Source organism: Bradyrhizobium ganzhouense, from assembly GCF_049949285.1.
Classification (GTDB): Bacteria; Pseudomonadota; Alphaproteobacteria; order Rhizobiales; family Xanthobacteraceae; genus Bradyrhizobium; species Bradyrhizobium ganzhouense.
Genome location: NZ_CP181318.1, coordinates 3,387,280 through 3,444,950 on the forward strand (window position 1 = coordinate 3,387,280; position 57,671 = coordinate 3,444,950).

At 65.4% G+C, this 57,671-nt stretch carries 36 protein-coding genes and 2 riboswitches (2 of these 38 only partly in view); of the genes, 24 read left to right on the forward strand and 12 right to left on the reverse strand.

Annotated elements, in window-relative coordinates:
* On the forward strand, positions 1-837 hold the 3' portion of the coding sequence (locus tag ACLFLU_RS15435) for an aldo/keto reductase (protein WP_426413019.1). 18 nt of this gene lie to the left of the window's left edge; the window shows 837 of its 855 coding nt (coding positions 19-855); its start codon lies off the left edge, out of view; its stop codon occupies positions 835-837.
* A gap of 60 nt (positions 838-897) precedes the next feature.
* On the opposite strand, the gene ACLFLU_RS15440 is transcribed toward ACLFLU_RS15435, so the two are convergent.
* The 3 genes from ACLFLU_RS15440 to ACLFLU_RS15450 form a co-directional block, all read right to left on the reverse strand.
* Positions 898-1,431 (reverse strand): REP-associated tyrosine transposase, encoded by a 534-nt coding sequence (locus ACLFLU_RS15440; RefSeq protein WP_426413020.1) that lies wholly within the window; start codon positions 1,429-1,431, stop codon positions 898-900.
* 102 nt (positions 1,432-1,533) lie between these two features.
* Positions 1,534-2,511 carry an NAD(P)-dependent oxidoreductase gene (locus ACLFLU_RS15445; RefSeq protein WP_426413021.1) on the reverse strand — a complete coding sequence of 326 codons (978 nt, stop codon included), beginning with the start codon at positions 2,509-2,511 and terminating at the stop codon, positions 1,534-1,536.
* A 41-nt stretch (positions 2,512-2,552) separates the two neighbouring features.
* The gene (locus tag ACLFLU_RS15450; protein WP_426413022.1) at positions 2,553-2,786 is read right to left on the reverse strand and encodes a hypothetical protein; all 234 of its coding nucleotides are present in this window, start codon (positions 2,784-2,786) and stop codon (positions 2,553-2,555) included.
* 98 nt (positions 2,787-2,884) lie between these two features.
* Here ACLFLU_RS15450 and ACLFLU_RS15455 point away from each other — a divergent pair, with 98 nt between their 5' ends.
* On the forward strand, positions 2,885-3,793 hold the full coding sequence (locus ACLFLU_RS15455) for a LysR family transcriptional regulator (protein WP_426413023.1): 909 nt from the start codon (positions 2,885-2,887) through the stop codon (positions 3,791-3,793).
* A gap of 181 nt (positions 3,794-3,974) precedes the next feature.
* Positions 3,975-4,796 (forward strand): alpha/beta fold hydrolase, encoded by an 822-nt coding sequence (locus ACLFLU_RS15460; RefSeq protein WP_426413024.1) that lies wholly within the window; start codon positions 3,975-3,977, stop codon positions 4,794-4,796.
* 78 nt (positions 4,797-4,874) lie between these two features.
* On the opposite strand, the gene ACLFLU_RS15465 is transcribed toward ACLFLU_RS15460, so the two are convergent.
* Complete coding sequence (locus tag ACLFLU_RS15465) at positions 4,875-7,568, reverse strand: ATP-binding protein (RefSeq protein WP_426413025.1); 2,694 nt, start codon at positions 7,566-7,568, stop codon at positions 4,875-4,877.
* Complete coding sequence (locus ACLFLU_RS15470) at positions 7,565-8,608, reverse strand: ABC transporter substrate-binding protein (RefSeq protein ID WP_426413026.1); 1,044 nt, start codon at positions 8,606-8,608, stop codon at positions 7,565-7,567. Before ACLFLU_RS15470 ends, ACLFLU_RS15465 begins: the two co-directional genes overlap by 4 nt.
* Before the next feature lie 292 nt (positions 8,609-8,900).
* On the opposite strand from ACLFLU_RS15470, the gene ACLFLU_RS15475 reads away from it, so the two are divergent.
* The 3 genes from ACLFLU_RS15475 (at position 8,901) to ACLFLU_RS15485 (ending at position 31,756) form a co-directional block, all read left to right on the forward strand.
* Entirely contained in the window at positions 8,901-9,650 is a 750-nt protein-coding gene (locus ACLFLU_RS15475) for a hypothetical protein (RefSeq protein WP_426413027.1), read from the forward strand.
* A gap of 71 nt (positions 9,651-9,721) precedes the next feature.
* Complete coding sequence (locus tag ACLFLU_RS15480) at positions 9,722-30,055, forward strand: leukotoxin LktA family filamentous adhesin (protein ID WP_426413028.1); 20,334 nt, start codon at positions 9,722-9,724, stop codon at positions 30,053-30,055.
* A 6-nt stretch (positions 30,056-30,061) separates the two neighbouring features.
* Entirely contained in the window at positions 30,062-31,756 is a 1,695-nt protein-coding gene (locus tag ACLFLU_RS15485; RefSeq protein WP_426413029.1) for a ShlB/FhaC/HecB family hemolysin secretion/activation protein, read from the forward strand.
* 132 nt (positions 31,757-31,888) lie between these two features.
* On the opposite strand, the gene bluB is transcribed toward ACLFLU_RS15485, so the two are convergent.
* Genes bluB through cobU form a run of 3 tightly spaced genes read right to left on the reverse strand, consistent with a single transcriptional unit; the run spans position 31,889 to position 33,810 of the window.
* Positions 31,889-32,521: a 5,6-dimethylbenzimidazole synthase gene (gene bluB / locus ACLFLU_RS15490; RefSeq protein WP_426413030.1), complete on the reverse strand. Its 633-nt coding sequence runs from the start codon at positions 32,519-32,521 to the stop codon at positions 31,889-31,891.
* 3 nt (positions 32,522-32,524) lie between these two features.
* The gene (cobS, locus tag ACLFLU_RS15495; protein ID WP_426413031.1) at positions 32,525-33,310 is read right to left on the reverse strand and encodes an adenosylcobinamide-GDP ribazoletransferase; all 786 of its coding nucleotides are present in this window, start codon (positions 33,308-33,310) and stop codon (positions 32,525-32,527) included.
* Entirely contained in the window at positions 33,307-33,810 is a 504-nt protein-coding gene (cobU, locus tag ACLFLU_RS15500) for a bifunctional adenosylcobinamide kinase/adenosylcobinamide-phosphate guanylyltransferase (protein WP_426413032.1), read from the reverse strand. Before cobU ends, cobS begins: the two co-directional genes overlap by 4 nt.
* 121 nt (positions 33,811-33,931) lie before the next feature.
* Here cobU and cbiB point away from each other — a divergent pair, with 121 nt between their 5' ends.
* Positions 33,932-34,885, forward strand: a complete 954-nt coding sequence (gene cbiB, locus ACLFLU_RS15505; RefSeq protein ID WP_426413033.1) for an adenosylcobinamide-phosphate synthase CbiB — start codon at positions 33,932-33,934, stop codon at positions 34,883-34,885.
* A gap of 11 nt (positions 34,886-34,896) precedes the next feature.
* Complete coding sequence (cobD, locus tag ACLFLU_RS15510) at positions 34,897-35,862, forward strand: threonine-phosphate decarboxylase CobD (protein ID WP_426413034.1); 966 nt, start codon at positions 34,897-34,899, stop codon at positions 35,860-35,862.
* Here the strand turns inward: cobD and ACLFLU_RS15515 are convergent.
* Positions 35,851-37,299 (reverse strand): cobyric acid synthase, encoded by a 1,449-nt coding sequence (locus ACLFLU_RS15515; protein WP_426413035.1) that lies wholly within the window; start codon positions 37,297-37,299, stop codon positions 35,851-35,853. The two genes, cobD and ACLFLU_RS15515, sit on opposite strands and share 12 nt — an antisense overlap.
* A gap of 11 nt (positions 37,300-37,310) precedes the next feature.
* The gene (gene cobO / locus ACLFLU_RS15520) at positions 37,311-37,946 is read right to left on the reverse strand and encodes a cob(I)yrinic acid a,c-diamide adenosyltransferase (RefSeq protein ID WP_426413036.1); all 636 of its coding nucleotides are present in this window, start codon (positions 37,944-37,946) and stop codon (positions 37,311-37,313) included.
* A gap of 40 nt (positions 37,947-37,986) precedes the next feature.
* A riboswitch (cobalamin riboswitch) is annotated at positions 37,987-38,206 on the forward strand.
* A gap of 96 nt (positions 38,207-38,302) precedes the next feature.
* On the opposite strand from cobO, the gene ACLFLU_RS15525 reads away from it, so the two are divergent.
* Genes ACLFLU_RS15525 through cobJ form a run of 7 tightly spaced genes read left to right on the forward strand, consistent with a single transcriptional unit; the run spans position 38,303 to position 46,198 of the window.
* Positions 38,303-38,677 carry a DUF1636 family protein gene (locus ACLFLU_RS15525; RefSeq protein ID WP_426413037.1) on the forward strand — a complete coding sequence of 125 codons (375 nt, stop codon included), beginning with the start codon at positions 38,303-38,305 and terminating at the stop codon, positions 38,675-38,677.
* Complete coding sequence (cobW, locus tag ACLFLU_RS15530) at positions 38,674-39,708, forward strand: cobalamin biosynthesis protein CobW (RefSeq protein WP_426413038.1); 1,035 nt, start codon at positions 38,674-38,676, stop codon at positions 39,706-39,708. Before ACLFLU_RS15525 ends, cobW begins: the two co-directional genes overlap by 4 nt.
* Positions 39,708-42,956 carry a cobaltochelatase subunit CobN gene (gene cobN, locus ACLFLU_RS15535; protein ID WP_426413039.1) on the forward strand — a complete coding sequence of 1,083 codons (3,249 nt, stop codon included), beginning with the start codon at positions 39,708-39,710 and terminating at the stop codon, positions 42,954-42,956. Before cobW ends, cobN begins: the two co-directional genes overlap by 1 nt.
* Positions 42,953-44,104 (forward strand): precorrin-3B synthase, encoded by a 1,152-nt coding sequence (gene cobG / locus ACLFLU_RS15540; protein ID WP_426413040.1) that lies wholly within the window; start codon positions 42,953-42,955, stop codon positions 44,102-44,104. Before cobN ends, cobG begins: the two co-directional genes overlap by 4 nt.
* On the forward strand, positions 44,104-44,733 hold the full coding sequence (locus ACLFLU_RS15545; RefSeq protein WP_426413041.1) for a precorrin-8X methylmutase: 630 nt from the start codon (positions 44,104-44,106) through the stop codon (positions 44,731-44,733). The genes cobG and ACLFLU_RS15545 overlap by 1 nt, the downstream gene beginning before the upstream one ends.
* Before the next feature lie 2 nt (positions 44,734-44,735).
* Entirely contained in the window at positions 44,736-45,467 is a 732-nt protein-coding gene (locus ACLFLU_RS15550; protein WP_426413042.1) for a precorrin-2 C(20)-methyltransferase, read from the forward strand.
* Positions 45,464-46,198, forward strand: a complete 735-nt coding sequence (gene cobJ / locus ACLFLU_RS15555) for a precorrin-3B C(17)-methyltransferase (protein ID WP_426413043.1) — start codon at positions 45,464-45,466, stop codon at positions 46,196-46,198. The genes ACLFLU_RS15550 and cobJ overlap by 4 nt, the downstream gene beginning before the upstream one ends.
* Here cobJ and ACLFLU_RS15560 read toward each other — a convergent pair.
* A complete protein-coding gene (locus tag ACLFLU_RS15560) occupies positions 46,174-46,920 on the reverse strand; it encodes a cobalt-precorrin-6A reductase (RefSeq protein ID WP_426413044.1) in 747 nt (248 codons plus the stop codon). The genes cobJ and ACLFLU_RS15560 overlap by 25 nt on opposite strands.
* On the opposite strand from ACLFLU_RS15560, the gene cbiE reads away from it, so the two are divergent.
* The 7 genes from cbiE to cobT are packed head-to-tail and all read left to right on the forward strand — an operon-like array spanning position 46,919 to position 53,091.
* Positions 46,919-48,100, forward strand: coding sequence for a precorrin-6y C5,15-methyltransferase (decarboxylating) subunit CbiE (gene cbiE, locus ACLFLU_RS15565; protein WP_426413045.1), 1,182 nt, complete (start codon positions 46,919-46,921; stop codon positions 48,098-48,100). The two genes, ACLFLU_RS15560 and cbiE, sit on opposite strands and share 2 nt — an antisense overlap.
* Positions 48,097-48,465 carry a cobalamin biosynthesis protein gene (locus ACLFLU_RS15570; RefSeq protein WP_426413046.1) on the forward strand — a complete coding sequence of 123 codons (369 nt, stop codon included), beginning with the start codon at positions 48,097-48,099 and terminating at the stop codon, positions 48,463-48,465. Before cbiE ends, ACLFLU_RS15570 begins: the two co-directional genes overlap by 4 nt.
* A complete protein-coding gene (gene cobM, locus ACLFLU_RS15575; protein ID WP_426413047.1) occupies positions 48,462-49,244 on the forward strand; it encodes a precorrin-4 C(11)-methyltransferase in 783 nt (260 codons plus the stop codon). The genes ACLFLU_RS15570 and cobM overlap by 4 nt, the downstream gene beginning before the upstream one ends.
* Positions 49,244-50,554, forward strand: coding sequence for a cobyrinate a,c-diamide synthase (locus ACLFLU_RS15580; RefSeq protein ID WP_426413048.1), 1,311 nt, complete (start codon positions 49,244-49,246; stop codon positions 50,552-50,554). Before cobM ends, ACLFLU_RS15580 begins: the two co-directional genes overlap by 1 nt.
* Positions 50,551-51,282: a uroporphyrinogen-III C-methyltransferase gene (cobA, locus tag ACLFLU_RS15585; protein ID WP_426413049.1), complete on the forward strand. Its 732-nt coding sequence runs from the start codon at positions 50,551-50,553 to the stop codon at positions 51,280-51,282. Before ACLFLU_RS15580 ends, cobA begins: the two co-directional genes overlap by 4 nt.
* On the forward strand, positions 51,279-52,028 hold the full coding sequence (cobF, locus tag ACLFLU_RS15590) for a precorrin-6A synthase (deacetylating) (protein WP_426413050.1): 750 nt from the start codon (positions 51,279-51,281) through the stop codon (positions 52,026-52,028). Before cobA ends, cobF begins: the two co-directional genes overlap by 4 nt.
* Positions 52,029-52,038: 10 nt before the next feature.
* Positions 52,039-53,091, forward strand: coding sequence for a nicotinate-nucleotide--dimethylbenzimidazole phosphoribosyltransferase (gene cobT, locus ACLFLU_RS15595; protein ID WP_426413051.1), 1,053 nt, complete (start codon positions 52,039-52,041; stop codon positions 53,089-53,091).
* Here cobT and ACLFLU_RS15600 read toward each other — a convergent pair.
* The gene (locus tag ACLFLU_RS15600) at positions 53,088-53,660 is read right to left on the reverse strand and encodes a histidine phosphatase family protein (RefSeq protein WP_426413052.1); all 573 of its coding nucleotides are present in this window, start codon (positions 53,658-53,660) and stop codon (positions 53,088-53,090) included. The two genes, cobT and ACLFLU_RS15600, sit on opposite strands and share 4 nt — an antisense overlap.
* Before the next feature lie 73 nt (positions 53,661-53,733).
* Positions 53,734-53,934: riboswitch (cobalamin riboswitch) on the forward strand.
* 117 nt (positions 53,935-54,051) lie between these two features.
* Here ACLFLU_RS15600 and ACLFLU_RS15605 point away from each other — a divergent pair.
* Positions 54,052-56,409, forward strand: a complete 2,358-nt coding sequence (locus ACLFLU_RS15605; RefSeq protein ID WP_426413053.1) for a TonB-dependent receptor — start codon at positions 54,052-54,054, stop codon at positions 56,407-56,409.
* 12 nt (positions 56,410-56,421) lie between these two features.
* On the forward strand, positions 56,422-57,671 hold the 5' portion of the coding sequence (locus ACLFLU_RS15610; RefSeq protein WP_426413054.1) for a PepSY domain-containing protein. Its footprint extends 184 nt past the window's final position; only the first 1,250 of its 1,434 coding nucleotides appear in the window; it begins with the start codon at positions 56,422-56,424; its stop codon lies off the right edge, out of view.

Below are 57,671 nucleotides of genomic sequence, written 5' to 3' on the forward strand. Positions count from 1 at the left end.
AAGGATGCAGCGCTTGCCGGAAAAATTGAAATCGGTGACTTGAAAGTTAACCGGTTGGGCTTCGGCGCGATGCGTCTGTTGGGACATTATGCCTGGGGATGGCCAAGGGATGGACAGCACGTCAATCGGGTTTTGCGTCGAGCGGTCGAGCTTGGCATAAATTTTATCGACACCGCGGATAGTTATGGCCCCAAAGCGAATGAGTCATTGATCTCGCAAGCGCTGTATCCTTACCCTCCGGATCTGGTTATCGCCACGAAAGGCGGGTTGGTGAGACCGAGACGCGCATCTTGGGTCCCAGACGGTCGCCCGGACCATTTGCGGCGGGCACTTGAAGGTAGTTTGCAAAGGTTGCGGTTGGATCGGATCGATTTGTACCAACTCCATGCGCCTGACCCTAACGTCCCATTCACAGAGTCGGTAGGAGCGCTGGCGGATTTGCAGCGCGTGGGCAAAATTCGCCACATAGGCGTCTCCAATGTCACGGTCGCCCAGCTAGAGGCCGCGCGCTCCATCGCACCAATCGTGTCGGTTCAGAACGCGTACAACCTGCGAAACAAAACAAGCGAAGATGTGCTCGCCGCCTGCGAGCGTCTCGGAATTGCTTTTCTGCCTTGGTATCCCTTGGGCGGAAGGCGTGGTCTGAAAGCGCAAAAGATAAAGGAAGTCGCCTCTCGTTGCGGTCTCTCGCAGGCGGCACTGTCCCTCGCGTGGTTACTCGCTAAATCACCTGTTATGTTGCCAATCCCGGGCACCCGATCCATCGAACATCTGGAAGATAATGTGCTTGCGGCCGCCCAAAAACTTGAGCCGAAGGACCTGCACGATTTGGGATGAGGCGCGGCCAAATAAGCTCGTAGGATGGGTTGAGCCCTTGCGAAACCCATCTCTTCGCCATCACCGCTCGCCGTAATCGCGGCCATCATCCCACTGATCGCCTGCCCAATCGGAAGGATAGTTGCCAAGCTCCACGTGGCGATGAAACGAGGACGGTGCCGAATCGCGAACCCGGTCGACGAGCCTGTGCTTGACCGGATTGATATGAACATAGTCGACATGACGGGCAAAATCGATTTCGTCGCGAATAGTATGTTCCCAATATCTGCGTTGCCAGATGCCCCGTTCGCCTTTTGCCGCGCGGCTTCGGGAGATCCGTTCGTTTCGCGCCAGACGGCGCGAAAAGGCGGACTTGATCAATTGCCAGCGCGTTGCAAAATCGGCGTCACCTTCAGGTAGTGTCCATACGGTGTGAAGGTGATCGGGCAACACCACGATGGCGTCGATCGTGATTGGGTGGCGTTGGCGTGTCTCACGAAACGCCGCGCGCAGCAGCTCGACATGATCTGTCAGCAACGATAGCTTCCGTTCCGCCAGATTGACGGTGAAGAAGAAGCATCCACCCGGAGCGAAGTTGCGACGGTAGGCGGTCATGGCGTGACACTACCACGAAACAAGGATGATGGGTTTCGCAAGAGCTCAACCCATCCTACGAGCTGCCCATCCTCGAACCGCCGATTTGGGCCAAACCCGACGTCAAGCGCTTATCATCGGGCGTCTTGAAATCGACCCAGTCCACGCCTCCGGGTTCACTGCAAACCTTGGCATCTCGCCCCTAAGACATGCGGATATCTGTTCGGCTGCCGATCGGGACAGTCCTTCCGTTGCGTTCGTAGTGTTGCCCGCGACATGGGGGGAAAAGGTTACTTTATCGCTCGAAAGCAAGGGGTGGTTGATTGGTAGAGGTTCTGGATAGAAGACGTCGAGCCCAGCGGCGAACACGTGTCCACGGTCCAAGGCGCTGGCCAATGCGTCGAGGTCCAACACGCGACCTCGACCAACATTGATGACAACGGCTCCCTTGGGAAGCTTGGCGAGTTCGGCCGCCCCGATCATGTTGCGTGTCTCGTCCGTCAAAGATGGAGTCAGGACAAGCACATCGCATTTGGTTAGCAGGTCGCAGAGATCGGGGACCATTTCGACACCTGCCAGGCTCGTAAGACGCGGATCGGCATATGGGTCGTAGCCGATCACGCGGCAGCCAAAGCCGCTCCTAAGCTTGCGCGCCACTTCGGAACCGACAAATCCGATGCCGACAACGCCTACTGTGCTGCCGCCAAGTTCTTCAAGCGACAAGTTCGAGCGTACCGCCCAGGCCGTACCGTCGCGGACTCCTTGGTCACCCCACACCAGTCTCTTCATGGAAGCGAGGATGAGCAGAATGGCATGCTCGGAAACGGGCACGCGGCCAAATCCGTGATGATTGACGACCAGAATCCCGCGTGCGCTGGCGGCCGCGATATCGATGTTATCGGTGCCAAAGCCCGACGACGAGACTGCAATGAGATGCTCGCCAGCGTCCAGAACATCGACGGTTACCTTCTCCGGCGCACGTACCCACAGGACAAGCGCATCGCGGAGAGATTGCTTCAACTCTGCGACGTCACTGCTATCGACCACGACCACTTCAGCGCCGGCCTCTTCCAGCAGCGTGCGGCCGAGCGGATGATACATTGGACGCCATAAGACGACCCGCTTGCTTGGCATGGCGCACCTCAAAATCCGCCGGGGAACAGAGATTGCAAACATTCGGCCATGTCCGACGCCTGGGCTGCCGCGTCATCGCAGGAGCGTCGCAAGCTCTTGGAGTCTTTGATCGTCATGCGCCGGGTTTGCCAGATCGAGTACGCCGTGCGCCAACGCCTGACCGCAGTCTGCAGCGCCATCAGGAACCCAATAGTCAAGTTCGAGCGGCGATCCGTCGCTTTTGACCCTGGAGTCATCATCATCTCCGATCTCTGGAGGAGGACAACCACCCAATAAACCTTTTCGGAATAGTTGGTCTATGATATGAGAACGACGAAATTCATACCTTTTGAGTATGACCATGGAGTTCAAGCAACTTCGCTATTTCATTGCTGTAGCCGAGGAGGGGCACATCACGCGGGCCGCCGAGCGGCTCGATATGCAGCAGCCGCCCCTCAGCCGGCAGATCAAGGCGATTGAGCGCGAACTGGACGTGCAGCTGTTTTACCGAACGGCCCGTGGTGTCGAACTGACGGATGCGGGTCGCGCCTTTCTCGATGAAGCCCGGACCTTGTTGGCCAACCTCCAGCACGCGTTCGATGCAACACGAAGCGTGGCGCGAGGCGAACGAGGACGGATCAGTGTAGGCGTGATGCCCACCGGACCGTTTCATCCGTTCGTGCCGCAGGTCATCCGCAGGTTCCGCGAAGCATTTCCTCTTGTGTCCCTGACCCTCGAGGAACGCCTTAGTACGGAGATGATGGATCGCTTGCGTGATGAGCAAATGGACGTCGCTTTCATTCGAACATCACGAGTTGATCCAGAGCACCTCGCCATCATCCCTTTGCTGGATGAACCAATGATGGTCGCGGTGCCCGAAGGACACCAACTCATCCGAACCAATGGGGAGAAGTCTCTTTCGATGAAGCAGCTGGCCCGAGAAACATTCATTCTTTTTGGCCCGCCGGGTACAGGCATGTACGATGCGACGATCGCGGCATGTCGCGGGGCAGGCTTCAGTCCACGCGTCGGACAGCAGGCTCCCGGGATTACCTCGTGTCTCGGTCTGGTCGCGGTCGGGCTTGGGATTGCGCTGGTTCCGGCGTCAATGCAGCGAACGCATATGGAAGGCCTACTTTATCGGAGAATCGCGGGCCCCAATGTCCCGACAGTTCAATTGAGCCTCGGATCGCGCCGAGGGAATCGCTCCGCCGTGGTCCGCAATTTTCTGCAGCTGGTTAAGAAGGCGGCCAAAGAACTTAGATCGTGAGATTGGCGAGGTTGGCGGTCAGTCGTGCCTGACGTGGGAGGTCGAGTCCGCTTCGGGCCTGAGGCGGCCATCCCCCAGCTTTCCTTGTCTGATGTGGGCGGCGCGCCGCGACAGACCCACCTTGTCACTTTGGTGGCATCTTTCTATGACTGCGGATTGCGCAACAGAGGGGGTACGTGTCGTGACAACATTCCACATTACTCGCCGTCGTATGCTTCGCAGTGGTGCAGCAGGTGGTCTCGCGGCAGCAGCGACCTCCGGCGTGATCGGGGACGCCCGCGCGCAATCCGCGCGAAAGACCTTCGTCTTTGTCAGCGGGGCCTTTTGCGGTGGCTGGATATGGCGCCGGGTCACTGACCGCCTCGAACACGACGGCCACAAAGTGTTCGCTCCGTCACTCACGGGGTTAGGCGAGCGCTCGCATTTGCTGAGCAAGGACGTCAATCTGGACACCCACATCGCCGACGTCGTCAACCTGATCAAATGGGAAAGTCTCGAGAACGTCTGCCTTGTGCCGTGGTCCTTAGCAGGCTATGTGGGTTCGGGCGCACTCGAAAGCATCGGCGATCGCGTCTCCTCGGTTGTATGGCTTGATGCCTTCATTCCAGCCGACGGACAAAAGGCAGCGGACACTGCAGCCGAGGCGGTTCGCAAAGCAATACAGGCGGCTATCGACAAGGGCGAACCTGGCGTTCGCGGATTGGCGAAGATTTCGAGCGATGCCATCGTTGCCGAGCGAGATCGAGCATTCGTCGAGTCAAAAGCTACTCCGCATCCAGTCGGCGCCTACCTCCAGCCGATCAAGGTTTCCGGGGCGCTCCAAAAGGTGCCGAAGAAGACATACATTCGCCTCCCAAAATATCCACTGCCGCCCTTTGATAAGGCACTGGCGGACTGCAAGAACGACAAGTCCTGGGCCACGTTCGAACTGCCGGACGTTGGGCACATGGCCATGCTCGATGCACCGGACCGCTTGAGCGAGTTGATACTGCAGGCCGCGTGAGATCGACCTCCCTATAACGTAAGGTCCTGACCGCCAGAGTGCGTCATGTCTGCCTTCTCGCGCCTATGAGTCCACGCCCTAGCTGACCGAACGCTGCTCGGCCGGCGCGAGCAGGTCGTCCAGCGCGCTCATCGACGCCGCGCGAAGTGCGGCCAGCTCGCGCGCTGCATCCTGGCACTCGGCGATCGGCATCGTTGGCGCTGTCAGCTCGATGTCACGGCAGCGCTCGAACAGGCGGACGAGGCCCAGCGCGCTTGCCGCGCTGCCGAGCTGGTGCGCGGATCGCGCGAGCTGCCTGTGGTCGCCGGCCGCGGCGGCCGCAGTGATATCGGCGATCAGTTTTTCGCTGGTCTCCTGCAGTAGATGATGGAGCTTCGCGATTTGCGTCGGTCCCAGCAACTCCTTCTGGTCGTCGAGAAAGTGCCGGTCGATCAATGTGCTGGGCGCAAGCGGTGCGTCGGTCGCGCCATCCGCGGGCTCATCCTCGATCGCCTCGCGAAGCGCGTTGATCAGGATGGGCTTGCTGACGACCCTGGTGATTCCGGCGGCTGCGAGCCGCTCGCGGGTGCTGCGCGACACATCGGCGGTCACGACGATGATCCGCGGCATCGGCTGCAGCGGAAGCTGCCGAATGCGCGCGGCTGCCTCCACGCCATCCATGTCGGGCATGTGCAGATCCATCAGGATGATGTCGAATGCCTGGTTGCCGGCGATCGCGACCGCTTCAGCGCCATTCCTTGCGATCGCGGAATGGTGGCCGAGCCGGTTCAAAATGGCTTCGCCGACCTCGCAATTGACGGGGTCGTCATCGACCAGCAGCACGCGGCGCTGCCGCGATGGCGGTGACGGCGCGCCTTGCGCGATGCCGCTGGCGGCGTCACGAAGCGGAACGAGCAGCGTGAACACGCTGCCTTTGCCCGGCGTGCTCTCCACCGTCAGCTCGCCGCGCATCAGCCGGGTGAGGCGGCGCGCGATCGCCAGTCCGAGCCCGGTGCCGCCGAACCGCCGCGCAATGCTGTCGTCTGCCTGCACGAAGTCCTCAAAAATCCGCTCGTGCATGTCGGGCGCGATGCCGATGCCGGTGTCACGAACGACGAGGCGAAGCAGCGCATGATCGTCACGCCGCTCGGCTGTCGCGCTCAGCGAGATACCGCCGCTCGGGGTGAACTTGATGGCGTTGCCGATCAGGTTGAGCAGGATGCGGTTGAGCCTGACGGGATCGCCGTGCACGGAGGTGCTGACCGTCGCATCGCAGTCGAGGTCGAAGCTCAATCCCTTGCCGAAGGCTTGCGGCCGCATCAGATCGGCCGCGGTCTCGATCAGCTGGTCGAGACGGAAGTCGCGCGTCTCCAGCACCTCAGCGCTCGCCTCGAGGCGGGCATATTCGAGAATGGCGTCGACCAGCGCGATCAGCGTCTCGCCTGAGGCTGCGGCGGTCGCGAGGTGGCGGCGCTGGACCTCGCCGAGGCGGCCGTCGTCGAGCAGCTGCAGCACGCCCATGACGCCGTTGAGCGGCGTGCGCAGCTCGTGGCTGACCACGGCGAGGAAGCGCGATTTGGTTTCGTTGGCCGCGACCGCGACGCTGCGTGCGCGCTCGGCCGCATCGTGCTCGGCAAGGGCGTGATCGCGCGCCTTCTCGAGCTCGGAGGTCCGTTCGATGACCTTCCGCTCCAGCGTCGCATAGGATTCGCGCAGATGCGCCGCCATCCGGTTGAACTGGTCGCCGAGCGCCTCGAGCTCGTCACCCGTCCTGATCGCGAGCCGCAATCCGAGATCGCCACTCTCGATCCGCCGCGCACCCTGCGTCAGCATCTGGATTGGCACGGTCATGCGCCGGCTGAGCCAGAGCGACACCAGGGTGGCGATGGCCAGGAGCGCGATCAGCAGAAACGTCGACCGTCCGATCGAGGCGTAGATCGGTACGTAGGCTTCGCTGAGCGGAAGCTCGACGAACACCAGCCAGCCGAGCGAGGGGACCGTGGCATAGGTCGACAGCACGCGTTGCCCCGAAAAATCCTCTTTGATCAGGCCGCCGGAGGGCGGCCCGACGCCGTCGAGGGCGGCGCGTACGTCCGGATGCCCGGAGAGATCGCTGCGGCGGAGCGCCGGCCACAAATCGGGATGCGCGATCAGCACGCCCAGGCGATCGACCACATAGGCCTTGCCGGTGTTGCCGACCCTGATCCCGGCGACGAGGTCCCAGATGAAGCGCAGATTGACCTCGGCGATGACCACGTTGGGCTCGCGGCCGACACCGCGGGTGGCGATCGTCATGAACGGCTCGGTGTCGCCGAAGAAGTAGACCGGCCCGTAATAGGCCAGGCGTTCATTGGCGCCGCGGAAGGCGGCAGAGGAGGAGTGATCGGCGTTGCTGCCGACCCTGTCCGCCACGCGGCGCGACACGCGCACGTGCTCGCGGCCCTGCGCATCGAGCTCGGTCAATTCGGCGATCGCGGGCGAGAGGCGCATCAGGCGGATGGCGTTCAGGCGCTCGTCTTCGTTGGTCGAGAGTTCTGCGGGCAGGCGGGCGAGCCATCTGATCTGGTTTTCGATCTGGCCGACGAACTGGCCGATCTGAATGGCCGCGCTTGCGGCCTGCTCGCGCTGGGTCGCGGCGAGAAGCTGCTTCTGCTCGCGATAGGAGAACCAGACGTCGAAGCCGGTGTTGATGGCGAGCGCGGCAAAGGCGAGGGTGACGATCGAGTAGAGATATTTGCGAAACAGCCGGCCCGGAGGCGCCCGCAAATGTCCCTGGTCGGCCGTCTCGTTCACTCGCGAATCTCGTCGGCGCGCACGAGCAGCGTGAACGGGATCGTCAGCCCGAGCGAGGTGGCAACGGTGCGGTTGATCAGGAGCTCGTATTTCCGCGGCGATTGCACCGGCAGATCGCCGGCCTTGGTGCCGCGCAGGATGAGATCGACATAATCGGCCGAGCGCACCTCCAGCGTCGGCCCGTAGCTCATCAGCCCGCCGGCATCCATGAAGTAGTGGAACGGATAGATCATCGGCACGCGATATTTCGCGGCGGTGGTGACGATCGCCTGCCGGTTCGCCACCAGAAAGCTGTCGACGAGCGAGATCATCGCCGCCTTCGGCGGCTCGGCGAAACGGCCGATCGCGCCGTCGATTTCGGCGGCCGTGCTGATCGGCGTAAGCACCACGGTCACGCCTGCGGCCGCGGCCTCCTGCTCGACGGAGTCAAGGTAGAAGCGCCCGGCGCCAGGCGTGCTCGCCGGATTGAACAGGACGCCGACGCGCTTGATATCCGGCACGGCCTCCCTGACCAGCTGAAGCCATTTGCCGCCCATCTCGGGGGTGCTGCTGGTGAAGCCCGTGACGTTGCCGCCGGGATGAGCGAGGCTTTGAACGAAGCCATTGCCGACAGGGTCGTTGGATGTCGCGAAAATGATCGGGATGGTCTTGGTGGCGGCCATGACGGCTGCGGTTTCGATGGTCGAGCCGGTGAGGATGACATCCGGCTTGAGGTCGATGAGGTCCGCGATCGCGGCCTTCATCTTGTCCGGTCCGCCGAAACTCGAGCGGATCTCGAAACGGTAATTGACCCCTTCGACCCAGCCACGCTGCCTCAGGCCCGCGAACAGCGCACCGAGGCGCGTGGTCGTGCTTTCGGTCATGCTTCGCCTGGTCAGCTCGTCGTCGAGCGACAGGCTGGTGATCGAGGCGACGATTCGCATCCGATCGGACGTTGCGCCAAGCGCAAAGCAGCCCGCGGCAGTTGCGCCCGCAAGGCGAATGAAATCGCGGCGGGCGACCGCCGGCACAACGCGGGCAGGAGCTGGCCGCTCAGTCATGAAATGTTTCGCAAAAGTTGTCCCTGACCGTGTGCATAACGCGAAAGCCTGGCGACCACAATTGATGAAAAAATGCGCTTATGAATGCTCATTCGCAGCCTTCGGCAGTCCGATACCGTATTGGTACGCGCCTTGGGAATCGCCGTTTCGAGCTTTGTCTGCTCCGTGACGCTTTGTAAGGCCTTGTGCGTTGCAATATTTCCGTCCCGGTTGAGACGGCGTTTCGCGGAAGCCGATTAACGAACTGCCGATTTTTGAGTCGTTGTTTCAGGTTTGATTTCGAAGGTTCACGATGCGCAAAATCTACCTCGTCCCGGCCTTGGTTGGCCTTCTCACCATCGTTGCAGCCGGGCCCCTGATGGCCCAAGGCGCTCCCAAGCAGAAGGCCGCGGCGGCGCCAAAGGCGGTTGCGGCAGGCGCCTCGCCAGCCGCCGCAGCCCCAGCCGCTGCGGCACCGGCAGCCTCGAGCGAGAGCGCTCCCGCCGACGACAAGATCAAGACGATCGACGGTTTCCGCTCCGCCAAGTTCGGCATGAACGAGGCCGACGTGCGCGGGGCAATGGCCAAGGATTTCACCCCGAAGGCCGACGCGATCAAGTCGCAGGACAATCCGTCCGAGCTGACCCACAGCGTGCTGCTCTCCGTTCCGGATCTGCTGCCGAACGGCGGCACCGCCGAGCTCTCCTATGTGTTCGGCTACAAATCCAAGTCGCTGATCCAGATCGGCGCGGTCTGGTCCAAGGGGACCGATGCGGCCATGACGGCGGAGAAGCTGTTCTCCAATGCCAACATCCTGCGCGCGCACTTCCTCAGCGAGGGCTTCAAGCCCGACTCCATCGCGGTCAACATGCCCGTCAACGGCGGCATCGTGATGTTCCGCGGCAGCGACGCCAAGGATCACTCGGTGATCCTGCTGCTGCAGGGCACCTTCGAGAACAAGGACAACAACCAGCGTGTGCTCACGCCGACGAGCCTGCTGCTGTTCTACGTCGCCGACGCCAAGAGCCCTGACGTCTTCAAGCTTCCGCCCGGCCAGTTCTGATCACGGGCCGTCTCACATCATTCTCCCACCCAGTCGTGGATCGGCGCCAATGCCGATGAAGAGGATCTGAAATGCGCAGACCATCTGCGAGGCGAGCCAACAACGAACGGATGCTGCAAGGACTTGCACGCTTCCGTTCGATGTCGCTGCTCTGCGCGATGCAGATGGTCTTCCTGCCGGTGTTCAGCGTCCGCCTTCAAGCGCAGACGGCGAATGTCATCGTTCCGGACGGCCGCACCGGCACTGCCTTGCAGACCTCCGGCAGCGTCACCAACGTCACGACGTCGACGGTGTCGGGCGCCAACGCCTTCAACTCGTTCTCGCAGTTCAGCGTCGGGCAGGGCAACACCGTCAATCTGCAACTGCCGACCGGCACGCAAAACCTCGTCAACATCGTTCGCGACGCGCCCGTCTACGTCAACGGCACGCTGAACTCCTACATGAACGGCGCCATCGGCGGTAACGTCTACTTCGCCGATCCCAAGGGCTTCATCGTCGGCCGCAGCGGCACGGTGAACACCGGCAGCCTCAACGTCTCGACGCCGACGCGCGAGTTCACCGACAGCCTGATCGGCCCGGGCGGCGCGATCAACGGCACCGCGGTCGGCAATCTAATGGCGGGCTCGTTCCCGGTCTCGCCGGACGGCAATGTCAGGATCTACGGCCGGATTAATGCCATCGACGGCGTGCGCCTGACCGGGCAGAACGTCCTCGTCGGCGGCGCAAGCCAGCGCGACATCGCCAATCTCGACCACGCCGCGAAGTTCGCCGCATCCGTCAACTCCAAGGGCCTGCGCAGCGCCAGCGCCATCACCGTGAGCAATGGCTCGATCCATATCGGGGCCGTCAACAACGCCACGATCAACGGGCGGCTGACCGCGCGCAGCAAGACCACGACGCCCAGCAACATCACCGTGACGGCCGGCAACAGCATCGAGATCGGCAAGAACGCGAAGCTCACCACGGCGAGCAAGACCGGAGACGCCGGCAACATCACGCTGAAGACCCAGGGCGACCTGACCGTCAAGAGCGGCGCCAGGATCGATGCGAGCTCCGCCAAGGGCAATGGCGGCCTGGTCGACCTCAGCGCCGATGGCAAGTTCGATATCGGCAGCAAGGTCCAGATCAATCTGGCGGCGCCGACCGGCAAGCACGGCACGCTGGTCCTCGATCCCGTCGACATCGTCATCGGCGACACCGCCCAGGGCGACGCCGGTGTCAACATGTCGAACGCGACGGTCGCGGCCGCGATCTCGGCGCTGAACGGCACCGGCACTTTCACGCTGTCCGCGAGCAATTCGATCACGATCGATCAGCATGGCCGGGTCGACGGCGGCACCGGCGGCGTCAACGTTACGCTGAGCGCACCGACCCTGACCTTGCTGGCCGGCAGCTACCTGCGCGGCGATACGGTGTCGCTGGATTCCGGGGCGAGCGGCACCATCAATATCAACGCAGCCGCCAACGGTGGCGCGCAGATGGTGACCAACACCGCGCTGCGGTTCATCGCCGCGCATCTGGTGCTGACCAGTGCGAGCACCGCGTTCGTGGGCGACGGCACCAGTTCGGCCAACAGCAACGCGGCGGGCTTCATCTCGAATGCCACTGTTGCCCGCTACTCCGCGGCGATGGGCGGACTGGGCGACCTCACGCTGAGCGCGACCACCGCCCTGACCGTTGACGGCACCGGCATCATCGATACACGCCGCCTGGACGGCAACGGCGTTTCGAACGGCAAGTCGCTCGACGTCGCACTGACGGCGCCGACGATCACGATCGCATCCGGCGGCCGGGTGCTGGCGCAAGCGAACATCACCACGGATACGATCTACGCATCCGGCAACATTTCTCTCGACGCGACAGGTGGCGCGCCGGGCGCTGTGACGGTGGCCGGCCTGCTCTCCGGCAACAACATCACGCTGAAGGCGACGTCGGTCGCGCTGAATTCGGGCGCGGTGCTCGACAGCCGCAGCATCGACGCCAACGGCAACGCGTTGTCCAATTCCGGCGACGTCTCGGTTACCGCCAACACCATCGTCGCGGCGGCCGGCAGCAGCATCCTCGCCGGTGCGACGAATTCCGGCAGCAACACCTTTACCGGCGGCGCCATCACGCTCGACGCGTCGGCGGCCTTTGGCGGCACCGTCGCCGCCGGTGGAACGCTGGCCGGCGCAAGTGTCAGCCTGCTGGCTGGCGCCTCGATCAGCATCGGGGCGGCGGCGCAATTCAGTGCGTCGGTGCCGGCAGGGACGGCCTCGATCACGTTCCAGGCGCCGGCCGTCGCCGTGACCAGCGGCGCGCAATTCACCGCGGGTGCGGTCGTTTACAACCTTCAGCAAAACGCCGTCATCGTCGGGGCTTCGGGCGATACCAACGCCTCCGCGGCGGGCTTCCTCTCCAATGACGCTGTCGCAGGCTATGTGGCCGCGCAGGGCGGTCACGGCGTATTCACGCTCTCCGCGCTCAACTCCATCACGGTTGACGCCAATGGCATGATCGCCGGCGGAGCCGCCGACGTGTCGCTCAAGGCGCCGAACGCGATCACGTTGGCCGGCGCGAGCACCGTGACCGGCAACAGCGCTGCCATCAACGCCAGCACCGTCTCCATCAACGCCGGGGTGACCGGCGGCGCGGTGCTTTCGTCTTCGCTGCGTCTCGTCGCCACCACTCTCAGCCTTACCAGCTCGGCCGATATGGTGGTGGGTGCCACCGGCGGTTCCGGCGTCAACCTGACGACAGACACGATCAACGGCTATCTGACCACCGTCGGCGGTCAGGTCAGCGCGCTGCAACTCAGCGCAAACTCCTCGATCACGGTCAAGAGCGGCAGCGTGGTCGATCTCCGTCACGTCGATAGCTCTACTGGAAATACGACCGGTGTATCCGGAAACCTCGCGCTGACGGCGCCGACGATCACGGTCGAGACCGGCGCCGGTCTGCGTACCGACGTCCAGAACGTCGCGAACCAGACCTACTATACGCCGGGAACCATCACGCTTTCCGCGACGAACATCACAGCTGGCGCTGGGACCATCAACGGCGGCGTCGTGACGTTCAACGCCGGGGCCGGGACCATCCACATCGGTTCCACAGGGACCGATGTGAATACGCTGTACCTGAGCAATGCGACGATTTCGAACTATCTCGCTTCACTGGCCGGCTCGAGCACGTTCGCGCTGAAGGCGACCACAGCGATCTACGTCGACAACGGCGCCAGCATCGCCGCCGGAGCGTCGCGCAACGTTACCCTGACCGCGGGAGGGTTGCTGTCGTTCTCCGGCAACGCGACCCTGACCGGCAACGCCGTCGTGCTCAATGCCGGCCGCACCGGCACGCTCGCCGTCAATGCAGCGTACAATTGCACCGACGCGAACCATTGCGGCACGACGATCACCGCGCAGTCGCCGTTGCTGCTGCTCGCTTCGCAGGTCAATTTGACCAGCACCAACACCGTGGTCATCGGCGATGCATCGACCGACACCAATGCCAATGCTGCCGGCTTCATCGATAATGCGACCATCGCGCGTTATGTGACGGCGCTGCGTGGCAATGGCTTGCTCTCGATTTCGGTCATCGACCCGGTTTCGACGACCACCTCGCTCACCGTCGATGCCAGCGGCAGGATCGATGGTACGATCAAGGACGCGAGTTCCCACTCGACCGCCAACGGGATCAACATTTCGCTGTCGGCGGCCAACGTGACGGTCGCCACGGGCGCCGTGATCGACGCCCAGGCCGCCAACGCGGGCGGCACCACCTACAGGTCCGGTACCGTCAATATCGCCGCCTCTTCCGTTGCCTTCGTCAACAACCCCGTCAACAATCCGCTCAACCTTCCGGACCCGACGACGGGCGGCGCGCTCGTCATCAATGGCACGATCAAGGGCGGCGCGATTTCACTTGCCGCCGGCGGCATCACCGTCGGTAACAGTGCGTCGCTGCTGGTCGATACCGGCCGCAGCGTGCGCTTTGGTTTCTGGAACGGGGAAAGCGTCGACAGTTCGACTGGTAACAACGGGTCGAGCGGGGTCCTGTCGAACAACGTGATCGCGAGCTATATCGCGGCGATGCAGGCAGGCGGGACCTTCGTCCTGTCGACGCTGGGCGACTCGACCCTGCACCTGAGCTCGACCGCCGTGATCAACGGCGGCAGCACCGTTAATATTGCGCTTTCGTCGAAGGCGCTTGGGGTTGCGAGCGGCGCCCAGATCCTGGCGGGGGCGGTCGGCGTCAGCTTCGACCAGGACAACGTCTATATCGGACCGGACACCGGCGACAGCAACGCGAGCAATACCGGGTTCGTCAGCAACTCGACGATCGCCAACCTGATCCTGGCGGCTGCCGGCTCCCACGCGTTCTCGATCAGCACCAACGGCTCGATCACCATCGATAGCGGCGGCATTATCGATACGCGTTTCCTTAACGCTGGCGGCTTCTCTCAGCAGAGTGCGCTCAACGTTACGCTGAGCGCGCCGACGATCTCGATCATGCAGAATGGCGAGATCCGGGCGCAGGTCATCAACAACGGAACCAGCTTCACCAGCGGCGACGTCAGCCTGACGGCGAACGCCAGCCAGACGCTGCTGTCGGGGCTCGCGAGTGCGACCACCGGCATCACTGTCGACGGCAAGATCACCGGCGGCAACATCACCATCAAGGCCGAGTCGACCGCCATCTCGAATATGAATACGAGCACGGCCGCGGGCTTTTTCGCGACGGTGGCGGAAACGGTCGGGTCGCTGTTCTTTGGCGTCAACGGCGGATACGTCGCCGCCAATACGGTCGCCAAGGTCGCGATCACCAGCAATGCCGACATCACCGGCTCCGGCAACGTGCTGATTTCGGCCCGCGGCACCCAGGACGCCGAAGACCCCGTCGTGGCGGCCGGCTTGATATCGCCGGTTGGCGCGGCTGTCGTTGTCGGCAACGTGACGGCTGATGTCTCGACCATCGTGTCATCCGGCGCCAAGATCAGGGCCGGGCAGGGTCTTCTGATCGGCGCCGCCACCGACACCACGCTGAACGTGTCGGCGCTTTCGATCACGACATCCGGCATGTTCCTGGCGACCACCGCGATCGGCATGGCCAACATCAAGACCGCGGCGACCGTCAATTCGGGCGCGACCCTCTCCAGCGGCAGCCAGGGCCTGCAGGTCTCGGCCAACAACTTCAGCAACTTCCAGGTCAGCGCGACGGCGTTAGGATTTAGCCCGCTGACGACCTCGACCGATCCGGGCGGCGTGGGCGGCGCGGTCGCCTTGAGCAATATCAATGTCGCCACCACGGCGACGCTGGGCTCCAACTTCGGCGCCAACGGTGCCAACCAGGCCGGCAACGTCCTGGTGGCCGCCGCAACCGATTTTGCGAAGAACTCGACCAGCGCGTCGGTCACGCTCGGTTCGCCGGGATTGCTGGGCACCATCATCAACGGGTTGTCAGGTTCATATGACGGCTTCCGTGACCTGGCCGGAGCCCTGTTGACCCCGTTCTCGGACAAAAAGCTGCCGTTGAAGGCGGCAGGCTCGTTGTCGCTCGCGACGACGTCGGAAGCGGCCACCGCCGCCATTGCCGCGACGAACGGCAGCTCTTCTGCGCCGCGGATCTACACCAACGGCGACGTCGCGGTCGTCAGCCAGTTGATCGATGACCAGATCCGAAACAATTCGTCCTCGACGGTGAACGTTACCGGGGCCGACGGTCCGAAGGTTGCGATTGCCGCCGCTGTCGCAATCGGCCAGTTCTCCCACAACTCAAACGCCTATATCGGCGCGAACGTCTGGGTCACCGCGGCCGACATCGGCGTCGCGGCCTTGACGACCATTCCCAACACCAATTCGTGGGGCCAGTGGAATGGCGTGAGCGACACGTTCGGCCATCTCAATGCCAATTTCGGCGTCGTCAACAATATCGTCACCACCTACGCCAACGCGAATTCCAGCGGCGGCGGCACGGTCTCGGTCGCCGGCTCGTTCGCCGATTTCGGCCTGAACGACAACACCACGTCATGGGTCGGCAGCGGCGCGCAACTGTCGTCCACGCGGGCCCCGAGCAGCACGGTCGGCTGGACGGCGTCGTCGTTCACCAACATCGACGGCGTCAACATTTCGCAGGGGTTCGCCTCGGCGCTGACGGTGTCGGCCTACACCTACAACACGTCGATCGACATCGGCGGCGTCTTCGGGCCGCTGGTGCTGCTGCCCGGTTCCGACAGCCCCGGTACGGCCGCGGGCGGTACGCTCAACCTGATCCAGTCGACCACCAACACCATCGCCGGCGTGTCGTCGGGCGTCCTGCTGAATTCGCTGAGCGACGTCAGCGTGACCGCGAACACCACCGATCTGATGTTTGCGATCGCGCCGACATCGGGATCGTCGACCGGCAGCCTTGCGCTGAACGGCATTGTGTCGATGGCGTTCCTCGCCAACACCACCCATGCCTCGATCAGTTCGATGGCCACCGTGATTTCGCCGCGATCGGTGCAGGTTTCCGCCAACCAGAACGTGTCGCTGTTCTCGCTGTCGGGCGCGATCCAGCTCGAAACCGTGTCCGGCGTGGGCGTCTCCGTGGCGTACATGACCGCGCTGACCGATACAGCAGCTTTCATCGGCGACAACCGCAACGACATCGTCGGTGGCCCGTTCAGCGACGACGATGCGAGCGCCATGAGCGGTTCGGGCGGTCAGATCACGACCAAGAGCCTGCAGGTCGACGCCGCGACCGCGGGGCGGGTGACGGTCGCCGCGGTGGCGGCCGTGGAATCCGACCCGTTTGCCCAGATGGGGTTCGCCAGCAAGGTAAAGACGTTCTACGGCGCTTCAAAGTCCACCGGCTTCATCGGTTCGGTCGATGCGGTCAAGAATGCCGCCGGGCAGAAAGGCGGTTCGTCCAAGTTCAGCATCGATATCGCGGGCAGTTCGGCGGTCTCGAGCACGGGCCTGGACACCACGGCCTTCATCAAGGGCGTGACCGTCAATAGCGGCAATCCGTATGGGTTGACTGACGCGCCCGCGATCCAGGTCCAGGCGCTGAACGACACCATCATCACCAACGGTTCCGGTGCCGCCGCGCTCAACCTGGCGGGCGGCAGCGCGATCAGCGCTGCGATCGCCGGTGCGATTGCGGTCGCGCTGTCCAGCAACTCGACCACGGCCTATATCGCCAATTCGACGATTACGGATGTGACCGCCGTCAACGTCCAGGCGCTCAGCGGCGGTTCGCTGACGGCGGTGGCGCTGGCGCTTGCCGCGACGCGAACCGGCAACGGCGCGTCGGTGTCGGTGTCGGTCGGTTCGATCTCGGATACCGCGACCGCCTATATCGACAGCTCAACCGTCACCGGCCTGAGCGGCGGCACCGCCGCCGCCAATGTCAACGCCTACCAGACATCCAACATCGCGATCGGCGGTGGCTCGCTCTATCTCAACGGCGACAAGAACGCGATCGGCCTTGCGATCACCTATGCCGAGATCCGCAATCCCGGCGGCGGCAACGCCGTGGACGCGCACATCTCCAATTCCAATGTCGGCGGATGGAATTCGCTGACTGTCATCGGCGACGACGCCAGCGTGATCGCTGCCGGCGCCGCGTCCGGCGGTTACGCCGCCGAGAACGGATTGGCAGGCTCCATCGTCATCGACTCGATCAGCCCGAGCGTGCTGGCCTACATTACCACGAGCACGATCGGGGTCTCCGGCGGCAACGTCAATGTCAGCGCCATCAGCCTCGATAACAGCGGACTGGACAACGCGCTTGCGACGCTGGTGCGCTCTTCCAACAACGGCCAGCTCGCGGGCGACAACTGCGTCACTTCGAGCGGCTCGCAGGCTTGCGTCGATTTCAGCGGCGCGGCGCTCAACGGCGGCGTCGGCGCCGGGCCGGGCGCTGCGATCACCTCGATCGCCGGCATCGTCCAGGTCGGCAAGAACAACATCGGCGTTTCCATCGTCGTCGATGCCATCTCCACCAGGCATTCGGCCTTCGTCACCCAGACGCAGATGACCGTGACCACCGGCGACGTGCTGGTGGCGGCGGAAGATTCTTCCAAAATCCAGTCGGTCGGGATCGGCTTCGGTCTGGCGACCGGAAAATTTGCCGGGCAGGGCAGTGCGGTCATCAGCACCATCCGCAACAACGTCTCGGCGACGATTGGTGACGGTAACTCGACCAACACCAATACGGTGATGAACGCGAATAACGTCACAGTGCAGGCGCTCGACCGTTCCTCGATCATCTCCACGGCGGCGGTTGCGGGCGCGTCCACTGAGGGCAACGCCGGCGGCCTCTCGATTGTCTATAGCGAGATCGACAACCAGCTCAACGCCGCCGTCACCGGTGCCAAGATCATCGCCAGCAGCGATGTCGGCGTCAGTGCCACCTCGAACGCCTCGATCTCGACGGTTGCGGTCGGTGTCGCGCTGTCGTCGCAGGTCGGCCTTGCCGGTTCGGTCGCGACCAACCTGCTGGGCACCAACGTCACGGCCAGCATCACCAGCGGGGCGGACGTCACGGCCAACAACAATGTCGGGGTGATCGCCAGCAATTCGGACAACATCGTCGTGTCCGCCGGCGCGCTCTCGATCTCCAAGGGCGCGGCCGGCGGCGCCGGCTCGATCGTCACCAACCAGATCACCGGCAGCACCTCGGCCTATATCAGCGGATCGAGCACCAAGGTCGACGCGCTCGGAACCAGCTCGACCGACACGCTGTCGGTCAACAGCGGCACGCTGGCGCACGCGAACGATCTCAGCGGCTTCCAGGCGCCGACCGACAGCACGCCCGACCTCAGCGAGACCCAGGATACGGTAAAGGGCCTCGCGGTGGTGGCGAGCTCGCACCAGGCCGTCGTGACCAATGTCATGACGATCTCGGCGGGCACCGGCATCTCGATCATGATCAACCCGATCACCTCGGTGCTGAGCGGGTCGACCAACGCCTATATCGACGGCGCGAGCATCGACACGCGCCTGACCAGCGCGAGCCTGCTGCCGCAGATCGACGTCGCCGCCTCGAGCTTCTCCTATTCCGGCGCGTTCGGCGCCGGCATCGTGCCCCCGACCGGCACCGGTGGCGGCGGCGCGACCATCATCTCGACGACGATGTCGCGCACCACGATGGCCACCGTCACCAATGCGACCGTCGGCGGCCTGTCGGCGACGCCGTCCGCGACGGTCGGCGCCGTCACGGTGAAGGCCAATGCCGAGCAGGATGCGTCCTCGATCGGCATCGGCTTCAACACCGGCTCGGTCGCCCTGAACATCTTCGCCGCGACCACCGAGGCCTATGTCGACGGCGGTGTGCTGACCGCGTCGTCGCTGACCGTCAACGCCAACGACACCACCGCCATCTACTCGGCGGGTGGCTCGGCGGCCTATGGCAGCCAGGCCGCGGTCTCCGCGGCCTTCCTGGTCCAGGTCTCGGCGAACCGGACCGAGGCCTATGTCGGCGACGAGTTCTTCTATCATGGCGGCACCACGACGCACACGACCGCGCTCAATCTGAGCGGTGCGCTCGACGTCGAGGCCAACACGGTCGATCGTTTCCAGGCCTATTCGGTCGGCGGCTCGCTCGCGACCGGGGCGGCCGCGATCGCCGGCATGGCGAACATCGAGATCGCCAACAACACCACCATCGCCGGTGTCTACGACACCACGCTGCTGTCGCCCACGGGTGGCACGGCCGGCGCGGTCACCATCATCGCGAACGAGGATGTCGCGATCAAGGAGATCGCCGGCGCGCTCGCGATCGGCGCCAGCGGCTCAGGCGTCGGTGTCGGCGCGGCCGCCAACGTGCTGGTCTTCAAGAGCCAGACCATTGCGGAAAGCGTCAACAGCAGCCTGAACTCCTCCGCCGCGATCAATGTCAGCGCGCTCAGCACCAAGGAAGTGCTGTCCTACGCGGTCACCGCGGGCGTCGGCGGCAGCCTCGGCATCGGTGCGACGGTCGGCGTCATCATCATCGGCGAGAACACGGCCGATTCCGACACGCAGATCCAGGAAACCGGGCAACTGGATCAGCGCGACAGCAACGGCCACAACGCCGGCACCATCACGGCGGTCAACAACAGCACCAGCAATTCGCACGGCAGCGATGCCGTTGCGAGCGGCACCGCCGGCAATCCGAACAACGCCCATGTCACCTCGACCTACGACGTCAGCACCGTGCTGGTCGGCGGCGCCGACGGCGTCACCGCGCAGATCGCGGGCGGCAGCGCGACGGGCACGCAGGTCAATGTCGGCGCCACCAGCGCCAATGCGACCAAGATGTATCTGCTCGGCGCCGGCTTCGGCAAGAATGTCGGCATCGGCGCAGGCATCGGCTACACCAGCGTCAACAGCCGCGTGACTGCCAATCTGAGCTCGGCCGTTACCGCGCCGTCGGTCATGGTTGCGGCGGTGGTCAAGGACGCCGGCTCCGGGCCTTATGCCGGCCAGACCATCAACACCGAGGCCATCGCCGGTGGTGCTGGGCTTTACTTCGGCGCGGATGCCGCGGTGGCGGTCGGCAACGTCTCCAACCACGTGACGGCAGAGCTCGGCGGCTCCGTGACCGGGACGGGCGGCGCCGGTGTTGCGGTGATGGCGCAGGATTCCACGACCCAGATCGTCTTCACCGGCGGTGTCACCGCCGGCGCCGCGGCGGTCGGCGCCTCGATTTCGACGGCGAGCCGGTCGAGCACGGTCTCGGCCGACGTGCTGCAGGGTGCCAACGTCAATACCTCGACGCTTGCGGTCGGCGCGCAAGGCGCGGGCACCTTGACCACGACGGCGACGGCGCTCGGCGGCGGTATCGTCGCAGGCGTCGGTGCCGACGCCGAGGCCCACGAGAATTCGAGCGTGACCGCCGATATCGGCACAGGCTCCACGATCGCGACGTCCGCGACCGGGGTGGGTACGCTGGTGTCGGCGTCGATCACGCCCAATCTGTCGAGCAGCGCGATCGGCGTCTCGGTCGGCGGCGGTGCGGTCGGCGTCGCCGTCGCCCAGTCGACGGTCGGAGCCCAGGTCACGGCCGATATCGGCGACAACACCATCTTCTCGGGCGGCGCGGTCTCCGTGGCCGCCATGGCACTGGTCCCGACGGGCGGCACGACGACCTACGCCTGGGCACTCGCAGGTGGCGGCGGATCGCTGATCGGCGCCCAGGGCAGCTACGCCAAGGCTTCGGAGAACGCGACGGTCAATGCCTATGGCGGGACCGGAATTACGCTTCCCAACGCAAACGTGACCATCGCAGCCGAAAACGACAGCGCCCAATACGCGGAGGCGACCGGCCTTTCGACCGGCTTCCTGGCCTTGGGGGCGAGCGTCGCGCAGGTATCGTCCAGCGCGCACACATACGCCTATCTGGGGGCGGGTGCGATCACGTCGGCGTCGAATACGGGTGTTCTCCAGATCACCGCGACCGGCGTCGATGCCAACGTCGCCAATGCGGTCGTCGGCGCGGGCGGCACCTATGCCGGCGCCGCGGCGGTGGCGACCACCAGCTCGACCGCGACCACCCAGGCGCGGATGGACGGTAACGGGACCGACGACACGCTCTATTTCGGCGGTCTCAACATCCGCGCCAAGCACACCACGAACTATGCCGCCAGCGGCGACGCCTACCAGGCCTCCACGGCCGGCGTCTCCGGCGGCAGCGCGCAGAACGATGTCACCTCGACGACCACGGCCGAGGTCGGCACGCACCTGATCATCAACTCCGCCGGCGGCGACATGGATGTCATCTCCAACGACATCGTCAACCAGGCCGGCGGCGGCGCGCGTTCGGGTTCGGGCGGCATGTTCTCGGGCGCGGCGGCGCTCAGCAACTCGACCGTCACCCAGACCGTCACCACCAATATCGATGCCGGGACGGTCCTGAGCCTCAACGATGATCCGCGGACGTCGAACGCGGTGATCAACATCGAGGCCTACAACACGCTGAACACGAACGACACGGTGAGCCTGGCCACGGCGAGCTTCTTCGCCGGCGGCGGCGCCGAATCCGACATGACGGCGAACGCCACGCTCCAGGTCAACATCAATGCCCGCGAGCTCTTCAGCGCAGGCAGGATCTATGTCGGCACGGCCGCGAAGATGGCGGCGGCCAACAATGCCAACGCCAGTCTCTACGGCGCGATCGCCGGCGTCGGCGCCAGCACCAACAGCTGGGTTCACGCGAACCAGGCCGTCAACGTCGGCAGCAACGCGAAGGTCGAGGCCTGGGGCGACATCACGATTTATGCGGGTCTCGCCGGCGACGGCAGCGTGTTCAGCAGCGTGCAGGCGACGGCGACGACGGTCGTCTACAACAACACCGCTATCCCGATCTCCGCCCTGTACCGCGGCACGGCCAATGCCGACGACACCACGAGCCTGACGCTCGCCAACACGTCGAGTGTGCTCGGTGTGCAAAACATCTATCTGGGAGCAACCCAGGCGCAGGTCACGGCCGCCGGCAACGGCAGCAACTACAATCCGTATCTGGACATCTTCAGCGCCAAGAACAGCGATAACCACAGCCACACCAGCGGAACCGGCGATGTCGCGCTCAATGGCCTGGTGGTGGCGGGCATCAACGACGATCTGACCATCACGATCGAGCTGGGCGCCACCGCGCCCACGCTGAGCACGACCAGTCCTTACTCGTCGCTGACCAACAGCGGCGCGTCTGTTCTCGAATCCGTTTCCGACGTCAATCACTTCAGTCCGGTGATGAGCTGGAACCACCAGACGGTCCAGTACACCGTCGTCTCGAGCTTCAATCCCTACCAGCTGATCGTCAACCAGCTCGTGACGCTGACCGGCCTGACCGCGGCGCAAATCCGCTCCCAGCTCTCGACGTCAACGACCGCGAACCCGGCCACGATGTCGCCCTCCGGGACCGATCCGACCGGCGACATCCAGCGCCAGATCAACACGCTGATCCAGCAGGCGCCCTTCACGACCGACGCTGCAGGCAACGCCTTCGCGTTCGGCGACATGCTGGTGTCCGCCGGCAACGTCTCGATCCTGGCGCAGAAGCTGACCGGAAACAGCGGCACGAATCCCGCGGCGCCGGCCGTCATCGCGCGCAGCTCGCCGTTGATCAAGATCGAGAACAAGGGTCTCGACTTCATGGACCTGAACAACCTCACGATCACCAATGTGAGCGGAGGGAACATCACCTATCGCCAGATCGACCATGTCGATCCGGATTCGCATTCCAACGTGACTTTCACCGCTACGCCGAGTGCGTCGCCGCTCATCGACATCTCGGCCACCTACAACCGTCTGGATGCCGTCACCGGCCAGGCCGTCGACCAGAACGGCAACGCGCTCACCAGCACGCCCGACCTCTATCTGGACGGGGCCATCACCAACGACAACGGCGTGCTCAAGATTACCAACAATTCCGGCAGCGTCGTCGCGTCGCAGGCCATGAATGCCGCGACCATCCAGATGGTGGTGCCCAAGGGATCGTTCACCTTCCTCGGCGGTCTCGGGAGCTTCAAAGACACCAACGGCAGCGTCGCCGACCAATGGGCGAGTACCGAATTCAAGCCGGGGGACCACGACACGCTCACGGCGGTGATGCTGGCGGCGACCTATCTCGGTGCCTACGGCGACTACGCGACCAGCCCGCATATCGCGGACGGCGGCAATCACCCGTATTTCTACTACTGCTGCGTCGACGGCCATTCCGGCGTTCAGCAAACGGCCGCCAACAGCACGGTCTTCACTGCGCGCATGCTGGATCTGTACTACGACGGCACGTCGCTCTATTCGGCGATCTTCCTGCCGATGGGCCAGGGCGCGCCCGGCGACGGTAATCCCAACGCCGGCAGTGTGCCGAGCACCGCCACGCTCGCGGCCATCGAGGGGCCGACGATCCAGACCATCACTAACGCGCCGTGGGAGCGAAACACCTATACGGGCCAGGGCGTCTTCAGCAACACGTCCAACGGCACGAGCAACTATTTCTCGCCGTTCAATTGCTCGGGATGCGGAGACTATTTCCAGGTTATCAACATCCAGCCGGCAGCGATCACGCCGATCACCGCGGCTGCGCCGCGAGTCCAGCCTCAAAACGATCCCCAGATCATCGGCAAGGCGATCATCATCTCGGCGTCCGTGATCAACATCAACGGCACCCTCCAGAGCGGATCGAGCAGCAATTATTCGGTCAACATCGGCGCCAACGCCCTGAGGGACATCAACCTCCTCAAGAGCGGCGCAGGCCTTGCCCAGGCCCAGGCCAATGCGCAACACGGCGTCTATTGGGATATTCCAGTTGGCGATCTCACGACGTCGGGCGCCGGCGACGCCACGATCGGGGCCAAGTACAACGTTCTCACCGACCAGATCGTCCTGAACAGCGTGGTGCAGGGTTCCGGCGGCTACATCTATTTGAACGGCAAGATCATCTCGACCTCGACCCAGGACGGCCAGTTACAGGGCAAGCTCGTGATCAACGGCGGCGCCGGCACGGTCACGGTCAACAACACCACCGGCCTGCAGCTCGTCACCAACACCATCAACACCGGGGTCACCACCCCGAGCGTGATCGAGATCGTCGATCAGCTCAAGCAGCAGACCAAGTGGTACGTCTTCGATCCCACCGCTGCGGCCGGTCAGCAGGTGTCGACCTATGTGACCAACAGCGTCAATGCAAACCAGTACACCGCCTCGATGCTCAACGGCGTCAGCAGTACGGCAGGCGTCCAGTACGCGCCGCAGGCCGATATGCTTTATCAGTGGGTCGACACGGCGACGCTGGATCGTTCGCCGACCAGCACGCAGTTCGACTACGGCTGGACTTATACCGGCGCGCAGCCTTGGAACCGCACGGTCAGTCTGGTGTCAGGTACGCAGGCCTCCAACTACCAGGAAGTCGTCACCGCGACCGGCAGCTATTACATTCCGAACGACAGCAGGCCGGGCAACAACGGGCAGAACACCCATTCCGGCAAGTGCTGCGGCGCCGACGGACAGTACAATTGGTACCAGGAGATCTACACGCACCTGACCCTGACGCTGACCAACACGGTCAAGGCATCGAACCCGATCAACATCCAGTTCAACGGCGGCAGCACCAGCACCGTTGCGGTCAATTCGAACTCCAGCATCGTCCTCAACGGGTCGGTCAACAATCTTCAGGGCACGACCTCGTTCGCGGCCACCGGCGCCAACTCGTCGATCACGGTCGGTGCGAACGCGAACAACCCGGTGATCTCGGGCACCAGCGTCAGCCTGTCGGCGCCAGGCGGCATCGGCACGCTCGGCGCGAACGGTGTTCCGGTCCAGGTGCAGCTCTATGGCGGCAGCCTGACTGCCAATTCGGTCGACCATGACATCTCGATCGCGGCGATCGGCGCGCTGTCGATCAACCAGGTGAAGGTAAGTCCGACCGTCGCGGGCAACGCGCCGCAGGGCAGCGTCTTCCTGTCAGCCATCGGCGACATCAATTCGGCATCGCCCTACGACGTCACCAACCCCGTCGTGATCGGCAAGAACATCGAGATCGACTCCGCCGCCGGTGCGATCGGCGCGACGAGCAGCGTCGTCAATGGTGCGTCGACCCTGACCAACATCAATCCGCTGGTGATCCAGGCGACGGGCACGGTTCAGACCAACGGCACCGTCGATGGCGGCGTTCTCGACAGTTCCTCGGCCACCGGCGCCTACATCATCCAGTCCAAGGGCGATCTGCGCCTCGGCACGGTCCAGTCGACCGGCGGCCCGGTCTTCCTGGAGGCGGCCGGCTCCGACGGCAACCACGCCAACATCCTCAACGGCCGGGCGGCGGCCGGTATCTCCGCGGCGGAGAGCGCGCATCTCCAGGCCGTCTGGGCCAATCTCGACCTGCTCAACGGCAATCCCGCCACCGCCGCCGTCAACAGCTACCAGTCCATGGTCACGTCGGCCTATAACGACTACTTCCAGCTCAGGAACATCGCCTTCACGAACGGCAGCACCTACAATCCGACCTCGGTGGGTCTGACGGTGCTGCGGGCGCAGGTGGCGGCCAAGCTCGGCATTGATCCCACCAACGTCACGACGACGCAGATGCAGGTTGAGGCGACGACGCGGTTCCTGAGGGATCAGTTCCTGCTCGGCAAGATCTCCACCGACCAGCTCAACAGCTCGTTGACGACCTTGCTCGGCGCGGCACCCGCCGATCCGCTGGCGACCGTGTTCGGCAGCTCGCTGTCGACGACGCTGTTCGCAAAACTGTTCGACGGTGTGGCGACCGCCAATCAGCGGCTGCCGAGCAACGCGGCGCTGCAGACGGCGCTGAATGCCTACAATGCGAACTATACCTACACGCTCGCATCGACCGAGGCGGTCTACAGCATCATCACGGCGGGCGCGCAGTGGACGCAGAGCCAGCTTGCCTACACGGTCTCGTCGTCGGCCGTCGGCGCGGCGCCGCCGCCGATCGACACGAACGTCGCGGCCAATATCAGCGCAAGCCAGATCATGCTCTACGCGCCGCACGGTTCGGTCGGCAACTCGGCCGCGCCCCAGACGTTCACCTTCACCAGCGTCGATTCCTCGTCGCTGACTACGGCTCAGAGGGGATTGCTCTCCTCGGCCGGTCCCGGTCAGCTCACCGTCGGCGCGACCACGGACCCGACGACCCATGTCGTGACCTACACGGTCAGCCTGTCGCAGCAGAATCTCGTCCTCCTCGATAACCCGACCGCGATCTCGGCCAACGCGCTGTCGAACATCTATCTCGGCAGCAAGAACAGCCTCACGCTCGGCGGCGTCACCGCGAGCTACGGCCCGATCGCCGCGGCGCAGGCCAACGGCATCCAGGTGACCGGCCGCGGCGACGTCAAGCTCGATGCCGTGACCGGCATCACCGCTGCCGCCGGCGTGACCGGTGTGCCTGTGATCTCGGGTGATATCGCCAACCTGACCCTGATCGCCGAGCACGGCAATATCGGCGCTCCCGGAGCCGCCGGAAGCAATCCCGCGAGCAACGCGAATGCGATCCAGATCGCCTTTGCCAACCCGGCCAACGACCAGCTCGACCAGGTCTCGTCCGGGCAGGGTATCTATGTGAAGCAGACCACGGGCGACCTCATCCTCGGCAACATCTCCGCCGGCAACGAGATCCAGCTTGCCGCGACCGGCAGCATCTATGGCGAGGCCGGCTTCTCGGACCGCAGCGCGATCCATATTCTGGGCACCGACCTCGATCTGCGCGCCGGCGGCAATATCAGCTTCAACGGCTCGACCTTCCAGCCGCTGCAGGTGAACATCTCCGGCGCCGTCACCGGCTCTGCAGGCGGCGATTTCAGCCTCCTCGCGGTCACCGGCGACATGGGGGTCGGCACGAGCGGTGCCTATGGATCGCTGACGGCGGGCGGCGCGATGACGTTGAACGTGGCGCGCGGCGCGCTCACCATCAATGCCGACCTCACCAGTGACGGCCTGATGCAACTCCTTGCCAACCGCGGCATGACCTTCACCGCCGGCACCAGCACGGCGCCGGTGGTTGCGACCAGCACTTCGGACGGGGTGACGCTCGTGGCCGCGACGCTGTCGATGGGCGCCTATTCTGCCATCAACGCGGCCGGGGTGATCTCGGTGACCACCACGGGCGATGCGACGATCGGTCAGCTGAATTCGTCGCAGTCCTATGCCGCGGCCGGCAACGCGCCGTCGATCATCGTCACCGCCGGTGGCGTCGCCTCGCTCGGGGCGATCATCGGCAATGGCGACGGTCAGACCAAGTTCGTCGCGTCCGGCTCGGGCAGCGAAGTTTCGCTGAGCGCGTCGAACGGCATCGGCACTGCGACGGACCGGTTCATCTTCAGCGCGGCGCGGCTGTCGGCAAGCGCGAGCGCCGGCGACATCTACCTGAAAGCGCTCACCGATACCGAGGCGGGCCTGCTCTCGGCGGTCAAGGGCAACGTCGACATCCTCGGCACCGGCGGCCTGACGCTCGACCAGGTGGCCGCGGGCACGGCGACGGGCGCGAGCGGCAGCTTCAGCGCCGTCACCGCCAACGGCAGCATCGTGATCGGGACCGCCAGCAGCAGCGGCTTGCAGACGATCCACGCCAGCCAGAACGTGACGTTCAACGCGCTCGCTTCCACCGGCAATGCCGGCGACGTCGGCAACATCAACGTCACCGCCGATAACGGCTTCATCCTGGCGCAGACGGTGACGTCGGGCGGGGTGACGACGCTGGGCTCGCTGTCCGCCAACGGCTCGGCGACGCTGCTCGCCGCCACGACCATCACCGGCAACACGCTTGCCGCGACGACCGGCTCAGGCCTGCTGACCGCCGGTGGCCCGATCAATTGGAACGTCCTCAACGCCGCGACGACGCTGGGCGCGACCGCGGGTCAGGGCAGCATCACCTTGCAGACCGCGCAGAGCGGCGGCACGCAGACCATCCACGCCCACGATAACGTGACCTTCAACGCGCTGACGGCGACCGGCACCAACGGCGACGTCGGCAACATCAACGTCACCGCCGATAGCGGCTTCATCCTGGCGCAGACGGTGACGTCGGGCGGAGTGACGACGCTGGGCTCGCTGTCCGCCAACGGCTCGGCGACGCTGCTGGCCGCCACGACCATCACCGGCAACACGCTTGCGGCGACGACCGGTTCAGGCCTGCTAACCGCCGGCGGCCCGATCAACTGGAACGTCCTCAATGTTGCGACGACGCTGGGCGCCACCGCGAGCCAGGGCAGCATCACCTTGCAGACCGCGCAGAGCGGCGGCACGCAGACCATCCACGCCCACGACAATTTGACCTTCAACGCGCTGACGGCGACCGGCATCAACGGCGACGTCGGCAACATCAACGTCACCGCCGACACCGGCTTCATCCTGGCGCAGACGGTGACGTCGGGCGGGGTGACGACGCTGGGCTCGCTGTCCGTCAACGGCTCGGCGACACTGTTGGCCGCTACGACCATCACCGGCAACACGCTTGCGGCGACGACCGGCTCAGCCCTGCTAACCGCCGGCGGCCCGATCAACTGGAACGTCCTCAACGTCGCGACGACGCTGGGCGCCACCGCGAGCCAGGGCAGCATCACCTTGCAGACCGCTCAGAGCGGCGGCACGCAGACCATCCACGCCCACGACAATTTGACCTTCAACGCGCTGACGGCGACGGGCCGCAATGGCGACGTCGGCAACGTCAACGTCACCGCCGATAACGGTTTCATCCTCGCGCAGACGGTGATGTCAGGCGGCGTGCCGACGCTGGGTTCGGTCACGGCCAATGGCTCGGCGAAGCTGATCGCCGCCGGCACCAACATGGGTCATAACCTCACGGCCTCGACCGGCAACACGCTTCTGCAGGGCACCGTCGTCAAGTGGGACAACCTCAATGTCGGCGGCACGCTGGACATCACTGCGACGGCCGGAGGGATCACCCTCGGCACCGCCATCAGCGGCGGCACGCAGACCCTGCATGCCCACGACGACATCGTCTTCAGCCAGCTCACCACGACCGGCATCCCCGGCGATGCGGGTGACCTCATCGTCAAGTCCGACGCCGGCTCGCTGCACGGCGGATCGATCACGGCCAACGGCGATACCCGCTTCGATGTGGCCGGGTCAGTCTCGTTCGACCGGATCAGCGGCGACGTGGTCAAGATGACCTCGTCGGGCGACCTGACCATCAACTGGGTCAGTGTGGTCAGGGAGCTCGATCTTGCCGCCGACACCATCACTGTCAGGGGCGAGCAGGTCCGCTCGAACCCGCCGGTTCCGCTGATCCTGAATATCACCGGCTCCAATGGTGGCGTCGCCAAGTACGCCAACATCTCGATCGATCCTGATACCATCATCGTCAACAACTTCAGGGTGGTGGATGCGAACTTCCTGACCGATGCGCACTCCGTGACGATCCTGAACGGCTACGTCCCGGGCCAGCTCCTGCTGACCACGGCGACCGAGCAGGTGCTGCTGAACAACCGTACGGTGGCGCCGAACAATGGGCCGACGCTTCAGCTGTACCAGCCGGACGGCGTGTTCACGATGAGCCAGGTCGGCAACGCCAACGTCACCAACGCCTATGTGGTGTTCTACACCGGCGATATCTCGGCCAGCGTCACCAATTACGGGTCGAGCCACGCCTGCTGCAGCAGCTACACGGGCGCCAGCATGGCGCGCAACATCGCCGTCGACGGCGAGGGCTATGAGAGCATCGATACCTGGCTGGCGCAGAAGGGCGGGGCAGGAACATTCTACCAGCTCGGTCTCTCCGGCCATGCACGGCTCGACGCATTGCTGTCGCCGCGGCCGGTCGAGACCATCGGGTCTGGTCCCGCCGTGAACGTCGAAGGGCTCAGCGACATGCGCAAGCTGCGCCGCCAGGGACAGCGCGCGGGTCGCCCGGGCTGGAAGGATGCAGCAATTGGTGCAATGACGAAGCCGGCAGTGAGTCGCCTCGCGGAGGCGTGGTAAATCGAGATGCGGGTTCTGGGGGCAGCACTGGGGGTCGGGCTTGCAGCGTCGAGCATCGTGGCCGCGCGCGCGCAGGTGCCCTCGATCAATCCCGGTGCGATCCAGAACGACATCGATCGCCAACGCCGCCAGTTCGAACAGCAGAGCGAGCCACCCAAGCTGAACGGTCCGGCCGTGATCGGCGGCGCACGTGAGAAGTCGCCGTTCATGAAGCCGGGCGGTCCAAAATTCCGCCTGCGCAAGCTCGAATTCGACTCCTCCAAATTCATCACGCCGGCCGAGCTCGACGAGATCGCGAAGAAATATGTCGGCAAGAACGTCGACATCGCGACGCTGCTGCAGATCGTTGCCGATATCAATGCGATCTACACCGAGCGCGGCATCGTGACCGGCATCGCGACCCTGCCTGATCAGGATCCCAAGGATGGGACGGTCAAGATCAAGCTGACCGAAGGCCGGCTCCAGAAGACGACCATCGAGGGCAACAAGCAGACCCGCACAGACTACATCCTCCAGCGCGTGAGGGAGCCGGAAGGCGAGGTCCTCGACGTTCCAAAACTCAATCGCGACGTGACCTGGTTCAACCGGACCAACGACGTTCAGATCAAGGCGCTGCTCCAGCCCGGCTCGAGCTTCGGCCTGACCGACCTGCAGTTTGCGGTAATCGAGCCGCCGGTCGATACCTGGCAGCTCTTCGTCGACAACCAGGCCGCGGAGAATACCGGCCGCTGGGAAGGCGGCACTTTCTACAAGCGCCACGGCCTGTTCGGCGTTGACGACCGCCTGACCTTCTACGGCGTCCGTTCCGACGGCAACCTCAACGGCAACGTGGCCTACAGCATCCCGGTCAACCCCTGGGGCGGCCGCGCCGGCGTCAGCTACACCGAAGGCAAGATCAAGATCATCGATGGGCCGTTCGTCGCGCTCGACGTCACGGGACGGTCGAGCCAGGCCGCGGTCAATTTCAGCCAGCCGGTCTGGGTGACGCAGAACTGGCTGGTGCTGCTCAACGCCGCAGAGACCGAAGGCAAGACGGTGAGCCGGTTCTCGACCGTCGCGGTGACCGACGACCATTACGACAAGGCCACGGCCGGCGTCTCCGTGACCAATTCCGGCAACACCTATTCGATTACGGTTTCGCCCGCCGTCAACTACATCGAATGGCAAGACCACGTGCTCGGCAACAATCGCACGTTCAACACCTATACCGGCACGATGATCGCGACCAGTGCCGCGGGCCCCGCCAATTTTAGCACCAACGTGCTCGCAAGCTGGCAGTACACGCAGGAGAAGCTGCTGCCGGGCGACCAGATCTTCACGATCGGTGGTCCCACCACAGTACGTGGTTATCCGACCAACGCGGCGTCCGGCGACAGCGGCTATTATTTCAACGCCGAGCTGCACTACAACTGGTCGCAATGGCTCAGGGGATTTGACACCTACATCTTCACCGACATGGGTGCGGTGTATTCGACGTTCCCCGGCGTCACAGAACTGGCCTCGGTCGGCGTCGGCTTCTCCTGGACATATGCGCAGTTCATGACGTTCGAAGCCAATTATGCGACGCCGCTGAAGAATGCCGTTTCGACCCAGCATCATTACGAGGCCTATGGCCGCGTCATCCTCCGTCCGCTGCTGATGTTCGAGAAGCAAAAGAGTGCCACGCCTGTGGCGGCCATTGCCGACAAGAGCAGGTCGTAGCGGCGGGTTGCACGCCTCTCTCAGCCGTCATTGCGAGCGCAGCGAAGCAATCCAGACTACCTCCGCGGCAAGATTCTGGATTGCTTCGCTGCGCTCGCAATGACGAGAGGATGGATCTGGGATGCGGCTTGATTAGCGCCGCAGCGTAAATTCGTCCGGACCTCGCCGGTGCTCCCATTTCGCCCGCTCGAGCTCGGGCTGATCGCACTCCGCCTCGGGATAGCCGATGCAGAGATAGGCGATGAATTTCCAGGAGGCGGGCACGTCGAGCACGCTGTGGATGCGCTCCGGGGTGAGGATCGACACCCAGCCGAGCCCGATACCCTCGGCGCGTGCGGCGAGCCACATGGCGGTGATCGCTGCGACCACGGAATATTCGGTGGTCTCCGGCATGGTCGCGCGGCCGAGGCCGTGGCCGATGTCGCTGGCCTTGTCCGCGAATATCGCCAGATGCGCCGGTGCCTGTTCGAGGCCCGAGAGCTTGAGCGCGGCATAGCGCGCTGCGCGATCGCCGGAATAGCAATTCAGCGCGTCGGCGTTGCACGCCCTGAAATCGTCGATCACGGCGCGGCGCCGTGCCGCATCATCGACGATGACGAAGCGCCACGGCTGGCTCAGGCCGACCGACGGCGACAGACAGGCCGTCTCGATCAGCCGCTCCACGGCGCCGTTGGGCAGCGCATCGGTGCGAAAGCGGCGCACGTCGCGGCGCCACACGAACAGCTCGCGCAATTGCCGGCGGAAGGTGTCGTCGAACTCGACCATTAATCATCCTCCCGCGTGAAGGAAGGCTGCGGCCACCAGCAGGATCAGGATCTCGCCGACCTGCTCGAAAGCGCCGAGAATGTCTCCGGTCTGCCCGCCGATCTGACGGATGGCAAGCTGCGCCAGGATCAGCCCCGCGAGCGAGAGCAAGGCCAGGCCGACCAGCGCCTTGGCCGGTCCGAGCGCAAGGGCGAGGGCGAGCGTTCCAACAGCGAAGGCGATGGCCACGCTTCGGCCCGGCGGCGATCCGGCGCGTGCGGAGAGCCCGTCGGGACGCGCCGGGGTGACCAGCGACATGAAGGCCGGCACGCCGGCGCGGGCCGCAGCGTGGGTTGAGCACAAGGCCAGCATCACGGCCCATGGATTGCCGATTGCGGCCAACGCGCTCCAGCGCAGGCCGAACGACAGGATCAGCGCGCAGACGCCATAACTGCCGATCCGGCTGTCGCGCATGATCTCCAGCTTGCGCTCGCGCGTCCGCCCGCCCCCGAGGCCATCGGCGGTGTCGGCAAGCCCATCTTCGTGAAGCGCGCCGGTGATGAGGGTCGTTGTGGCGAGCGCGAGCAGGGCGGCCATGCCTGGCGCCAGCCCCAGTCTGCTCGCGAGCGCATAGGATGCTGCGCCTGCAAGGCCCACCAACAATCCCGCGACCGGCAGCGCCCAGGTCGCGCGTGCGATGTCACCATCGCCGGCCGGTTTTGACGATGCCACCGGCACGATCGTCACGAAGGACGCCGCGATCCTGAGATCGGCGACGACGTCTTTCAGGATGTCGGCGCGCGGCGTCATTTCAGTTTCATCGGCAGGCCGGCCACGACGAACTCGACTTCGTCAGCGGCCGCCGCAATGGTCTGGTTCATGATCCCGGCCGCGTCGCGAAAGCTACGCGCCAATGCGTTGTCGGGCACGATGCCAAGTCCGACCTCGTTGGTAACGAAGACGACCGGGCTCCTGAGGCGGGGCAGGGCGGCGGCGAGCTCGGTCACCTCGCGTTCCCAGTCGCGCTCCGCATGCATCAGGTTGGAGAGCCACAGCGTCAGACAGTCGACGAGCCGCGCGCCGCCGCCATCGGTTGCGACCAGCGCGGACACGAGATCGAGCGGCACCTCGCGCTCGATCCAGTCGGTTCCGCGACGCGCGCGATGCTTGGCGATACGCGCCTCCATTTCCGCGTCGAGCGCCTCGGCCGTCGCGACATAGACGGGCTGCCCGAGGAAGGCGCGCGTGCGCGTTTCCGCACGCTTGCTCTTGCCCGATCGCGCTCCGCCCGTGATCAAGATGACGGCCATCAAGGTCTCCTGTGGGCCTGACTAATCACCAATCGCGGCCAAAGACAAAGCCGAAATCAGGCACCCGGGGGCTTGCGCTCGCCGCTGGCTTTGCGCAACAGGGGCGGGACAGGAGGCTGGCGTGGGTTTTGCGGGCGCGATGGTGGTGGCGATGGCGGTGGATGCCCTGCTGGGCTGGCCGTCACAACTGTTTGCGCGGATCGGCCACCCCGTGACCTGGCTGGGTGGGCTGATTGCCGCCATCGACGCCAGCTGGAATCGCACGTCTGACCCACCGGCGCTCCGCCGCGCTGCCGGCGTCGCCGGCGCGCTTCTGGTGATTGCGCTCGCAATTGCGCTCGGTTGGCTGCTTCAATCCTTGCTTCGGTTCTTGCTTCCTTGGGGCTGGATCGGAACCGTGCTGGTCGGCATTCTGGCCTGGCCGCTGGTCGCCTTGCGCTCGCTGCACGATCATGTCGCGGCCGTCGCGAATTCTCTGCTGGGCAGCGACATCGCTGCGGCGCGCGAAGCGGTCTCGCGTATCGTCGGTCGCGATCCCGCAGTGCTCGATGAAGCCGGGATCGCGCGCGCGGCGATCGAGAGCCTCGCGGAGAACGCGTCCGACGGCATCGTCGCGCCGGTGTTCTGGGGTGCACTGTTTGGCCTGCCGGGCATCCTCGGCTACAAGGCAATCAACACACTGGACTCCATGATCGGCCATCGCAGCGAACGGCACGAAGCCTTTGGCTGGGCAGCTGCGCGCATCGACGATGTCGCGAATTTCATTCCGGCCCGTCTGACCGGTTTTCTGTTCGTGTTGCTCGCGCCGCGACGATCCGAGGCGCTGTCGTGCATGACGCGCGATGCGCGCCGTCATCGCTCGCCCAATGCCGGCTGGCCGGAGGCAGCGATGGCCGGCGCGCTTGGTGTGCGGCTCAGCGGCCCCCGCATCTATCACGGCAGCGTGACCGACGAGCCCTGGCTCAACGAAGGCGCCCGCGATCCTCTCGCCGCCGACATCGGCGAGGGATTGACCGTCTACCGCCGCGCCATGCTGCTGCTCGCAAGCGTCCTTGCGATCCTGGCCTTCGCGTGAAAGAACGGGGCATGCGCGAGCACGGTGGAAATCTCGATCTGGCCCAGCAGCATTTTGGCGGGCGTGTGGAAGACTGGATCGATCTGTCGACCGGGATCAACCGGCTGCCTTATCCCGTCGGCGAGATACCCGCGCACCATTGGCAGGCACTGCCGTCCCGATCCGAGATCGAGTCGCTGCATCAGGCCGCCCAACACGCCTATGGCACGAGCGCACCGATCGTCGCGATGGGCGGCGCACAGGCCGCCATTCAATTGCTGCCGCAGCTTGCGACGCGCGGCCGCGCACGCATCCTCGCGCCGACCTACAATGAATATGCTCCCGTCCTCTCGGCCGCAGGATGGGAAGTCGAGGAGGTGAGGGCGCTCGATGCGCTGGCGGGGGCGAACCTCGCCATCGTCGTCAATCCGAACAATCCCGACGGGCGCCGTTACGCGCCGAAGGATTTGCTCGCGGTGTTGCCGCGGGTTGGTCACCTCGTCATCGACGAGAGTTTTGTTGATTCCGTCTCCGAGCTCTCGCTCGCTTCGGAAGCGGGGCGGACGGGGCTGCTGATCCTGCGCTCGTTCGGAAAGTTTTATGGCCTTGCTGGCCTGCGGCTCGGTTTTGCGATCGGCCATGCGGATGACATCGGCAAGCTCGCGGCGGCGTCAGGTCCATGGCCGGTCTCTGGAGCTGCGATCGCGATCGGCTGGCGTGCCTTGCGTGACGATACCTGGGCCAAGGCGACGTCAGCGCGGCTTGTGCGTGATTGTGCGCGCCTCGACGACATGGTGCAGTCGCAGGGCTGGCGGCTCGTTGGCGGTGCGCCGCTCTTTCGTCTGTACGAGACGCCAGATGCGCTTGCCGCGCAGGAGAAGCTCGCGCGCGGCCAGATCTGGTCGCGTGTGTTCGCGCAAGTGCCGACATGGCTGCGCCTGGGGCTTCCGGGCGCTGAGGCGGAATGGACGCGCCTTGCCGAGGCGCTAGCGCGCTAGCGCGAGCAATCCTTCGACATCGAGATGCTTCTCGATGTGATCGGCAAGGGCATCGAGCGCGGTCTCGACCCTGGCGTGATAGGGCTCGTTGCCGGCGGGAATGTCGAGCTTTGCAAGGAATGCCTTGCGGAATTCGTCCGACGTGAACAAGCCGTGCAGATAGCTACCTTGCACGCGCCCATCGCTCGAGATCGCGCCTTCCGGCTCGCCATTGAGTTTCGCGAACGGCCGTACGCGATCCGGACCGTCAGTGCGGCCAATATGGATTTCGTAGGCCTGGATCGGCTGATTCGTCGCCGCATGCACGGCCGCAACGCGCGTCAATGTCTTCTGCGGGCTCATGACCGTCTGGACATCCAGAAGACCAAGGCCCGGCGTGTCGCCCGCTTGGCCTTCAATGCCACTGGGATCGGCGACGTTGCGCCCGAGCATCTGGTAGCCGCCGCAGAGGCCGAGCACATGCCCGCCCCTGCGGTGATGCGCGAGCAGATCGATGTCCCAGCCCTGCGTGCGCAGAAAGGCGAGATCGCCGCGGGTGGATTTTGAGCCGGGGATGATGACGAGACGCACGTCGCCGGGAATCACTTCGCCCGGACGTACCATCACGAGATCGACGCCCGGCTCGAGCTTCAGCGGATCGAGATCGTCGAAATTGGCGATCCGCGACAGCGCGAGACATGCGATCTTGCACTGGCCCGGCTTGCGCGCGTCGCTCAGGCCGAGCGCATCCTCGGCCGGCAGCTCGCCGGCGCGTGGAAACCACGGCAGCACGCCGAAGCCGCGCCATGCGGTCTTCGCCTCAATCAGTCTGTAGCCGTCGTCGAACAGCGTGGCATCGCCGCGAAACTTGTTGATGACAAAACCCTGGATCATCGCGGCATCGTCAGGATCGATCACCGTCTTGATGCCGACGAGCTGCGCGATGACGCCGCCGCGGTCGATGTCGCCGACCAGCACCACCGGCACATCGGCCTTGCGCGCAAAGCCCATATTGGCGATGTCGGCCTTGCGCAGATTCACCTCGGCCGGGCTGCCGGCGCCTTCGACCAGCACCAGATCAGAACGCGTCTTCAGCCGCTCAAAGCTCTCCAGCACGGCGCCCATCAAGGACGGCTTCATCGCCGCATAGTCGCGCGCACGCGCGGTCGCGATGCGCTTGCCCTGCACGATCACCTGCGCGCCGACATCGGTCTCGGGTTTCAGCAGCACCGGGTTCATGTCGGTGTGCGGCTCGACGCCTGCCGCCAGCGCCTGCAGCGCCTGGGCGCGGCCGATCTCGCCACCGTCGATGGTGACGGCCGCATTGTTCGACATGTTCTGCGGCTTGAACGGGAGCACACGCAGCCCGCGCCGCGTAAAGGCGCGCGCGAGGCCGGCGACGATGAGCGACTTGCCCACGTCCGAGCCGGCCCCCTGGATCATCAATGCGCGCGCCATCACGGAAGTCTTCAGAACTCGACGCCGGCTTGCGCCTTGATGCCGGAGCGGAACGGATGTTTCACCAGCGTCATCTCGGTGACGAGATCGGCGATCTCGATCAGCTCGTCCTTGGCGTTGCGTCCAGTGAGGACGACATGCGTCATCAGCGGCTTCGAGGTCTTCAGGAAGTCGACGACCTCCGCGATGTCGAGATAGTCGTAGCGCAGCGCGATGTTGATCTCGTCGAGCACGACCATGCGCAGATTGGAATCGAGAATCAGCTCCTTGGCCTTCTCCCAGCCGGCGCGCGCCGCCGCGATGTCGCGGGCGCGGTCCTGCGTCTCCCAGGTAAAGCCTTCACCCATGGCGTGGAACTGGCAGAGCTCACCAAAGTGGCCGGTGAGCAGGCGCCGCTCGCCGGTATCCCAGGCACCCTTGATGAACTGCACGACCGCGCAGGGGAAGCCATGGGCGACGCAACGCACGATCATGCCGAAGGCAGAGGAGGACTTGCCCTTGCCGGAGCCGGTATGGACGATGATGAGGCCCTTTTCGCCGCTCTTGGTCGCCATGATCTTGTCGCGGGCGGCCTTGATCTTCGCCATTTTGGCGGCGTGCCCGGCGGCGTTTTCCTCGGCCGTTTGAGTATCCGGTTCAGGCGTCATCTGACAGGGTCCTTCGGCTTGACAAGAGGCGGCCGGGGGCAAATGGTGACCCGGCGTTGGTTCCTGTCCTATGACAGGCGAAGAGGGAATGCGATAGGGTCCGAATCGGCAAGATTTGGGTCCAAACTGCAGCCGCCCCCGCGACCGTGACCGGAGAGATGCCCAAAGCCACTGATCCACCTTGCGGATCGGGAAGGCGGGGATCGAAGGGGAAACCCTGCTCCGCAAGCCGGGAGACCTGCCAGCGCGGACGATTTTTGGACCGGCGGACGGGGTGTTCCGCGACGGGGAAACGGGCCTTCGCAAGAACGGTTCGTGGGCCTCTTCGCCTCCCGCTGACACTTCTGGAAGAGGCGATGACCGTCACACTGCACGTCTGCATTACCTGCCGCGCCGGCCAGACGCTGGACGAGGGCGAGGTCACGCCCGGCAAGCGCCTGCATGGTGCGATCCTCGAGGCCGGCGTGCCCGACGGCATCAACGTGGTTCCTGTCGAATGCCTGTCTGCATGCAGCCAGGGCTGCTCGGTCGCGCTCAGCGCGCCCGGCCGCTGGTCCTATGTCTATGGCCGGCTGTCGGATGCCAACGCGCAGGACGTGGTCGCGGGCGCCGCCGCCTATGCCGCCGCGCCCGACGGCCTCGTGCCCTGGCGCAGCCGTCCCGAAATCTTCCGCAAGCAGTCGCTTGCCCGCATTCCCCCCATTGCCGTGTTGCCGGAGGCCGCCGAATGAACTCGCTCGCAAAAGTCCCTGTGACTGTCGTCACCGGTTTTCTCGGCTCCGGCAAGACCACGCTAATCCAGCACCTGCTCGCCAATCCCAACGGCAAGAAGCTCGCCGTGCTCGTCAACGAGTTCGGCAGCGAGGGCGTCGACGGCGAGATCTTGAAGTCCTGCGCCGATGCCAACTGCCCGGAAGAGAACATCGTCGAGCTCGCCAATGGCTGCATCTGCTGCACCGTCGCCGATGATTTCATCCCGACCATGGAGAAGCTGCTGGCGCGCCCGGTGCGGCCCGATCACATCCTGATCGAGACCTCGGGGCTCGCTTTGCCGAAGCCGCTGCTTAAGGCGTTCGACTGGCCGGAGATCCGTTCGCGCATCACGGTCGACGGTGTGATTGCGCTCGCCGATGCCGAGGCGGTCGCGGCGGGCCGCTTTGCGCCGGATCCGGATGCGGTCGAAGCACAGCGCGCGGCGGACGAGAATCTCGATCACGAGAGGCCGCTGTCCGAAGTGTTCGAGGACCAGATCGCCTGCGCCGATATCGTGCTGCTGACCAAGGCGGATCTGGCGGGTCACGCCGGCATCGAGGCCGCCAAGGCGTTGATTACCGCCGAGATGCCGCGTCGCGTGCCGATGCTGCCCATCACCGACGGCGCCATCGATGCACGCGTCATCCTCGGCCTCGGCGCTGCCGCCGAGAACGATCTTGCCGCGCGCCCCTCGCATCATGATGGCGAGGAGGAGCACGAGCATGACGACTTTGCTTCGGTCGTGATCGACCTTCCTGAGGTTTCGGATGTCGATACGCTGGTCGCGTCCGTGCAGAGGCTGGCGCGCGAGCAGAACGTGCTGCGGGTCAAAGGCTATATCGCGGTTGTGGGCAAGCCGATGCGCTTGCTGTTGCAAGCGGTCGGTGAGCGCGTGCGCCATCAGTTCGACAAGCCCTGGGGCGCGGGCCACAGGCAGTCAAAGCTCGTCGTGATCGGCGAGCACGGCGATATCGACGAGGCCGCCATCAAGGCGGGATTGGGAGTCTGATGCACGTCGTCTTCCGCGAGAGCCGCGGTCTGGAGGAGACCGCGACGCCAAGGGACATCGGCCAGGACCCGGCCGATCTCGTGGTGCTCTCGTACTCGGACTCCGATCTTGCGGCGTTCGCGGCCGGCTGGCGGCGTGGCCAGAGCAGCCTGCCGTCGCTGCGGCTGGCGAACCTCGCGGAGCTCCGTCATCCGCTGTCGGTCGATACCTATGTCGAGCGCACGCTGACGCAAGCGCGCGGCATTCTGGTGCGATTGATCGGCGGTGAGTCCTACTGGCCGTACGGGCTGGCGGCGCTCCAGCAGCTGGCGAAAGATCGCAATATCGTGCTCGCCGTGTTGCCGGCCGATGGCCGCGACGACACGCGGCTCGATGCGTACTCCACCTTGCCGGTCTCGACGCTGCGCCGGCTCAAGGTTCTCTGCGACACCGGTGGTCCCGTTGCGGCGCAAGCCGCGATCGCGCAACTCGCACTGGCCTCAGGCCTTTACGCCGGGCCAGTCACCGGCGAGATGACCGTTCCCGAGATGGGCTTTTACGATCCCGCACGCGGCGTGATCGCGGCGCCCGTGGCGAGCGAGGGGAAGCCGCGCGCGCTGGTGGCGTTCTATCGCTCCTATCTCACCGCAGCCGACACGGGGCCGGTCGATGCGCTGATCGCCGCGCTGCGCGAGAAGGGCTTTGATGCGCATGGCGTGTTTGTCACGTCGCTAAAGGCCACCGGCGTCTCTGATTGGCTAAGGACATATTTCGCGAAGAATCCTCCGGCCGCGATCGTCAATGTGACGGCGTTCTCCGCGATAGGTGACGACGGCACGACGCCGTTCGATGCTGCGCCATGTCCCGTCTTCCAGGTCGCGCTCTCATCGGCGCGCCGCGAGGATTGGGCGGAGTCGCTGCGTGGCCTGTCGCCCGGCGATCTCGCGATGCATGTGGTGCTGCCCGAAGTCGACGGCCGCCTGTTCGCGGGCGTGGTGAGTTTCAAGTCTGCTGCGGCTCGAGATCCGGATCTGCAATTCTCGCATCTGGCCCATCAGCCGGATGAGGGGTGTGTGGAAGCCGTCGCCGCCCGCGTTGCGGCCTGGCGACGGCTTGCGGAGACGCCGGCCGCCGAGAAGCGGCTAGCGATCGTGCTCTCGAACTATCCCGGACGTCCGCACCAGATCGCGCATGCGGTCGGTCTCGACGCGCTCGCTTCGGTCGAAGCGCTGGTGTCCGATCTCGCCAAGGCCGGCTTCGATGTTGCGCCAGTCGAAAGGCTCGGAAAGACACTGCTCACGCAGCAATTGATCTGGAGTGTCGTCGATTACCGCGCGGCGCTCTCGCGCCTTCCGCAGGTCCTGCAGGATGATCTCGCGCAAGCCTGGGGCGCGTCGGAAAATGATCCGAGCTGCCGCGACGGCGCATTCCACTTCGCTGCAATCCAGTGCGGTCGCTCGATCATCGCAGTTCAGCCCGAGCGTGGCGATGCCACCACGCGCGATTCCGACTATCACGATCTCGCCCGCACGCCGCGCCACGCCTATGTCGCGTTCTATCTCTGGCTCCGCGGGCAGGGGATCGATGCCGTCGTGCATATGGGCGCGCACGGCACGCTGGAATGGCTGCCGGGGAAATCCGTGGCGCTGTCCTCGCAATGCTGGCCGGAAGCCCTGATCGACGATCTGCCGGTCGTCTATCCCTTTATCGTCAACGATCCCGGCGAGGCCGCGCAGGCCAAGCGCCGCATCGGTGCGGTCACCATCGGCCATCTGCCGCCGCCGCTCGAACAATCGGCGGTGCCGGACGGCCTGCGCCGGCTTGAACGTCTGCTCGACGAATATTCGACCGCCGATGGTCTCGATCCCGCCCGCCGCCAGCGCCTGATCGCGGCGATCCGCGACGAGGCGCGCGCGGCAGGCCTTGAAGACGATCTCGGTCTCGATGCCTCGGCCGCGCCTGCCGAAGCGATCCCGCGGATCGACCGCTTCGTCTGCGATCTCAAGGAAAGCCAGTTCGGTGATGGCCTGCATGTGTTCGGCCGCGGCGCCTGCGGCGATGCGGAACGGGACGCACTACGTGCCGCGCTCGCGGGCCAGCGCGTTGCGCCGGGCCCGTCTGGCTCGCCCTATCGCGGACGCCAGGACGTGCTGCCGACGGGACGCAATCTCTTCGCCGTCGATCCTCGTGCGGTGCCGACGCCGTCGGCGCATGCGCAGGGGATCAAGCTCGCCGAAGAGCTGCTGCGTCGTCATCTGCAGGATCACGGCGATTGGCCGAAAGGCCTCGTGGTCGATCTCTGGGGCTCCGCGACGATGCGCACCGCGGGCGAGGAGTTCGCGATGGCGTTGCATCTGGCCGGTCTTGCGCCGCGCTGGGATCACGCCTCCGGCCGCGTCACCGGCTACGATATCGTCGCGCCAGCCGAGCTTGGCCGTCCCCGCATCGATGTCACGCTGCGCGTATCAGGCCTGTTCCGCGATGTCTTCGCGGGCCTTGCGCAATTGTTCGAGGCCGCCACTGAGGCGCTAGCATCGCGCGAGCAGGAGGGCGACGAAAATCCCTATCGCCAGCGTGCCTCCCGCGTGTTCGCGCCGCGCCCCGGACAATACGGCGTCGGCCTCTCGGCAATTCCGGATGCCTTCACGCCCGAGACGCGCGATGCGGCCGGCGAGGCCTGGCTGTCGGCGTCGTCCTGGGCGTTCTCCGCCGATGGGGAGATCAGACTCGACCGCGCCGGCATCGAACAGCGGCTTGCTTCCGCCGATGCTTTCGTTCACGTCCAGGATCTACCGGAAACCGATCTGCTGCTCGCCGCCGACTATGCCGCGCATGAAGCCGGCGTGGCGGCTGCTGCTGCACATCTCGGCGCGACGGGGCCATCGCTCTATCACCTCGACACGACCCGCCCCGACGAGCCGCATGCGCGCACGCTGACCGAAGAGATGTCGCGCGTCGTCCGCGCGCGCGCGGCCAATCCGGCCTGGATCGCCGGCATGATGCGTCACGGGTTTCGCGGTGCCGCCGAGATATCAGCGACGCTGGAGCACATGGCCGCCTTCGCCCATCTGGCCGGTGCCGTGCCGCCGCATCTGTTCGATCTCTACTATGACGCGACGCTCGGCGACGCCGACGTCCGTGCTTTCATGGCGCGCGAAAATCCGGCGGCGCTTGCCGCGATGGAAGTTTGCTTCACGCGCCTGCACGAGGCCTCGCTCTGGCGGACGCGCCGCAATTCGATTGCGGCCGCGCTGAAGGAGGCATCATGAGCGCGGCTTCGGTGAAGGGCTGGTGTCCCGGCGCGCTGCGGCCGATGCAATCGGGCGACGGGCTGGTGGTCCGCGTGCGCCCATTCGGCGGCCGGCTCGATGCGGCCCAGACCGCCGGGCTTGCGCGTCTTGCCGAGCTCCACGGCAATGGCCTGATCGACGTGACCAGCCGCGCCAATCTCCAGATCAGGGGCGTCAGCGAGAGCAGCCACGGGCTGCTGCTTGAAGGGCTTGCGCAACTGACGCTGCTCGACCCAGACGCCGACACCGAATCCCGGCGCAACATCCTGGTCACGCCGTTCTGGCGCGATGGCGACGAGACCCAGGCGCTTGCGGCCGAGCTCGAGGAGGTGCTTGCGGACTCCATACTCGAGCTTCCGACGAAATTCGGCTTCGCCATCGATGACGGCAAGTCGCGCGTGCTCGCCGGCAATTCCGCCGACGTGCGGATCGAGCGTGACGCTGCCGGAGGTCTCCTTGTGCGCGCGGATGGCGCAAGGCTTGGCCGCCTCGTCGCGCGCGGCGAGGCCGTGACCACGGCACTCGCCGTCGCAAGCTGGTTTGTCGCCAACGGTGGGCGCGGGCGCATGGCAACGCATCTTGCGGCCGGCGCGGAATTGCCCGTGGCCCTGCGCGGCGAGACGGAGCCGGCGCCCATCATGGCGGCGGCGCGTCCCGGCCTTTATCCGCAAGGGGCCATGGTCGGCGTCGCCTTCGGTCAGATGCCGCACGCAACGCTCAATCAGCTCTCCGGGTGCGGGCATGCGTTGCGGATGACGCCATGGCGCATGGTCTTGAGCGAGGGCAAGCGGACGATGCCAGCCGCTTCCGGCCTGATCACCGAGGCCTACGACCCGGCGCTGCGCATTATCGCCTGCAGCGGCGCACCGCGCTGCCGTGAGGCCCATGCCGACACCCGCGCGCTTGCCGCGGCGCTCGCGCCGAATATCGGCGGAGCTGCGCGGCTTCACGTCTCGGGCTGCGCCAAGGGGTGCGCCCATTCCGGCGCGGCCGCGATCACGCTGGTTGCGACGGGGGCAGGATTCGATCTCGTGCGCGGCGGGTCGACCCGCGACGAGCCCATCCTGCGCGGGCTCGACCGCGACGACATCGTTCGCGATCCCTCCATCCTGATGGGAGGACACTGATGCCGCACGCTTACGAGACCGACGGTGCCGCGATCTATCGGCAATCCTTCGCGACCATCCGGGCCGAGGCCGATCTGGCGCGTTTCACGCCCGATGAGGAGCAGGTCGTGGTGCGGATGATCCATGCCGCCGGCATGGTGGGTCTCGAGGCGCATGTCCGCTTCACGCAGGGCATGGCGACCGCCGCGCGCGCGGCCTTGCAGAAGGGCGCCCCGATCCTGTGCGATGCGCGCATGGTCTCGGAAGGAATTACGCGTGCCAGACTTCCTGCGGCCAACGCGGTGATCTGCACGCTCAGTGACGAGACCGTTCCTGCGCTGGCACAATCCATGCGCAACACGCGTTCGGCCGCAGCGCTGGAATTGTGGCGTCCGCACCTCGACGGTGCGATCGTCGCGATCGGCAATGCGCCGACGGCGCTGTTTCATCTGCTCAACATGCTGGAGGACCGTGACTGCCCGCGGCCTGCGGCGATCATAGGCTGCCCCGTCGGCTTCGTCGGTGCGGCCGAATCCAAGGCCGCGCTGATGGCCGATCCGCCGGTACCGGCGCTGACGGTCGAAGGCCGCCTCGGCGGCTCCGCCATCACGGTCGCCGCCGTGAACGCGCTCGCAAGCCGGAGCGAATAGCGATGGGACGCATTATCTGCTGCGGTCTCGGCCCCGGCGATCCCGATCTCATGAGCGTGCGCGCCGATCGTACCGTGCGCGGGGCAAAGCACGTCGCCTATTTCCGCAAGAAGGGCCGGCCCGGTCAGGCGCGGCGCATCGTCGAGGGCATGCTCGCAAGCGACGTCACTGAATATCCCATGGAGTATCCGGTTACGACCGAGATCGCGTTCGACAGCCCTGACTATGTCCAGCTGCTAGCCGGCTTCTACGACGAATGGGCCGAACGCCTGGCGCGACTGGCGCGCGCCGTCGATGTCGTCGTGCTCTGCGAAGGCGATCCCTATTTCTACGGCTCGTTCATGCATCTGCACACGCGCCTGCAAGGCCGCGTCGAGATCGAGGTGATCGCCGGCATTCCCGGCATGGTCGGCTGCTGGAACGGCGTTGGTCAGCCGATTGCACTCGGCGACGACGTCACGACCGTGCTGATGGGCACGCTGGCTGAAGCCGAGCTCGAACGCCGCATGCGCGATTCCGATGCGCTCGTCATCATGAAGACCGGCCGCAATCTCGCAAAGGTGCGCCGTGCGCTCGCGTCCGCCGGCCGGCTCGACGATGCCTGGCTGGTCGAGCGCGGCACCATGCCGGGCGAGCGCGTCGTGCGGCTCGCCGAGATCGACGCTGCCGACTGTCCTTACTTCGCGATCGTGCTCGTGCACGGCAAGGGCCGGCATCCGGACGCCGCCGAATGACGGGCACGCTGACCATCGCAGGCCTCGGGCCGGGCAGTGATGCGCTGGTGACGCCGGAAGTTTCCGCCGCGCTCGCCGCCGCGACTGATATTCTGGGTTATGCGCCCTATGTCGCGCGCGTCCCGCCGCGGGCCGGTCTCACCCTGCATCCCTCCGACAACCGGGAAGAGCTTCAGCGGGCAGCCGAGGCGTTGCGCCTCGCTGCCGAAGGCGGACAGGTCGTCATCGTCTCCTCCGGCGATCCCGGCGTGTTTGCGATGGCCTCCGCTGTGTTCGAGGCGCTCGAGCAGGCGCCGCACTATCAGGGGCTGCCGATCCGCGTGCTGCCCGGTATCACCGCGATGCTGGCCGCGGCCGCGCGCGCGGGTGCGCCGCTTGGCCACGATTTCTGCGCGATCAATCTCTCCGATAATCTCAAGCCCTGGGCGGTCATCGAGAAGCGGCTAAGGCTTGCCGCGGAGGCGGATTTTTCGATTGCGATGTACAATCCGCGCTCGGCAAGCCGGCCGGAAGGGTTTGGCCGCGCGCTTGCGGTGTTGAAGGAGGCGGGCTGCGGCGAGCGCCTCGTGGTCTTCGCGCGCGCGATCAGCGCGCCTGACGAGAAGATCGTGACCGTGACGCTGAACGAGGCGACGCCCGAGATGGCCGACATGCGCACGCTCGTCATCGTCGGAAATTCTCAGACGCGCCGCGTCGGCCTTTGGGTCTATGCGCCGAGGCAGGTTCGATGACCGAGCCATTCCATCACTTCAGCGACGCTCTCCACCCGCAGCCGGTCGGGCAATTTTGGTCGCGTGATCATGATCACGGGCAGGCCGAGCGTGCGCGCGGCATCGATCTTGGCGCGGGCACCGTCGCCGCCGGAATTGCGCGCCACAATCCAATTGATGCCACGCGTGCGCATCATGTCGAGCTCGCCGTCAAGCGTGAACGGCCCGCGCGACACGATCACATCGGCAGCGAAGGGCAGAGGTGCTTCGGGCGGATCGACGAAGCGCAGTGTGTAGACATGCTGCGGCTTGCTCGCGAACGGCGCGATGTGCTGGCGGCCGATGGCGAGGAACACTTTTGCGGGCGCTACGGGCAGCGCAGCAGCCGCGACGCCGACATCTCCGACTTCAATCCAGTTGTCGCCGGGCGCTTTGCTCCACGGCGCGCGCTCGAGCGCAATCAGCGGAGTGCCGGTTTCTGCGCACGCATCAACGGCATTGCGGCTCATCTCGGCCGCGAACGGATGCGTCGCGTCGATCACATGCGTGATGCCTGCGCTGCGAATGTAATCGGCAAGTCCGTTTGCCCCACCAAAACCGCCGATGCGGGTCGGCAGCGGCTGGGCTGCTGGCGCGCGGGTGCGACCGCCATAGGAATACACGGCATCGATGCCTGCGCGTGCGATCTCCGCGGCGAGCAAGCTCGCATCGGCAATCCCGCCCAGTATAAGGGCGCGCATCATGGCTGATCCCTGGCTGACCATCATCGGTATCGGCGAAGATGGCCTTGCCGGGCTATCCGATGCAAGTCGAAAGGCGTTGTCCAAAGCGGAAACCGTCTTCGGCGGCGAGCGCCATCTTGCGCTTGCAGATGCGGGAAGCCGCGGCCAGGCGTGGCCGGTGCCGTTTGACGCGGAGGTCGTGCTGGGCTGCCGAGGCCGGCCGACGGCAGTGCTGGCCTCCGGCGATCCGTTCTGGCATGGCGCCGGCGCGAGCCTCGCCGAGAAGCTCGGCGGGGACGAGTGGATTGCGCATCCGGCGCCGTCGACCTTCTCGCTTGCTGCTGCGAGGCTGGGCTGGCGTATTGAAGCAACCGCCTGTCTTGGTCTCCACGCCGCGCCGTTCGAGCGTCTCTTGCCGCATCTCGTGCCGGGCGCGCGGATCATTTGTCTCGTCCGTGATGCGAAGGCCCCAGGAGATCTCGCGAAATGGTTGACGCAGCGCGGGTGGGGCGCCTCGCTCCTGTGGACTCTCGCTGCGCTTGGCGGCCCACGCGAAAGCATCGACCAGCATCGCGCCGATCTCTTTGCTGAGGACCTCGCTGGGAATCTGGTTGCGGTGGCCGTGCAGGCGTGGGGAGGCCAGGGCATCCCCCGCAGCTCCGGTCTTCCAGACGGTCTGTTCGCCCATGACGGTCAGATCACCAAGCGGCCGGTTCGAGCACTCGCAGTTTCTGCGCTGGCGCCGCGTTCCGGCGAGCGGTTGTGGGACATCGGCGCTGGCTCCGGCTCGATCTCGGTGGAGTGGGCGCTGTGCGGAGGAACCGCGATTGCCATCGAGGCGCGCGAGGATCGCGCCGCGAACATCCGTAGCAATGCGGCGGCGTTTGGACTGGCGCATCGGATCACCGTGATCTCAGGGCGGGCGCCGGAAGCGCTCGCGGCGCTGGAAGCACCTGACGCCGTCTTCGTCGGCGGCGGTCTTGATCGCGTGACGTTCGACGTGGTGTGGTCGCGGCTTGCGCCGGGGGCGCGGCTGGTCGCGCATGCGGTGACTCTGGAGACGGAGGCGCTGCTCGGCGAGCTGCATCAGCAGCATGGCGGCGAGCTGATGCGGGTCGAGATTGCGCATGCCGCTCCGCTCGGCCGCTACCGGTCCTGGGAGGCGGCGCGGCCGGTGGTGCAGTGGAGTGCGGTCCGATGAAGGTCGCCGGGCTCGGATTCAGGAAGGATGTCACGCTGGCTTCGCTGCGCGAAGCGCTTGCGGCCGCGGGCGGCTCTGATGGCCTCGCGGCTGTGGCAACCGTCAGCGACAAGGCTGACGCGGAGGTGCTGAAGCAGCTTGCACGCGAATGCGGTGTGCCAATCAAGGCCGTTCCGTCCGATGTGCTCGCGAGTATCGATACGCCGACGCAGTCAAAACTGGTTGCGGAAAAGTTCGGCCCGGGCTCGGTCGCCGAGGCCGCCGCACTCGCGGCTGCTGGCCCACGCGCGCGCCTGATTGCAACGCGCGTGGTCTCGGAGGATCGTACGGCGACCGCCGCGATCGCAGAAGGAGACGGCGCATGACCGTCCACTTTATCGGCGCAGGGCCGGGCGCTCCAGATTTGCTGACGCTTCGAGGGCGCGATTTGATCGCTTCCTGCCCGGTCTGCCTCTATGCCGGCTCGCTGGTGCCCGAGGGCGTGCTGGCGCATTGCCCGCCCGGCGCACGCATCGTCAACACCGCGCCGCTGTCGCTCGACGAGATCGTCGCGGAGATTTCTGCCGCGCATGCGGATGGCAAGGACGTCGCGCGGTTGCATTCCGGTGATCTCTCGATCTGGTCGGCGATGGGCGAGCAGTTGCGCCGCCTGCGTGCGCTTGGCATTCCCTTCACGGTCACGCCCGGCGTGCCGTCCTTCTCCGCCGCGGCGGCCGCGCTCGAAGCTGAGCTGACATTGCCCGGCCTGGCCCAGACGGTGGTGCTGACGCGTACGCCGGGCCGCGCCAGCGCGATGCCCGAGGGCGAGAAGCTCGCGGCCTTTGCCGCCACCGGCGCGGTGCTCGCCATCCACCTCTCGATCCATCTGCTCGACAAGGTCGTCGCCGAGCTGACGCCGCATTACGGCGCGGATTGCCCGGTCGCCATCGTCTGGCGCGCGAGCTGGCCGGATCAGCGCATCGTCCGCGCCACGCTCGCGTCGCTCGATGCAGCGGTAGCTACCGAGATGGAGCGCACCGCGCTCATCCTGGTCGGCAAGACGATTGGTGCTGCGGATTTCGACGAGAGCCGCCTCTATGCCGCCGACTACGACCGCCGCTACCGCCCTGTCGGCGCCGAGCCGCGTTTTCCGGAGGTGTCGTGATGCCGGCCGGCCTCGTCATCTCCGCGCCGGCCTCCGGCGTCGGCAAGACCACACTGACGCTGGCGCTTGCGCGCGCCTGGCGCAATCGCGGATTGCGCGTGCAGTGCTTCAAGAGCGGGCCGGACTATATCGACCCTGCGTTCCACGCGGCCGCAACGGGACGCGCCTCCGTCAACGTCGATAGTTGGGCGATGGATCGCGCGACGATCGCGCATCTCGTCAGCCGCGGCACTGATGCCGACATCGTGCTGGCCGAGGGCTCGATGGGCCTATTCGACGGCGTCGCCGCGCGCGGCGTCTCCGGCACCGGGGCCACTGCCGACATCGCGGAGATGCTGGGCTGGCCGGTGGTGCTCGTGATCGATCCGTCCGGGCAGGCGCAGACCGCCGCGGCCATCGCCGCAGGGCTTCGTGATTATCGCGCCGGCGTGGACCTTGCGGGCGTGGTGCTCAACCGTGTCGCCAGTCCCCGTCACGAGGATCTGGTGCGGCGCGCCCTCAATGATGTCGGCATCGCCGTGTTCGGCGCGCTGCCGCGGCACGCCGAGATCAGCCTGCCGAAGCGGCATCTCGGCCTGGTGCAGGCCGAGGAGCAGGCCGAGATCGGACAATTGATCGACGAGGCCGCGCGCTTTGTCTCGGAGCATGTCGATCTCGGTGCGGTGCTGCGATCCGCAGCCGCGTGGTCTGTGCCATCAGCGGCGAACGGCCTGAACGTAACGCCGCCGGGCCAGCGCATCGCACTCGCGCGCGATGCGGCATTCTCCTTCGTCTATCCGCATATGCTGGAAGCCTGGCGCGCGGCAGGCGCGGAGATCTCGACGTTCTCGCCGCTTGCCGATGAAGAGCCCGACGCAAGCGCCGACGTGTGCTGGCTGCCTGGTGGCTACCCCGAGCTTCATGCCGGCAAGATCGCCGCCAATGCGCGCTTCCGCAGCGGCCTGTGCGCCTTCGCCGAGACACGACCCGTGCACGGCGAATGCGGGGGGTATATGGTGCTGGGAACTGCTTTGACCGATGCCGACGGTATCCGTCACGAGATGACAGGCCTGCTCGGACTGGAGGCCAGCTTTGCCAAGCGCCGCATGCATCTCGGCTATCGTCTCGCCGCGCTGGCAGCGCCGATGCCGGGCCATCAGGTCGGTGCGCGCCTGCGCGGCCACGAATTCCACTATTCGACGATCGTCGCCCAGCCCGATACGCCGCTCGCGGTCGTGCACGACGCAACCGGTGCGGTCATCGCCGAAACCGGCTCGCGGCGCGGCTACGCCACCGGCACGTTCTTCCATCTGATCGCGGAGGACCGGTGAGCGGCTTTGTCACCTTCATCTCCGCCGGCCCCGGCGATCCCGAGCTTCTCACGCTCAAGGGCGCCGCGCGGCTGCGCGAGGCGGACGTCGTGCTCTATGACGACCTTGCCTCCGGCGCGATCCTCGATCTGGCGCGGCCTGGCGCCAATCTCGTCGCGGTCGGGAAACGGGCTGGGCGACCGTCGACCAAACAACATCACGTCAACCGTCTGCTGGTCGACTATGCCGCGACGGGCGTGCGCGTGGTGCGGCTGAAATCGGGCGATGCCGGCATCTTCGGCCGGCTCGAGGAGGAGCTGGAGACTCTGCGCGAGGCCGGTATCAGCTACGAGATCGTTCCCGGTGTCACCTCGGCTTGCGTGGCCGCAGCTCAAGCCGGGATTCCCCTGACCCGTCGCCACACCTCGCGCCGGGTGCAGTTCGTGACCGGAGCCGACGTCACCGGCGAACTGCCGCAGAATTTGAACTGGGCGGCGCTGGCCGATCCTGATGCGACGACCGTGGTCTATATGGGCCGGCGCACCTTTCCGGCGCTGGTCGCGAAGTTGATCGAGCAGGGGCTCTCACCAAGCACTCCGGCGCTGTTCGCCGAATCTCTCGGCCGCGCCGACGAGCGGCTGGTGCGCACCACCATTGCCGAGCTTGCCGAGCAGCTTGCGCGCGGCGGTGCTGCTTCTACGGCGGCCGTGATCATGTTCGGCGCGCTGGCGGAGGGCGGACCGTCATGATGACGCTCTCCCTGATCGGCATCGGCTGCGGCGATCCCGGGCAGCTCACGCGCGCTGCGATCGGCGCGATCAACGCTGCCGATCTCGTTCTGATCCCGCGCAAGGGGACGGCAAAATCCGATCTTGCCGATCTCAGGCGGGCGATCTGCGCGGATGTGCTCACCAATGACACCACGCGCATTGTCGAGTTCGATCTGCCCGTGCGCGACGCCGGTGAGGCTGATTACCGCAAGGGCGTGGACGATTGGCACGACGCGGTCGCCGCGAGCTGGTCGCAGACGATCGCGGATCATCTCGGCGGTGACGGCAAGGTCGCGCTGCTGATCTGGGGCGATCCCTCGCTCTATGACTCTTCGCTGCGCATCGCGCGGCGGCTCAATCCATTGCCTGATATCGAGGTCGTGCCCGGCATCACCTCGATCCAGGCGCTGTGCGCGGCGCATGCGCTGCCGCTCAACGACATCGGCGAGCCGTTTCTGGTGACGACCGGGCGCCGCTTGCGCGAAGACGGTTGGCCGGCGGGCGTCGATACGGTCGTTGTGATGCTCGACGGCGGCGCCGCGTTCCAGTCGCTCGATCCGTCCGGGCTTGACATCTGGTGGGGCGCCTATCTCGGCATGGCCGATCAGATCATCATGTCCGGCGCGCTGGTCGAGGTCGGGGCGCGCATCGTCGCATCGCGGCAGGCCGCACGCGAGCGGCATGGCTGGATCATGGACAGTTACATTCTCAAGCGCAGGCCGTAAGCGAGGCAGCATGCTCCCTGATTGGGTCACCCAGAAATGCCCCGAGATCTCCGCCGCCCATCGCGAGGCGGCAATCGCGCGGCAGGCGCAACTGACAAAACCGACCGGCGCGCTCGGCCGGCTGGAGCAGCTCGCGATCGAGCTTGCCGGCTTGCAGGCGACTGAACGTCCCCGCGCCGCACGCGTGCCAATCATCATCTTCGCCGGCGATCACGGCATCGTTGCCCAAGGCGTGTCGGCCTATCCGCAAGCCGTCACCATCGCGATGATGGCGAATTTTGCCTCCGGCGGTGCCGCGATCTCGGTGCTGGCGCGCGAGCTCGGCTCGATCCTTGAGGTCGTCGATGCCGGCACGCTGGCGGAGGCGGCGATGCCCGGGATCGTCACGGACAAGCCGCGCCTTGGCACTCGCGATTTCAGCGTCGACGCTGCGCTCACGCCGACCGAGCTGGCATTCGCCTTTGAGGCCGGTCAGCGCGCAGTGGCGCGGGCGAAGGCCCATCAGCCCGATCTCCTGATCTTCGGCGAGATGGGCATCGGCAACACCACGACCTCGGCGGCGATCGCCGCGAGCCTGCTCGGCATCAGCGCCGAGGAAATCGCGGGCACAGGTACCGGTGTCGATGCAGCGGGCCGTGCGCACAAGGCGCGCGTGATCGATGCGGCGATCGCGCGTCATGGCGTTGCGGGTTCGGCGCCCGAAAGGATCCTGTGCGCTGTGGGTGGTCTCGAGATCGCGGCGATCTCCGGCGCGATCATCGCGGCTGCGCAGGCGCGTATTCCCGTGCTGATCGATGGTTTTATTGTCTCGGTTGCCGCGCTCGCGGCCGTGCGGCTGAACGCGTCGTGCCAGCCGTACCTGCTGCCGTCGCATCAATCAGCGGAGCAGGGGCATCGGCTGGTGCTGCGCGCGCTGAACGTGCAGCCGCTGATCAGCCTCGATCTCAGGCTCGGTGAGGGATCGGGCGCCGCGATCGCACTGCCGCTGGTGCGCTCGGCCTGTAGCCTTCACAACGACATGGCGACGTTCGCGCAGGCCAATGTGCCGGATCGGCCGTCCTAGGCCACGCGTTGATTGACCGAGACGACGCGCCAGCCGGTTGCGAGCCGATCAATCCGGGTCAGCGACAGCGGATCGATCACGAAGCGCAGGGCGGCTTCTGGCGTCAGGTCGAGTGCGATGCAGAGCGCGGCGCGGATGGTGCCGGAATGCACGACGAGCGTCGCGCGGCCTGCGCCGATCCGCGCCAGACCCAGCCGGACGCGCGCGACCTGATCTTCGAAGCTCTCGCCGCCTGGCGGCCGTCCGCGCGCCGGATCGCTCCAGAATTGCGCATAGGCCTCGCCACCGTGAGTTGCGAGCTCGTCATGCCGCCGGCCGGTCCAGTCGCCAAAATCCTGCTCGCCGAATTCGGGCAACAACTCGGGGGCGAGCCCCAACGCGCGCGCCGTCTCGGCCGTGCGTCGGGCCGGGCTGGCATAGGCCGCGGCATCCTGCGGCAGGCACCGGCGCAGTGCCTCCAGTTGCGCGCGATCGCCGAGATCGGCTGGCGCGTCGGCGGCGTGGATCGTCCCTTTGACGCCATCAACGGGGGCATGCCGTATCAGCCAGAGGAAGGTCTCGCCTTCCATTGCTTATCTCCGAAGAAGTTGGTCGCTGTGGCAATAACGCCGCAGCTTGTACATTGACTCTGTCGTGATCGTAACCCTAGATGACTTTGACGGTTTCCCCGAGAGGGGATGAAAAGGGAATGCGGTGCGGGGATGTTTCCCCAATGCCGTAGCTGCCCCCGCAACTGTAAGCGGTGAATCCTTCGTCAGAAGCCACTGGGTCCTCGGTCCCGGGAAGGCGACGAAGCGGTCACGACCCGCGAGCCAGGAGACCTGCCGTCAGCCGTGGTCACACGCGAAGATGTCGGTCGGGGAGTACAGACATTCGGCTTCATCGGAAGGCTTATCAGCCGGAAGATGGGACCTTGGTTCGCGGTGACGTGCCACTGACGTCACACCGAGGTCCAAGACCGTGTCTTCTATCCGTATTGTACGACCACGCCATTTCCTGCTGGCGTCCGCTGCGCTTGCGCCGCTTGTTGCTGCCGATGTGCATGCCGCCCACGCGCAGCAGGCTCGCGAACCGCTGCCGCCGGTGGAAGTCTCGCCCATCCAATCTCGCAAACAAGCCAAGCGGATCGGCCGGGACGCGGCAAGTGCACGCCGCGCGGCAGCGCGCAGGCCCACCGCAGCGGCGACCGCGCCAAAGCCGGCCGTGCCGAATGTTGCTGCGCCGACGCCGCTCAACAGCAACGCGGTCGCCGAGAGCGCCTCGCGGCTCGGCCTGACCGTGCGGCAGACGCCTGCGACCGTCGAGGTGATCTCCGCCGAGACCATCCGCGAGCAGGGCTATCGCACCGTCTCCGACGTGGCGCAGGGCGCGGTCGGCGTCACCGCCGGCGACAATCCGGCCGAACCCTCGGCCTTCTCGATGCGCGGCTTCACCAACAGCCAGATCAATACGCTCTACAACGGCATCAAGATCGGTCCGCAGAACATGACCTCGCGGATCATGGACACGGCCAATCTCGAGGCCGTGGAAATCCTGAAAGGGCCGGCCTCGCTGATCTCGGGCGAGGGCGCCGCCGGCGGCGCGATCAACCTCGTCACCAGGCAGCCGCACACCGGGCCAATTCAGAACGAAGCTGATTTCTCGTATGACTCCCTGAACTCCTTCCGCGCCCATTACGGTTCCGGCGGCAGCACCAACGTCCAGGGGTTGGACTACCGCTTCGACGTCAGCCGCTCCACACTCAACGGCTTTGCCGACGACACCAACACCAAGACGCTCGACGTCTCCGGCCAGCTCAACTACCGCATCTCCGACAGTCTCAAGGTCTGGGGTGCGATCGAATATCGCGAGGACCGCGGAAAGGCCTATTGGGGCGCGCCATTGGTGCCGGTGGCCTTCAGCGGTTCGCACGCCACGGCGGGCATCGTCTCGGGCACTTATGTCTCGAACTTCAACGGAACAAATCTCGGCCCGATCACCATCGACGATCGCACCTTCAACACCAACTACAACGTCCTCGACAATCGCAACGTGGCGCAGGAAGTCTGGCTGCGCGGCGGCTTCGAGCTGAAGCTGGCCCCCGACCTGACGCTGAAGAGCCAGGCTTATGCTTATGGCGCCGAGCGCAGCTGGTTCAACAACGAGGTCGAGGCGTTCAACACGGCCACGAATACTGTTGATCGCAGCCGCTTCTATGTCGCGCACAGCCAGCGCCTCGTCGGCAACATCACGGATCTGACCTGGGATGCGAATATCGCCGGCTTCGACAATCGCCTCGTCACGACGCTGTCATCGAGCTACCTCGACTTCGTCAGGCCGGGTGCAGCTAATTTTCCCGGCGATTCCGTTGATCTCGTTGATCCCAACCGTGGCTTCTACGGCCTGCTGACGACCAAGCAGCAGACCGCGCGTATCGACAACGAGGCGCTGTCGTTCGAGGACCGGCTGAAGCTGACGCGGACGTTCTCGCTGATCGGCGGCCTGCGCGTCGAGCATATCGGGCTCGACCGCAATTCGACCGACGTCAGTGGTCTGGAGAACGCGGGCTTTCCCTTCTCGAAATCCTGGGCACCGGTCACCGGCCGCATCGGCTATACTTGGGAGGCCGTTCCGGGCCTGACCTTCTTCAGCCAGTACGCCACCGGCGCCGACATCTCCGCCAACAACATCTTCTTGCTCTCACCCACCCAGCCGCTCGACCTGACGACCGCGCGCACCTATGAGACCGGCGTCAAGCACGTGTTTTGGGACAACAGGGCGGAGTGGTCGTTCTCGGCCTACGACATCCTGCGCAAGAACGTCTATGCCGCGGCCGGCGGCCAGACGCTCAACATTGCGGGACGGCAGGAATCGAAAGGCGTCGAACTCGCAGGGGCGATCCGGCCGATCGAGCCTTTGCGGCTCTGGGGCAACATCGCCTATGTCGATGCGCGCTATGCCGACTACGACTTTGCCGGCGGCTCGTTCTCGGGCAACACGCCGCCGAACGTGCCGCGCATCGTCGCCAACGCCGGCGCGTCCTGGCGCTTCTCGACGTTATGGCCCGTGGAGGTCGGCATCGTCGGCCGTCACGTCGGCGATCGCTACAACAGCGACGCCAACACCGTGACGATGAATGCGTATACCGTCGGAGACGTCTACGCCTTCGTCGATATCCCCAAGACGGTGTTTAATGCGGTCGATCAGGCGCGCGTGACCTTCCGGGTACGCAACTTCACCGACAAGCGCTACGCGATCTGGGGCGACCCGTTTTATCCCGATCAGATTTTGCTGGGCGCACCGCGGACCTATGAGATCTCGGCCGCGTTCAAATGGTAAGGCGCTGACCACATGATGGGCGCGATCGTCCTCTCGCACCGCTGGCTCGGGATCGCGTTCTGCCTCCTGTTCGCGATGTGGTTTGCGAGCGGAATCGTGATGCACTTCGTTCCGTTTCCGTCGCTGACGGAAGCGGAGCGCTTTGCCGGGCTCGCGCCGGTGGAGCGCACGCAGGCGATCACTCCGGTTGTCGATGCGTTGGCCACGAGCGGGATCAAAGACGCCACGCGCGTTCGCCTGATCCAGCGTCGCGACGGGCCGGTCTATGTCGTGTCGGGGCCGTCGCGCGTGCGGGCGGTGCATGCTTCGGATGGGGGCGACGCATCGGTGGAGTTTCCCGATGTCGCGCTCGCCATTGCGCAAGATCATGCTCGTCGACGCGGGCTCGATGCCGCAATCGCCACGATCGTCGCGCACGCGGATTACGATCAATGGAGCGTCCCCAACGGTTTCGATCGCCACCGACCGCTGTTTCGTGTTGCGCTCGGCGATGCGGTGGGGACGGAAATCTACGTCTCGTCGCGCACTGGCGAAGCCGTGCTGGATACGACCCGCGGCGAGCGCGGATGGAATTGGGTCGGTAGTGTCCTCCACTGGATCTATCCGACGGTTCTCAGGAGCAACTGGTCGCTGTGGGACCAGGTCGTCTCGACGCTGTCGCTGATGGCCTTGATCGCGGCGGTGCTGGGAGCGGTGCTTGGTGTCGTCAAGGTCAGGATCCGAGGAGGCCTTATCTCGTCGCCTTATCGCGGCTGGCACGCCCTGCATCACATCATCGGGCTCGTTTCGACCGTTTTCGTGCTGACCTGGATTTTCAGTGGCTGGCTCTCCATGGATCACGGCCGACTGTTCTCGCATGGGCAATTGACCCCAACGGAGGCCGGTGTGACGAACGCCGTGCCGGACTGGCGCGGGGCACCATCCCTCGATCAGCGGCCGTTACCTCCCTCGGCCCGCGAGGTCGAATGGTTTGCTTTTAACGGGCGTGTCTTTCGGCGCGATCGGACTGGCCTTAACAGCCAGACCCTGACCAAGTCGGGCGAGGCGGCCCGCGATCGGCAAACGGCGTTCCTGGATGAGCAGGACGTCCTCAGCCTGACGACGCGCCTAGCGGCAGGTTGTGGCGCTGTGTCTGCTATCGCCTATAACGACGATTATCCCGCGCAGTCCATCGTTCCCGGCGCGCCCGTCTACCGCTCCCGCTGCGGTGATCTCTGGTTCGACATCGACGGCGCTGACGGCAGCGTGTTGCAACGGCTGGA

Coding starts and splice junctions, on each gene's coding strand:
- ACLFLU_RS15440 (WP_426413020.1), bottom strand. CDS start 1,431: ATGACCGCCTACCGTCGCAACTTCGCTCCGGGTGGATGCTTCTTCTTC.
- ACLFLU_RS15445 (WP_426413021.1), bottom strand. CDS start 2,511: ATGTATCATCCGCTCGGCCGCACGCTGCTGGAAGAGGCCGGCGCTGAA.
- ACLFLU_RS15450 (WP_426413022.1), bottom strand. CDS start 2,786: ATGATGATGACTCCAGGGTCAAAAGCGACGGATCGCCGCTCGAACTTG.
- ACLFLU_RS15455 (WP_426413023.1), top strand. CDS start 2,885: ATGGAGTTCAAGCAACTTCGCTATTTCATTGCTGTAGCCGAGGAGGGG.
- ACLFLU_RS15470 (WP_426413026.1), bottom strand. CDS start 8,608: ATGACTGAGCGGCCAGCTCCTGCCCGCGTTGTGCCGGCGGTCGCCCGC.
- ACLFLU_RS15475 (WP_426413027.1), top strand. CDS start 8,901: ATGCGCAAAATCTACCTCGTCCCGGCCTTGGTTGGCCTTCTCACCATC.
- ACLFLU_RS15480 (WP_426413028.1), top strand. CDS start 9,722: ATGCGCAGACCATCTGCGAGGCGAGCCAACAACGAACGGATGCTGCAA.
- ACLFLU_RS15485 (WP_426413029.1), top strand. CDS start 30,062: ATGCGGGTTCTGGGGGCAGCACTGGGGGTCGGGCTTGCAGCGTCGAGC.
- bluB (WP_426413030.1), bottom strand. CDS start 32,521: ATGGTCGAGTTCGACGACACCTTCCGCCGGCAATTGCGCGAGCTGTTC.
- cobS (WP_426413031.1), bottom strand. CDS start 33,310: ATGACGCCGCGCGCCGACATCCTGAAAGACGTCGTCGCCGATCTCAGG.
- cobU (WP_426413032.1), bottom strand. CDS start 33,810: ATGGCCGTCATCTTGATCACGGGCGGAGCGCGATCGGGCAAGAGCAAG.
- cobD (WP_426413034.1), top strand. CDS start 34,897: ATGCGCGAGCACGGTGGAAATCTCGATCTGGCCCAGCAGCATTTTGGC.
- ACLFLU_RS15515 (WP_426413035.1), bottom strand. CDS start 37,299: ATGGCGCGCGCATTGATGATCCAGGGGGCCGGCTCGGACGTGGGCAAG.
- cobO (WP_426413036.1), bottom strand. CDS start 37,946: ATGACGCCTGAACCGGATACTCAAACGGCCGAGGAAAACGCCGCCGGG.
- ACLFLU_RS15525 (WP_426413037.1), top strand. CDS start 38,303: ATGACCGTCACACTGCACGTCTGCATTACCTGCCGCGCCGGCCAGACG.
- cobW (WP_426413038.1), top strand. CDS start 38,674: ATGAACTCGCTCGCAAAAGTCCCTGTGACTGTCGTCACCGGTTTTCTC.
- cobN (WP_426413039.1), top strand. CDS start 39,708: ATGCACGTCGTCTTCCGCGAGAGCCGCGGTCTGGAGGAGACCGCGACG.
- cobG (WP_426413040.1), top strand. CDS start 42,953: ATGAGCGCGGCTTCGGTGAAGGGCTGGTGTCCCGGCGCGCTGCGGCCG.
- ACLFLU_RS15545 (WP_426413041.1), top strand. CDS start 44,104: ATGCCGCACGCTTACGAGACCGACGGTGCCGCGATCTATCGGCAATCC.
- ACLFLU_RS15550 (WP_426413042.1), top strand. CDS start 44,736: ATGGGACGCATTATCTGCTGCGGTCTCGGCCCCGGCGATCCCGATCTC.
- cobJ (WP_426413043.1), top strand. CDS start 45,464: ATGACGGGCACGCTGACCATCGCAGGCCTCGGGCCGGGCAGTGATGCG.
- cbiE (WP_426413045.1), top strand. CDS start 46,919: ATGGCTGATCCCTGGCTGACCATCATCGGTATCGGCGAAGATGGCCTT.
- ACLFLU_RS15560 (WP_426413044.1), bottom strand. CDS start 46,920: ATGATGCGCGCCCTTATACTGGGCGGGATTGCCGATGCGAGCTTGCTC.
- ACLFLU_RS15570 (WP_426413046.1), top strand. CDS start 48,097: ATGAAGGTCGCCGGGCTCGGATTCAGGAAGGATGTCACGCTGGCTTCG.
- cobM (WP_426413047.1), top strand. CDS start 48,462: ATGACCGTCCACTTTATCGGCGCAGGGCCGGGCGCTCCAGATTTGCTG.
- ACLFLU_RS15580 (WP_426413048.1), top strand. CDS start 49,244: ATGCCGGCCGGCCTCGTCATCTCCGCGCCGGCCTCCGGCGTCGGCAAG.
- cobF (WP_426413050.1), top strand. CDS start 51,279: ATGATGACGCTCTCCCTGATCGGCATCGGCTGCGGCGATCCCGGGCAG.
- cobT (WP_426413051.1), top strand. CDS start 52,039: ATGCTCCCTGATTGGGTCACCCAGAAATGCCCCGAGATCTCCGCCGCC.
- ACLFLU_RS15600 (WP_426413052.1), bottom strand. CDS start 53,660: ATGGAAGGCGAGACCTTCCTCTGGCTGATACGGCATGCCCCCGTTGAT.